The 42,117-nt window shown below is 67.6% G+C and carries 44 protein-coding genes and 1 pseudogene; 19 read left to right on the forward strand and 26 right to left on the reverse strand.

Going from position 1 to position 42,117, the window contains the following annotated elements:
- From KVS69_RS13660 to KVS69_RS13680, 5 genes are all read right to left on the reverse strand, one after another.
- A partial coding sequence (locus tag KVS69_RS13660) for an SDR family NAD(P)-dependent oxidoreductase (protein WP_217538544.1) occupies positions 1–344 on the reverse strand: 344 nt, incomplete at its 3' end.
- Entirely contained in the window at positions 341–898 is a 558-nt protein-coding gene (locus KVS69_RS13665) for a thioredoxin family protein (protein WP_217538545.1), read from the reverse strand. The genes KVS69_RS13660 and KVS69_RS13665, both read right to left, overlap by 4 nt.
- An 11-nt stretch (positions 899–909) precedes the next feature.
- Positions 910–1,326, reverse strand: coding sequence for an organic hydroperoxide resistance protein (locus KVS69_RS13670; protein ID WP_217538546.1), 417 nt, complete (start codon positions 1,324–1,326; stop codon positions 910–912).
- Between the two features lie 33 nt (positions 1,327–1,359).
- Positions 1,360–2,415, reverse strand: coding sequence for an alpha/beta hydrolase (locus tag KVS69_RS13675; RefSeq protein ID WP_217538547.1), 1,056 nt, complete (start codon positions 2,413–2,415; stop codon positions 1,360–1,362).
- A gap of 18 nt (positions 2,416–2,433) precedes the next feature.
- Positions 2,434–3,174 (reverse strand): SDR family oxidoreductase, encoded by a 741-nt coding sequence (locus KVS69_RS13680; RefSeq protein WP_217538548.1) that lies wholly within the window; start codon positions 3,172–3,174, stop codon positions 2,434–2,436.
- A 244-nt stretch (positions 3,175–3,418) separates the two neighbouring features.
- On the opposite strand from KVS69_RS13680, the gene KVS69_RS13685 reads away from it, so the two are divergent.
- The 5 genes from KVS69_RS13685 to KVS69_RS13705 all read left to right on the forward strand — a co-directional run bounded on the left by KVS69_RS13685 (position 3,419) and on the right by KVS69_RS13705 (position 8,205).
- A complete protein-coding gene (locus tag KVS69_RS13685; protein ID WP_083214210.1) occupies positions 3,419–4,162 on the forward strand; it encodes a response regulator in 744 nt (247 codons plus the stop codon).
- On the forward strand, positions 4,159–5,523 hold the full coding sequence (locus KVS69_RS13690; RefSeq protein ID WP_217538549.1) for a HAMP domain-containing sensor histidine kinase: 1,365 nt from the start codon (positions 4,159–4,161) through the stop codon (positions 5,521–5,523). The genes KVS69_RS13685 and KVS69_RS13690 overlap by 4 nt, the downstream gene beginning before the upstream one ends.
- Positions 5,524–5,560: 37 nt before the next feature.
- Positions 5,561–6,544, forward strand: a complete 984-nt coding sequence (locus tag KVS69_RS13695) for a glycoside hydrolase family 43 protein (protein WP_217538550.1) — start codon at positions 5,561–5,563, stop codon at positions 6,542–6,544.
- An 80-nt stretch (positions 6,545–6,624) separates the two neighbouring features.
- Positions 6,625–6,876: a DUF2845 domain-containing protein gene (locus KVS69_RS13700; RefSeq protein WP_141236195.1), complete on the forward strand. Its 252-nt coding sequence runs from the start codon at positions 6,625–6,627 to the stop codon at positions 6,874–6,876.
- 348 nt (positions 6,877–7,224) lie between these two features.
- Positions 7,225–8,205: an AraC family transcriptional regulator gene (locus KVS69_RS13705; protein ID WP_217538551.1), complete on the forward strand. Its 981-nt coding sequence runs from the start codon at positions 7,225–7,227 to the stop codon at positions 8,203–8,205.
- 16 nt (positions 8,206–8,221) lie between these two features.
- On the opposite strand, the gene KVS69_RS13710 is transcribed toward KVS69_RS13705, so the two are convergent.
- The 3 genes from KVS69_RS13710 to KVS69_RS13720 all read right to left on the reverse strand — a co-directional run bounded on the left by KVS69_RS13710 (position 8,222) and on the right by KVS69_RS13720 (position 12,395).
- Positions 8,222–11,017, reverse strand: a complete 2,796-nt coding sequence (locus tag KVS69_RS13710; RefSeq protein ID WP_254622187.1) for a PAS domain-containing protein — start codon at positions 11,015–11,017, stop codon at positions 8,222–8,224.
- 108 nt (positions 11,018–11,125) lie between these two features.
- A complete protein-coding gene (locus KVS69_RS13715) occupies positions 11,126–12,076 on the reverse strand; it encodes a cation diffusion facilitator family transporter (protein ID WP_217538553.1) in 951 nt (316 codons plus the stop codon).
- A gap of 28 nt (positions 12,077–12,104) precedes the next feature.
- A complete protein-coding gene (locus KVS69_RS13720; protein ID WP_217538555.1) occupies positions 12,105–12,395 on the reverse strand; it encodes a hypothetical protein in 291 nt (96 codons plus the stop codon).
- Between the two features lie 121 nt (positions 12,396–12,516).
- Here KVS69_RS13720 and frmR point away from each other — a divergent pair, with 121 nt between their 5' ends.
- Genes frmR through fghA form a run of 3 tightly spaced genes read left to right on the forward strand, consistent with a single transcriptional unit; the run spans position 12,517 to position 14,805 of the window.
- Entirely contained in the window at positions 12,517–12,792 is a 276-nt protein-coding gene (frmR, locus tag KVS69_RS13725; RefSeq protein ID WP_068853984.1) for a formaldehyde-responsive transcriptional repressor FrmR, read from the forward strand.
- Between the two features lie 55 nt (positions 12,793–12,847).
- On the forward strand, positions 12,848–13,957 hold the full coding sequence (locus tag KVS69_RS13730) for an S-(hydroxymethyl)glutathione dehydrogenase/class III alcohol dehydrogenase (protein WP_095362920.1): 1,110 nt from the start codon (positions 12,848–12,850) through the stop codon (positions 13,955–13,957).
- Between the two features lie 17 nt (positions 13,958–13,974).
- A complete protein-coding gene (gene fghA / locus KVS69_RS13735; RefSeq protein WP_217538557.1) occupies positions 13,975–14,805 on the forward strand; it encodes an S-formylglutathione hydrolase in 831 nt (276 codons plus the stop codon).
- 3 nt (positions 14,806–14,808) lie between these two features.
- Here fghA and KVS69_RS13740 read toward each other — a convergent pair whose 3' ends face one another.
- The 8 genes from KVS69_RS13740 to KVS69_RS13775 all read right to left on the reverse strand — a co-directional run bounded on the left by KVS69_RS13740 (position 14,809) and on the right by KVS69_RS13775 (position 22,392).
- Positions 14,809–15,669, reverse strand: coding sequence for a PA4780 family RIO1-like protein kinase (locus KVS69_RS13740; protein ID WP_068853981.1), 861 nt, complete (start codon positions 15,667–15,669; stop codon positions 14,809–14,811).
- A 129-nt stretch (positions 15,670–15,798) separates the two neighbouring features.
- Entirely contained in the window at positions 15,799–16,479 is a 681-nt protein-coding gene (locus KVS69_RS13745; RefSeq protein ID WP_217538558.1) for a M23 family metallopeptidase, read from the reverse strand.
- A 6-nt stretch (positions 16,480–16,485) separates the two neighbouring features.
- A complete protein-coding gene (locus tag KVS69_RS13750) occupies positions 16,486–17,451 on the reverse strand; it encodes a L,D-transpeptidase family protein (RefSeq protein WP_217538559.1) in 966 nt (321 codons plus the stop codon).
- A gap of 122 nt (positions 17,452–17,573) precedes the next feature.
- The gene (locus tag KVS69_RS13755) at positions 17,574–17,909 is read right to left on the reverse strand and encodes a hypothetical protein (RefSeq protein ID WP_093533574.1); all 336 of its coding nucleotides are present in this window, start codon (positions 17,907–17,909) and stop codon (positions 17,574–17,576) included.
- An 80-nt stretch (positions 17,910–17,989) separates the two neighbouring features.
- Positions 17,990–18,934: a DegV family protein gene (locus KVS69_RS13760; RefSeq protein ID WP_068853977.1), complete on the reverse strand. Its 945-nt coding sequence runs from the start codon at positions 18,932–18,934 to the stop codon at positions 17,990–17,992.
- 83 nt (positions 18,935–19,017) lie between these two features.
- Positions 19,018–19,653 carry a DsbA family protein gene (locus KVS69_RS13765; RefSeq protein ID WP_217538560.1) on the reverse strand — a complete coding sequence of 212 codons (636 nt, stop codon included), beginning with the start codon at positions 19,651–19,653 and terminating at the stop codon, positions 19,018–19,020.
- Between the two features lie 61 nt (positions 19,654–19,714).
- Complete coding sequence (locus tag KVS69_RS13770; RefSeq protein ID WP_217538561.1) at positions 19,715–20,986, reverse strand: amidohydrolase family protein; 1,272 nt, start codon at positions 20,984–20,986, stop codon at positions 19,715–19,717.
- Entirely contained in the window at positions 20,983–22,392 is a 1,410-nt protein-coding gene (locus KVS69_RS13775; RefSeq protein ID WP_217538562.1) for an amidohydrolase, read from the reverse strand. The genes KVS69_RS13770 and KVS69_RS13775 overlap by 4 nt, the downstream gene beginning before the upstream one ends.
- 102 nt (positions 22,393–22,494) lie before the next feature.
- Between KVS69_RS13775 and KVS69_RS21335 the strand changes: the two are divergent.
- Positions 22,495–22,581 (forward strand): annotated as a pseudogene (locus KVS69_RS21335) (AMP nucleosidase); the annotation flags it as partial.
- Between the two features lie 53 nt (positions 22,582–22,634).
- A complete protein-coding gene (locus tag KVS69_RS13780; protein ID WP_093533578.1) occupies positions 22,635–23,174 on the forward strand; it encodes a DUF924 family protein in 540 nt (179 codons plus the stop codon).
- Positions 23,175–23,240: 66 nt separating this feature from the next.
- Here the strand turns inward: KVS69_RS13780 and grxD are convergent, their stop codons facing one another.
- Entirely contained in the window at positions 23,241–24,167 is a 927-nt protein-coding gene (gene grxD / locus KVS69_RS13785; RefSeq protein ID WP_095362912.1) for a Grx4 family monothiol glutaredoxin, read from the reverse strand.
- 57 nt (positions 24,168–24,224) lie between these two features.
- Between grxD and KVS69_RS13790 the strand changes: the two genes are divergently transcribed.
- The gene (locus KVS69_RS13790) at positions 24,225–25,076 is read left to right on the forward strand and encodes a polysaccharide deacetylase family protein (RefSeq protein WP_217538563.1); all 852 of its coding nucleotides are present in this window, start codon (positions 24,225–24,227) and stop codon (positions 25,074–25,076) included.
- On the opposite strand, the gene KVS69_RS13795 is transcribed toward KVS69_RS13790, so the two are convergent.
- The 4 genes from KVS69_RS13795 to KVS69_RS13810 are packed head-to-tail and all read right to left on the reverse strand — an operon-like array spanning position 24,979 to position 27,932.
- Positions 24,979–25,338, reverse strand: a complete 360-nt coding sequence (locus KVS69_RS13795; protein ID WP_068853971.1) for a hypothetical protein — start codon at positions 25,336–25,338, stop codon at positions 24,979–24,981. The two genes, KVS69_RS13790 and KVS69_RS13795, sit on opposite strands and share 98 nt — an antisense overlap.
- Complete coding sequence (locus KVS69_RS13800) at positions 25,335–25,976, reverse strand: methyltransferase domain-containing protein (RefSeq protein WP_083214206.1); 642 nt, start codon at positions 25,974–25,976, stop codon at positions 25,335–25,337. The genes KVS69_RS13795 and KVS69_RS13800 overlap by 4 nt, the downstream gene beginning before the upstream one ends.
- 56 nt (positions 25,977–26,032) lie before the next feature.
- Positions 26,033–26,656 (reverse strand): SGNH/GDSL hydrolase family protein, encoded by a 624-nt coding sequence (locus KVS69_RS13805; protein ID WP_336442586.1) that lies wholly within the window; start codon positions 26,654–26,656, stop codon positions 26,033–26,035.
- Between the two features lies 1 nt (position 26,657).
- Positions 26,658–27,932: a pyridoxal phosphate-dependent aminotransferase gene (locus KVS69_RS13810; protein WP_068853968.1), complete on the reverse strand. Its 1,275-nt coding sequence runs from the start codon at positions 27,930–27,932 to the stop codon at positions 26,658–26,660.
- Between the two features lie 125 nt (positions 27,933–28,057).
- On the opposite strand from KVS69_RS13810, the gene rsgA reads away from it, so the two are divergent.
- Positions 28,058–29,149 carry a ribosome small subunit-dependent GTPase A gene (rsgA, locus tag KVS69_RS13815; RefSeq protein WP_093533584.1) on the forward strand — a complete coding sequence of 364 codons (1,092 nt, stop codon included), beginning with the start codon at positions 28,058–28,060 and terminating at the stop codon, positions 29,147–29,149.
- A gap of 20 nt (positions 29,150–29,169) precedes the next feature.
- On the opposite strand, the gene KVS69_RS13820 is transcribed toward rsgA, so the two are convergent.
- Complete coding sequence (locus KVS69_RS13820) at positions 29,170–29,652, reverse strand: RES domain-containing protein (RefSeq protein WP_217538565.1); 483 nt, start codon at positions 29,650–29,652, stop codon at positions 29,170–29,172.
- The gene (locus KVS69_RS21340; RefSeq protein WP_176472588.1) at positions 29,649–30,113 is read right to left on the reverse strand and encodes an antitoxin Xre/MbcA/ParS toxin-binding domain-containing protein; all 465 of its coding nucleotides are present in this window, start codon (positions 30,111–30,113) and stop codon (positions 29,649–29,651) included. The genes KVS69_RS13820 and KVS69_RS21340 overlap by 4 nt, the downstream gene beginning before the upstream one ends.
- Positions 30,114–30,348: 235 nt before the next feature.
- On the opposite strand from KVS69_RS21340, the gene KVS69_RS13830 reads away from it, so the two are divergent.
- On the forward strand, positions 30,349–31,590 hold the full coding sequence (locus tag KVS69_RS13830; protein WP_217538575.1) for a flavohemoglobin expression-modulating QEGLA motif protein: 1,242 nt from the start codon (positions 30,349–30,351) through the stop codon (positions 31,588–31,590).
- A 142-nt stretch (positions 31,591–31,732) separates the two neighbouring features.
- A complete protein-coding gene (locus KVS69_RS13835; protein WP_217538566.1) occupies positions 31,733–34,027 on the forward strand; it encodes a TonB-dependent receptor in 2,295 nt (764 codons plus the stop codon).
- Between the two features lie 116 nt (positions 34,028–34,143).
- Here KVS69_RS13835 and phbB read toward each other — a convergent pair whose 3' ends face one another.
- Genes phbB through KVS69_RS13850 form a run of 3 tightly spaced genes read right to left on the reverse strand, consistent with a single transcriptional unit; the run spans position 34,144 to position 37,436 of the window.
- Positions 34,144–34,884 (reverse strand): acetoacetyl-CoA reductase, encoded by a 741-nt coding sequence (gene phbB / locus KVS69_RS13840; protein WP_068853963.1) that lies wholly within the window; start codon positions 34,882–34,884, stop codon positions 34,144–34,146.
- A 16-nt stretch (positions 34,885–34,900) separates the two neighbouring features.
- Positions 34,901–36,226, reverse strand: a complete 1,326-nt coding sequence (locus tag KVS69_RS13845; protein WP_068854779.1) for a CitMHS family transporter — start codon at positions 36,224–36,226, stop codon at positions 34,901–34,903.
- Positions 36,227–36,254: 28 nt separating this feature from the next.
- Positions 36,255–37,436, reverse strand: a complete 1,182-nt coding sequence (locus tag KVS69_RS13850; RefSeq protein ID WP_254622188.1) for a porin — start codon at positions 37,434–37,436, stop codon at positions 36,255–36,257.
- A gap of 216 nt (positions 37,437–37,652) precedes the next feature.
- Between KVS69_RS13850 and KVS69_RS13855 the strand changes: the two genes are divergently transcribed.
- From KVS69_RS13855 to KVS69_RS13875, 5 genes are all read left to right on the forward strand, one after another.
- Positions 37,653–38,342, forward strand: a complete 690-nt coding sequence (locus tag KVS69_RS13855) for a response regulator transcription factor (RefSeq protein WP_217538567.1) — start codon at positions 37,653–37,655, stop codon at positions 38,340–38,342.
- Entirely contained in the window at positions 38,329–39,714 is a 1,386-nt protein-coding gene (locus KVS69_RS13860) for a sensor histidine kinase (RefSeq protein WP_217538568.1), read from the forward strand. The genes KVS69_RS13855 and KVS69_RS13860 overlap by 14 nt, the downstream gene beginning before the upstream one ends.
- Positions 39,714–40,751, forward strand: coding sequence for an ABC transporter substrate-binding protein (locus tag KVS69_RS13865; protein WP_217538578.1), 1,038 nt, complete (start codon positions 39,714–39,716; stop codon positions 40,749–40,751). Before KVS69_RS13860 ends, KVS69_RS13865 begins: the two co-directional genes overlap by 1 nt.
- A gap of 136 nt (positions 40,752–40,887) precedes the next feature.
- Positions 40,888–41,541, forward strand: a complete 654-nt coding sequence (locus tag KVS69_RS13870) for a response regulator transcription factor (RefSeq protein ID WP_217538569.1) — start codon at positions 40,888–40,890, stop codon at positions 41,539–41,541.
- 175 nt (positions 41,542–41,716) lie between these two features.
- Positions 41,717–42,117, forward strand: a 401-nt coding sequence (locus tag KVS69_RS13875) for a hypothetical protein (protein ID WP_217538571.1), incomplete at its 3' end; no start/stop codon positions are given.

A 42,117-nucleotide genomic window follows, 5' to 3' on the forward strand; every position in this document is an offset into this window, starting at 1 on the left:
GTCAGGATGATGGTACCGAACAGGTTGGTCTCGATCTGTGCGCGGAAAGCGTCCAACGAGGTGTCTTCCACCGAGTTCACGTCACCGTAGCCAGCGTTGTTCACCAGCACGTCCAGTCCACCGAAGGCCTTCACTGCCGTCTCCACGGCCAGCTGCGCGGCTGCTGGATCGGTCACATCCAGCGCCACCGTCCGCACCGTCTCCGGAAAACGCGCGGTCAGGTCGTGCAACGAATCAGGGTTGCGCGCGGTGGCGACCAGCCGATTGCCCGCCGCCAGCACCGCTTCGGCCAAGGCGCGGCCAAGGCCACGTGAACTGCCGGTGATCAACCAGGTGGATGTCATGGCGAATGCTCCGTTGAGGCGAGTAGTTTGCGGATCTGCGCTTCGGTGGCCGCGTAATCGCCTTCGCCGAAATGCCGGTACACAATGCGACCTTCCTGGTCGATCAGGTACAGCGCCGGCCAGTACTGGTTTCCGTACGCGCGCCAGGTCTGGTAGGCGTTGTCCTGCGCAACCGGCCAGGTGACACCGAGCCGCTTCACTGCCGCTTCCACGTTGCGCGGCAGCTTTTCATAGCCGAACTCGGGGGTGTGCACGCCGATCACGGTCAGGCCCTGGCTGGCGTAGGTGTCATGCCACCGCTTCACGTGCGGCATCACGTTGAGGCAGTTGATGCAGGAGTAGGTCCAGAACTCCACCAGCACCACCTTGCCGCGCAGCTGCTGCAGCGATTGCGGCGGGCCGTTGAGCCAGTGCTCGATGCCGGTGAACTCCGGCGCCTGCGGCGCCGGCATGTTGGGGCTGGGCGGGACCGGGTCGGCCGCTGCGCCCGGCGTACAGGCGCTGGCGGAGATGCACGCGGCCAGCAGGGTGATGATCGGGCGAAGCATGCGCATGGTCTTTCTCCTCAGGCGATCGAGAGCTGCACGTCGATGTTGCCGCGCGTGGCCTTGGAGTACGGGCAGGTGCGGTGCGCAGCCTCCACCAGTGCCGTGGCCTGCGCGCGGTCCATGCCGGGCACGCTGACAAGCAGCCGTGCCTGCAGCTGGTAATCCTCGCCGACCATGCCGAGGTCCACTTCGGCATCAACGGCGGTGTCGGCGGGCGGGGTCAGGTTCAAGCTGCGCGCGGCCTTGGCCATCGCGCCCTGGAAGCAGGCTGACCAGCCGGCCGCGAACAGCTGCTCGGGATTGGTGCCCGGCTGGCCGCTACCCGGCGGGGACAGCGCGATATCCAGTTGGCCGTCGTCGCTGTACGCGCGTCCGGCGCGACCGCCGACGGTGTGGGTCTTGCCGGTGTACAGAACCTTGTCGATTGCATTCATGGGGATTGCCTCGGTATGGATGAAAGGAGCGGATCAGAGTGCAGCGGCGTCAATCACCGCCTGGACGAACGCCTGCGGTGCTTCCTGCGGCGGGTTGTGGCCCACGCCGCCCTGCAGCAGGCGATGCTCATAAGGCCCGGTGAACTTGGCGGCATAGGCCTCGGCCTTGGGGTGCGGCGCGCCGTTGGCATCGCCCTCCAGGGTGATGGTCGGCACGCCGATGCTCGGCGCCTGCGCCAGGCGCTGCTCCAGCGCGGCGTACTTCGGCTCGCCGTCGGCCAGGCCCAGGCGCCAGCGGTAGTTGTGCACGACGATGGCCACGTGGTCGGGGTTGTCGAGCGCGGCGGCGCTGCGCGCGAACGTGGCATCGTCGAAGCGCCACTGCGGCGAGGCCAGCTGCCAGATCTGGCGGGCGAAGTCGTGCGTGTAGCGTGCGTAACCGGCCTGGCCGCGATCGGTGGCGAAGTAGAACTGGTACCACCACTGCAGTTCGGCCTGCGGCGGCAGCGGCGTCTTGCCGGCTTCCTGGCTGCCGATGAGATAGCCGCTGACCGAGACCAGCGACTTGACCCGTTCCGGCCACAGCGCGGCAACGATGTCGGCCGAGCGTGCGCCCCAGTCGAAGCCGGCCAGGTTGGCGCGCGGGATGTGCAGGGCATCCAGCAGGTTCAGCACATCGGAAGCAAGCGCCGCCGGTTCACCATTGCGCGGCGTCTGCGCCGACAGGAAGCGGGTGCTGCCATAGCCACGCAGGTGCGGCACAATCACCCGGTAACCCTTGGCCGCCAGGTGCGGCGCGACCTCGGCATAGGCATTGATGTCATAGGGCCAGCCGTGCAGCAGTACGACCACCTCGCCGTCGGCGGGGCCCAGCTCGGCGTAGGCCACGTCCAGGTCGCCAGCGACGACATGCTTGTTCGCCTCCAGCGCGGGCGGCGCGTGTGCGACCGCCACCGTCGGCGCAGGGACGGGCAGGGCAGGTGATGCGATGGCGGATGCAGAGGCCGCCAGGGCCATCGCCATGCCCAGCAGGGAGGCGCCGAACGACCGCGGCGAATGGGACAGCGGGAAAGAAGAAGGGGTGTGCATGGTGCTCTCCGTTGACGTTCAGATGGCCCAGCCGCCATCGATGGTCAGGCTGGAACCGGTCATGTAGGCCGCTTCATGGCTGGCAAGCCAGGCGGTGAGTCCTGCGACTTCATCGGGCTGGCCGACCCGGCCAAGCGGGTTGCGCTGCACCAGCTGGTCGACGAAGTCGGCGGTGATGTCGGTGGCGATCGGTCCGGGCTGGATGTTGTTGATCGTGATCCGGCGCGGCGCCAGGTCCAGCGCCAGTTCGCGCACCAGCGTGGCCACGGCGGACTTGGTCATCGCATAGACGCTGCTGCCGACCGCACCGCTGCGCACGGCGGTATTGCTGCCGATGGTGATCAGGCGACCGCCATCGTTCATGGCAGCGGCGGCGGCCTGCACGGCGAGGAACACGCCACGCATGTTCACGGCCAGCATCCGGTCCAGCAGGTCGGTGGGAAAGTCGGCCAGCGGGCTGCCCTGGTAGATGCCGGCATTGACCACCGCCACCTGCAGCGGGCCAAAAGTGTCCACTGCTTGTTTGACTGCTGACGCGATGGCCTGCGCATCGGCGCTGTCAGCCTGCAGGGCAATGGCCTGGCCGCCGTCGGCCTGGATCGAGGCGACTACCGCGGCGGCTTTCTCAGGCTGGGAGACGAAGGTCAGCGCCACGGGATGACCCTCGCGGGCCAGCCGCCTGGCAATGGCGGCGCCAATGCCACGGGAGCCGCCGAAGACCAGCGCGGTGTTGGAACGGGGGGAGACGGTGGCATTCATGCAGATGTGCTCGGGGTAGGCGGCCAGCGGAGGAGCCGCCGGCGTTGGAGGCCATTCAACGCCTGCCCCGTATCCGGCAGGTGTCGGCGAACCCGGAGATTTGTCGCCTTTCCGCACCACGGCGGCGGTTGATACACAGTCATACAAATGGATGCCCCCGCCGGCCCGCAGTGCCGCGCCGGCGGCGATACCATGCGTCCACGGGCCCGCAGCGGGTCGCCGATGGCCACCACGCGGAGCAGGCATGAGCACCCACACCGACCACATCCTGGTTGTCGATGACGACGCCGATATCCGCCAGCTGGTCGGCGACTACCTGCGCCGCAACGGCCTGCGCGTGAGCCAGGCGGCCGACGGGCGCGAGATGCGCGCCACGCTGGAGACCAGTGACGTGGACCTGATCGTGCTGGACGTGATGATGCCGGGCGAGGACGGGCTGTCGCTGTGCCGCAACCTGCGTGCCGGCAAGCACCGCGCCGTACCCGTGGTGATGCTGACTGCGCGCGATGATGAAACCGACCGCATCATCGGCCTGGAAATGGGCGCTGACGATTACGTGGTCAAGCCGTTCTCCTCGCGCGAGCTGCTGGCGCGCATCACTGCGGTGATCCGGCGCGCGCGCATGCTTCCCCCGAACCTGCAGGTGAGCGAGGCCGCACGGTTGATCCGCTTTGGAAGCTGGCGGCTGGATACCAGTGCGCGGCACCTGCTGGACGAGGCCGGCACGGTCTATCCGCTCAGTGGCGGCGAGTTCCGCCTGCTGCGCGTGTTCATCGACCATCCGCAGCGCGTGCTCAGCCGCGACCAGCTGCTCAACCTGACCCAGGGCCGCGACGCCGAACTGTTCGACCGCTCCATCGACCTGCTGGTCAGCCGCCTGCGCCAGCGCCTGGGCGATGGTGCGCGCGAACAGACCTTCATCAAGACCGTGCGCAGCGAAGGCTATGTGTTCAGCCAGCCGGTCGTGCTGCTCGACGAGGACGCATGAGCGGCCCCGCGCATCGCCGTAGGTTCTCCTGGTTGCCGCGCACGCTGGGTACCCGCCTGTTGCTGATCCTGGCCGCCGGCATGCTGCTCGCGCACGGCCTGTCGTTCGCGCTGCTGTTCCACGAGCGCGCCACCGCTACCCGCGCGATGATGTTGAGCAACATGGAGGACGATGTGCCGCTCAGCGTGGCGCTGCTCGAGCATCTTTCACCGGCCGAACGCACGGCATGGCTGCCGCAGCTGGAACGGCGCACTTACCGCTATCTGCTGCGCCCCGCACAGCCGGGCAGCGCGCTGGCCAGCGACCGCGCGCGCCAGGTGGCCGGGCTGATCGATGATTCGCTGGCGCATCGCTACGCATTGCGGCCGCGCGCGGTCTCCGCTTCGCCGGAGCGATACGAAGTGGAGCTGACCTTGGCCGACGGCCAGCCGTTGACCATCGAAGTCACCCCGTCGCTGCTGCCGATCGCGCGCTGGCTGCCGTGGGTGCTCGCCGCGCAGGTGCTGGTGTTGCTGGGCTGCGTGTGGCTGGCGGTGCGCCTGGCCACACGCCCGCTGGTACGGCTGGCCGAAGCCGCCGACCGCCTGGAAGTGGCCGGGCAGGGCGATGCGATCAGCGAACAGGGACCGCAGGAAGTGGAGGCCGCGGCACGCGCGCTGAACGCGCTGCAATCGCGCGTGGCCGCCCACGTCAGCGAACGCATGCAGATACTGGCGGCAATCTCGCACGACCTGCAGACGCCGATCACCCGGCTGCGCCTGCGCATCGAATCGCTGGACGAGACGCCCACGCAGGAGCGCCTGCTGGGCGACGTGACCCAGCTCAGCCAGCTGGTGCGCGAGGGCATCGATTACGCGCGCAGCGCAACTGTCAGCATGGGCACTCCCGTGCAGCTCGACCTGCCCGCGTTCCTCGACAGCGTGGTGGGCGACTACGAGGAGGTGGGCAAGCCGGTGCGGCGCGTGGCCGGTGCGCAGGCCACGCTGCCGACCCATCCGCAGGTTCTGCGGCGGGTGGTGCAGAACCTGATCGACAACGCGCTGGCGTACGCCGGCAGCGCCGACGTGGGCCTGACCGTAGGCGCGCACGGCGAGGTGAGCATTGATGTGATGGACCGTGGGCCAGGCATTCCCGAGGCGTCGCTTGCGGCGGTGCTGCAGCCCTTCCATCGGCTGGAGCCTTCGCGTGGCCGCGCCAGTGGCGGCACCGGGCTGGGCCTGGCCATCGCCGACCAGCTGGCCCGGGCGCTGGGGGGGCGGTTGATCCTGGCCAATCGGGAGGATGGCGGGCTGCGCGCAACCTTGGAGCTGCGCCGGGAAAATGCTGCACTGCGCACAAAGCCGGCGCTTGAATCGATCTAAACTGACCCCTCGATGATCTGGCATGGGAGGGCAGGGCATGGGGTTTCGCAGTCCGATGATGGTGGCCGCAGCACTGGCGGCAGCAGTTTCATTTGGCGCGGTGGCCGCGCCGATGTCCGGCAACCCGATCCTGCCGGGCTGGTATGCCGATCCTGAGGCGGCGGTGTTCGGCAAGACCTATTGGATCTTCCCGACCAGCTCGCGACCGTATGCCGAGCAGACCGCGTTCGACGCGTTTTCCTCACCCGACCTGGTGCAGTGGACCCGGCATCCGGGTGTGCTGAAGATCGAGGCGGTGTCCTGGGCAAAAGAAGCACTGTGGGCCCCGTCGGTGGTAGAGAAGGACGGTAAGTACTATTTCTTCTTCTCCGCCAACGACATCAAGAACGACAGCGAAGTGGGCGGCATCGGCGTGGCCGTGGCCGACCGGCCCGAAGGCCCGTACCGCGACCTGCTGGGCAAGCCGCTGATCGGTTCGTTCCACAACGGAGCGCAGCCCATCGACCAGTTCGTGTTCAAGGACGACGACGGCACCTGGTACATGCTCTACGGTGGCTGGAAGCACGCCAACATCGTGCGGTTGAAGGACGATTTCACCGGCATCGTGCCGCTGTCCGACGGCACGCTGTACAAGGAGATCACCCCCGCGCCGGAATATGTCGAGGGCTCGCTGATGTTCAAGCGCGGCGGCCGCTATTACTACATGTGGTCCGAGGGCGGCTGGGGTGAGCCGGACTATTCGGTGGCCTACGCCATTGCCGACGCGCCCACCGGGCCGTTCAAGCGGATCGGCCGGATCCTGCAGCAGGACCCGGCTGTCGCCACCAGCGCTGGCCACCATTCGCTCATCCATGCGCCTGACGATGACAGCTGGTACATCGTCTACCACCGCCGCCCGCTGGGCCGGACCGGCCGCAATGAACGGGCCACCGCCATCGATCGCATGGAGTTCGATGCGCAGGGGCATATCCTGCCCGTGAAGATGACCCACGAGGGGGTGACGGCGCACCCTTTGCCCTGACGCGATCCATGGCAAAGTTGCACCATGGCTAACCCGCCATGGCTACAAGGAGAGCAGGGATGATGAACAGGAGCGTATGGGTGCTGGCGCTGTGCCTGATGGCCGGCGCGGCGATGGCTGACAGTGTCCGGTTCGGCAACAATCTGGTGAATTCGGGCGACAACGCAGGCCGGGTCGTCCAGGTGGCCGGCAAGCCGGACCGGGTCATCCAGGAAGAAAGTGACCAGGGCGGGAACCTGGGCGAGCGCTGGGAGTATTACCAGTCGCGCAAGACCGTCCAGATTGTTTTCCGGGACGGCCGGGTCACTGCCATCCGGGAAATCTTCAACTGACCACGCCGGCGGCGGACCATTTGTCCGCCAATGCGTTGCGCACCCCCGTGATGTGCCATGCTTCCTCATTCCAACAGGGAGCATGCCGTCATGGCCAAGGGTCTGGACAAGCAGAAAGAGCAGAAGAAGAAACCTGCCAAGACTGCGAAGGAAAAGAAGGCGGAAAAGAACGAGAAGAAGAACACGCGCGGTTTCGCACCGACCTGATCCCTTCCGTTCGCTTCACCGCTTTCACAACGTAGGGGCTCCACCCCCGGCAGTACAAATACCGGTCGTGCAACCGTGCAAGTTCGGTTTCGCGGCCGGCGTTGCCGACGCATCCTGTCCCACCGGAACCGGGTAACTCCGATGCCGTTGCTGAGCTTCACCGACTTCGAGGCCTACGCAGACGCGCTCGCCGGCGTGGACGGCCTGATGCGCGTGACCGGACCGGTGGGCCGTGCATGGACACTGGACATCCTGGATGCCGGTGACGTCACCGCAATGCTTGGCGTGGACGGCGCCCCGGCGCTGTACAACGGGCTGAGCCAGCCCGGTCGATACGTAGTCCACATCTCGCTGCCCGGCAGCGATGCGTTCATGCAGGGGAGCGCGACCGCCGACGACCAGTTCGTCTGGTTCGCACCGGGTGTGGAAGTGCACGGCTTTACCCGCAGGCAATCACAGTTCCTCGCGCTGGACCTGGACGCCGCTGCGGTGGTGCAGCGTGCGCGCGAAGTGGCCGGACTGTTCGACGACCATATCGATCGTACCTACGCGGTGAATGTCGGCCGTGCCGGGATGGCGCCGATCATCACCCTGGTCACCCGCGCACTGGCGATCCACCGGCAGTCCCCCAGCGTGTTCGATGAGCCCAGTGTGCGCCGCTCGTTCAGTGGCCAGGTGATCCACGCACTGCTGCGCTGCATGGTGCTGGCCAATCCCGAAGCCGTGCGGCGCACGCGCGGTCGCCCGACCTTGCCGCGCAACGAGATCATCCGCCTCAGCCTGGACCACATCCACAAGAGCATCCGGGGCGAAGCGGTGATCGGTGACCTTGTGCTGAGCGCGGGGACCTCGCAGCGTTCGTTGAGCCGCGCGTTCGATGAAGTGTTCGGCATGGGGCCGCACCAGTACTTCATGCTGGAACGGCTGCACGTGATCCGCAAGGCGCTGCGCGAGGCTACCCCGGGCGACACCGTCACCTCGGTGTGCGCCCGTTACGGGGTGTGGGACCAGGGGCGTTTTGCCGGCATGTACCACCGCACGTTCGGCCTGCATCCGTCGATGGAGCTGGCGGCGGCGCTGGAGTCATGGCGGGCCAATACGACCGCCAGGGACAAACGCTGAGGCGCCGCACCGCGGCCTAGCGTGTCTCGGCCAGCGCCGCTCGCACGCGCGAGGCCAGGGTATCCACGTTGAACGGCTTGCCGATCAGCTGTACGCCCGGGGCGATCACCCCATCGCGCTCCAGCGCATTGCGGCTGTAGCCAGTGGTGAACAGCACCTTGAGATCCGGTCGGCGACGCAGGGCCTCGTCGGCCAGCTCGCGTCCGTTGACCTCCGGCATCACCACATCGGTGAAAAGCAGCGCGATGTCCGCATGCTGGTCAAGCAACACCAGCGCCGCGGCCGCGCCATCGGCGGCCAGCACGTCATAGCCCAGTGCAGTGAGCGCTTCCACCGAGAACTGCCGCACGGTCGGCTCGTCTTCCACCACCAGGATCAGCTCGCGGCTGCCTGCGGGCATCCGAAGCCCGGCCGGTGCCGCAGGCGCCACCGGCGCCGCCTCGGCCACCAGTCGGGGCAGGTAGAGTTTCACCGTGGTTCCCCGGCCGATTTCCGAGCACAGCTTCACGTGGCCGGCCGACTGTTTGACGAACCCATAGACCTGCGACAGCCCCAGCCCGGTGCCCTGACCGACCTGCTTGGTGGTGAAGAACGGATCGAAGGCCTTGGCCACCACCTCGGGTGACATGCCGCAGCCGTTGTCGGCCACGGTGATCAGGATGTACTCGCCACGGGGCACCCCGGGGTGCTGCTCGGCGTTGCCGGCGTCGATCGTGCAGTTGGACGTCTCCACTGCCAGCCGCCCGCCACCGGGCATGGCGTCGCGCGCGTTGACCGCCAGGTTGAGGATGACGTTCTCCAGCTGGTTGGCGTCGGCGAAGGCCAGCCACAGGTCGGCGGCCAGCAGGGTTTCCAGCCGGATCGTGCCCCCGAGCGAGTGCACGAACAGGTCGGACATGCCCGACACCAGCCGGTTGGCATCCACCGGCACCGGCTGCAGCGGCTGCTGGCGGGAAAACGCGAGCAGGCGCTGGGTAAGCTGGGCGGCGCGGTTGGCGCCATCGATGGCCATGTCGATGTAACGGCTGACCAGCGGGTCGCTCTCGCCCAGGCGCAGCGACAGCAGGTCCAGCGGTCCGATCACGGACGCGAGCATGTTGTTGAAATCGTGCGCGATACCGCCGGTGAGCTGGCCTACCGCTTCCATCTTCTGGCTCTGCCGGAGCGCATCCTCGACCCGGGTGCGCTCGGCGACTTCCTCTGCCACCCGGATCTCAAGGTGCTCATTGAGTTCCTTCAGGCGGGCCTCGGCGGCTTTGCGCGCGGTGACCTCGATCGCCACGCCGACCACGCGCACGCAGCGGTCGCCCTCGAAGTGGCCACGGCCCTTCGCCGCGACCCAGCGCACCACGCCGTCCTCCTTGCCGATGGTGCGGTATTCCACATCGTAAAGCGCGCGTTGCGCAGGATCGGCGGCGGCCGCGAAGGCGGCGCTGGTGGCCTCGCGGTCGAGCGGATGCAGGCCGTTGTAGAAATCGTCCAGGCGCACCGCAACATCGGGTGAGATGCCGAACATCGCCTTGGTGCGCGGCGGCCAGATCAGCACGTCGTGCACCAGGTCCACGTCCCAGAAGCCCATGTCACCGGCCTCGGTGGCAAAACGCAGCCGTTCCTCGCTTTCGGCCAGGGCGGCTTCGGCTGCCTTGCGCCCGGACAGGTCGAGCATCGCGCCGATCATGCGCACCGGCTCGCCCGCCGTGCCACGCAGCACCGCGCCGCGGTCCAGCACGTCCGCGTAGCTGCCATCGGCGCGGCGGAAGCGGTACTCGCCGTACCAGATCGTGCCGCCGCCGTCGATCACGGTGTGGATGTCGGCATCAATGCGCGGGCGGTCGTCGGGATGGATGTGGTCGAGCCACCACTGCGCGTCCGTTTCCATCCGGTCGTGGCCGAACAGGTCGGCCAGCGCCTCGTTCCAGACAACCTGGCCATCGGCCATGCGCCAATCCCAGATCGCATCGTTGGTGGCGCGTGCCGCCAACCGGTAGCGCTCTTCGATCTCCCGGTGACGTGCTTCGGCGGCCTTGCGCTCGGTGATGTCCAGCGAGGTGCCGATCAGCCCCACCACGTTGCCGTCGGCATCGCGCAGGGGGGCCTTGGTCGAGAGCCAGTAGGCGCGACGGCCGTCGGGGAAGCTGATGTCCTCCTCCAGCTGCTGGGACTGGCCGGTGGCCATGATGCGTTCATCGGTGGCCATCACGGCAGCCGCCTGCACCGGGTCGTTGAGCAGTTCCGCATCGGTGCGCCCGACGTACTGCTCCGGCGGCAGCCCGATCAGCTCGGTCGTGCCGTGGTTGCCCATCAACAGCCGGCCCTGGCGGTCCTTGGCGTAGACCACGCCGGGGGCCGCGTCCAGGAAGGAGCGCAGCAACGTCTGCGCCTGGTCGCGCTCGGTCTCGATCAGGCGGCGTTCGTCGATATCGATCAGCACGCCCTGGAACCCGGTGGCGCGCCCCTGCGCATCCAGGTCGACCCGGCCGATGGCCTCGATCCATCGGTACTCGCCGTCGGCATTGCGCGCGCGGTACTGGTGCGCATAACGCCCGCCGCGCATGAGCGCATCGCTGATGGCCGCTGCCAGCTCCGCATGATCGTCAGGGTGTACCGCGGACAGCACCTGCTCCAGGCGCAGCTCGCGATGCGATGAGCCCGGCTCCAGCCCGAATGCGTGGGTCAGCGCGTCGTCCACGGTCAGCCGGTCGTGGGCCACGTCCCAGAACCACGTGCCGACGATGGCGCCGGCGGCAAGCGCCATCTTCACCCGCTCGGTGTCGCGCCCGCTGTGCTTGTCGGTGGGATCGGTAACGTTCAAAGGGCTCTCGCGGGCGAAATGGGGCGTGCGCAGGCCGGGTAGATTATCTGATCGCGTGTAGCGACCATGAAGAAGGGCCCGGCCCGGCCGGCGCGCGAGCTGAAGGCTTCATCCCGGGTCGCCCAACGCCGCGCGCCGCGCGCGGTACACCTCCGGCGTCTGGGGCTTGACGAACAGCGCCACCAGCTCCGGGTACTCCTGTTTGACCGCGCGTTCGATACGCGTGATGCACGCCTCGATCTGCGGGGTGGTGCGGTCGTCCTCGAATTCGGCGCTCAGCATCGCCACCACCTGGTCCGGGCCCATCTGCATGGTGGTCACCCCGTTGGCGTTGCGCAGGTCCGCATCGGTGTTGGCCACGGCCATGATGCGCTGTGCCACGTGCGGGTGGGCTGGCTCGCCGACCAGCAGCCCCTTGGTCTCGCGCGCCAGCAGGAACGCGGTGGCGGCCAGGACGCCGGCAATGCACAGCGAGGCCACGCCGTCGAGGACCGGCATGTCGAGCCATTGCGCCGCGGCCAGGCCGATGGCGGCGAACGCCAGGCCGAGCAACGCGGCGCTGTCTTCCAGCAACACGGTGAAGGTGGTGGGGTCCTTGCTGCGCCGGAAGGCTTCGAAATAGCCCTGCGACCCCTTGGTCGCGCGGAATTCGCGCAGCGCCACCCACCAGGAAACGCCCTCGAACACGAACGAGATACCCAGCACCGCGTAGCTCACCGTGTGGTTGGTGGCCGGTTCCGGGTGGCGGATGTGCTGGATGCCTTCGTAGGCCGAAACCCCCGCACCGGCGGCGAACACCAGCAGCGCCACGATGAAGCTCCAGAAGTACAGCTCACGGCCATAGCCGAACGGGTGCAGGGTGTCGGGCTTCTTGTCGGCGCGGTGCAGGCCGTACAGCAGCAGGAGTTCATTGGTGGTGTCGACCAGCGAGTGCACGCCCTCGCTGAGCATCGCCGAACTGCCGGACAGCCCGGCGGCGACGAACTTGGCGATGGCGATGCACAGGTTGCCGACCAGCGCGGCGTAGACAACAAGACGGGAGCCGGACGGCTTGGCCATGGCGTGCCTTCCGAGTGCAGGGCGCTGCTTAGAAGCGGATGGTGACCATCGGCGCGCTGCGGCGCGTGGCGCTGTCGCGCAGCACCGGTGCCGGGGCGGTACTGGCGTCGAGTCGTGCGTGGCTGATGGCCTGGTGCGAGCCGCACTGTTCGCAGCGGAACAGCGCACCACCGGGCAGGTGGATCAGCTGGCTGGACCCACAGGAGGAGGTCGTACCGCAATTGCAGTCCACGGTCAGCGACAGGATCCGCTCGACACTGCCGGACGCGGCGTAGTTGGCTTCGAAGGAGCGGACAACGAAGGAGGGGGCGTCGGGCATCGTCGGTCCGGGTGGGGTGGGGTTGGAACGAGCATCCATGGACGGCCGTGACGGCCTCGTGCAGCACCCGGATTCGATCTGTGTATACTATCCCCCAGTATAGTTCTCTGGTCGCGTTGCCGTGCCGCATTCCCCGGAAGAAAAGAAGAAGGTCCTGGCCCGGGTGCGGCGCATCCGCGGCCAGTGCGATGCGCTGGACCGCGCGCTGGAAGCCGGCGCCGAGTGCGGCCCGGTGCTGCAGCAGATCGCCGCCATCCGTGGCGCCGTCAACGGGCTGATGTCCGAGGTGATGGAAGCCCACCTGCGCGAAGAATTCGGCCAGCCGGCGCAGTCCGATGCGCAGCGTGCCGAGCGCGTGCGCGACATGAGCGCGCTGATCCGTTCCTACCTGAAGTAAGCGCGCGTCCTGCCGCGCGCTGTCCCGTCCTGTCATCTGTCCTGGAGCCCTCCCCATGAAATCCCGTGCTGCCGTTGCCTTCGCCGCTGGCGAACCGCTGAAGATCGTCGAAATCGACGTTGCCCCGCCGCAGAAGGGCGAAGTGCTGGTGCGCATCACCCACACCGGGGTCTGCCACACCGATGCCTTCACCCTGTCCGGCGATGATCCGGAAGGCCTGTTCCCGGCCGTGCTGGGCCACGAAGGTGCCGGCATCGTGGTGGAAGTAGGCGAGGGCGTGACCAGCGTGAAGCCGGGCGACCACGTCATTCCGCTGTACACCGCCGAATGTGGTGAGTGCCTGTTCTGTACCTCGGGCAAGACCAACCTGTGCGTGGCGGTGCGCGCCACCCAGGGCAAGGGCGTGATGCCTGATGGCACCACCCGCTTCTCCTACAACGGCCAGCCGATCTACCACTACATGGGCTGCTCGACCTTCAGCGAGTACACCGTGGTGGCCGAAGTCTCGCTGGCGAAGATCAATCCGGAGGCCAACCCGGAACACGTGTGCCTGCTGGGCTGTGGCGTCACCACCGGCATCGGCGCGGTGCACAACACCGCCAAGGTGCAGGAAGGCGATTCGGTGGCCGTGTTCGGGCTGGGCGGCATTGGCCTGGCAGTGATCCAGGGCGCACGCCAGGCCAAGGCCGGCCGCATCTTCGCCATCGATACCAACCCGTCCAAGTTCGAGCTGGCCAAGCAGTTCGGCGCCACCGACTGCATCAACCCGAAGGACTTCGACAAGCCGATCCAGCAGGTCATCGTGGACATGACCACCTGGGGCGTGGACCACACCTTCGAATGCATCGGCAACGTCAACGTGATGCGCGCGGCGCTGGAATGCGCGCACCGTGGCTGGGGCCAGTCGGTGATCATCGGTGTGGCCGGCTCGGGCCAGGAAATCTCCACCCGCCCGTTCCAGCTGGTCACCGGTCGCTCGTGGAAGGGCACTGCCTTCGGTGGCGTCAAGGGCCGCAGCCAGCTGCCGGGCATGGTTGAAGATGCGATGAAGGGCGATATCGAACTGGCGCCGTTCGTCACCCACACCATGGGCCTGGAAGCGATCAACGAAGCCTTCGACCTGATGCATGAAGGCAAGTCGATCCGCTCGGTCGTCCACTACTGATCACGGCGGGAATGCCCATGGAACGCATCGAACACCGCGCCGCCTTCGGCGGTTGGCAGGACGTGTACCAGCACCGCTCGGCGGTGCTCAACTGCGAAATGAAAGTGGCCGTGTACCTGCCGCCGCAGGCGGCCACGCAGAAGCTGCCGGTGCTGTACTGGCTGAGCGGGCTGACCTGTACCGAGCAGAACTTCATCACCAAGGCCGGCGCGCAGCGGTACGCGGCGGAACATGGCGTGATCCTGGTCGCGCCTGATACCAGCCCGCGCGGCGATGATGTGGCCGATGCCGAGGGCTACGACCTGGGCAAGGGCGCGGGGTTCTACCTCAATGCCACCGAGCAGCCCTGGGCGGCGCACTACCGCATGCACGACTACATCGTCGACGAGCTGCCGGCGCTGATCGAGGCGCACCTGCCGGCCACCGGCGTGCGCAGCATCAGCGGGCATTCGATGGGCGGGCATGGCGCGCTGGTGATCGCGCTGCGCAATCCGGGGCGCTACCGTAGCGTCTCGGCGTTCTCGCCGATCGTGGCCCCGACCCGGGTGCCGTGGGGGCAGAAGGCCTTCGGCGCGTACCTGGGCGAGGATCGCAGCGGCTGGGCGCAGTGGGATGCCAGCGAACTGGTGGCCACGGCCGCCGAAAAGCTGCCGCTGCTGGTCGACCAGGGCGCAGGCGATGAGTTCCTGGACAGCCAGCTGCAGCCGCAGTGGCTGCAGGCTGCGTGCACCGCGGCAGGGCATCCGCTGCAACTGCGGATGCAGCCGGGGTATGACCACAGCTACTACTTCATCGGTACGTTCATTGGCGAGCACATCGCGTATCACGCCAAGGCGTTGTACGCCTGACGCTTACGCGTCTTCTTCTTCCGCCGCTTCGCGGCCCTGCTGGCGGATCAGCGCTTCTTCGCGCGCATCGTTGATGGCGTGGCGGACGCTGTCCAGGTCGATGGTGGATTCGTCGTGGACGAATTCACCGGTCAGCGGGCTGTCCGGCAGCAGGTCACCGGCCTCGAACAACGCCCACATCTCTTCGCCGTACCAGGTGTCCAGCAGCTCCGGGGCCGAACGCCCCAGGTAGGCGGTGAGGTTGTTGACGTCGCGCAGCAGCATGCTGCGCGCGGCGTTGTTGCCACCGGCGCTCACCACCTGCGGGAAATCGATCACCACCGGGCCATCGGGGCCTACCAGCACGTTGTACGGCGACAGATCGCCGTGGATCAGGCCGCAGCACAGCATCAGGACCACCTGGCGCACCAGGATCCGGTGGAACTCACGGGCCTGGTCCGGCTCCAGTTCAACCTCGCCCAAGCGCGCGGCGGAGAAGCCTTCGGCATCGGTCACCAGCTCCATCACCAGCACGCCGTGGAAGTACCCATGCGGCTCGGGCACGCGCACGCCGGCATCGCGCAGCTGGTACAGCGCATCGACCTCGGTGTTCTTCCAGGCGGTTTCCTGCTGCTTGCGGCCGTACTTGCTGGCCTTGCCCACCGCGCGCGCCTCGCGGCTGCCCCGCACCTTGCGGCCTTCCTGGTACTGCACGCGCTGCTGGAAGCTGCGCTGGGCCATGTCCTTGTATACCTTGGCGCAGCGCACGTCGTCGCCGCTGCGTACGACGTACACGGCCGCTTCCTTGCCGCTCTTGAGCGGGCGCAGTACTTCGTCGATCACGCCGTCTTCGATCAGCGCCTGCAGGCTTTCGGGGGTCTTCACGTAATCTCGGTCAGGAGGGCGGCGCCAATGCGCCAACCGGCAAGGGAGGGCCGGCGATTCTCGCACCTTCGCGGCGGCCGGGCCAATTGCGCACCCCATCCCGGTTCAGCCAGGCCGGCCGGGCAGGGCTCAGGGCAGGGCCTGCTCACCGCGCAGCACCGGGTAAGGATTGAGCGAGTCGCCCTTCCACCATTGCTTCTCCGGGCCCAGCCGGTGGATCTCGAAGTGCAGGTGGGGGGCATCCGGGCTGGCGTTGCCGGTATGCCCGACATAGCCGATCACGTCGCCGCGCTTGACCGCCTGCTTCTCGGCCAGCCCGTCGGCGTAGCGCTGCAGGTGGGCGTAGTAGTAGCAGTAGGTGCCGCCCGGCTCGAACTGGTACACGGTCAGCCCGCCGCGTTCGCTGTCGAACAGCTTCTCGATGGTGCCATCGGCCACCGCCAGCACCGGCGTGCCCTCGGCGGCCAGGATATCGATGGCATCGTGCACCCGGCCCTGGCTGCGCGCATCGGTAAAGGTGTCCTGCAGCTGCGCGGCCGTGATCCCCTGCACCGGCAACAGCAGCCCCGACGGGGCTGCGGCAGCGCCTGGCCCTGCCTGGGTGCCTTCGGCAGGTGCTGCAGGTGCAAGCGGATCCGCCCCGGGTGCGCCAGGCCCTGCCTTGCGGCTTTCAGCCACGGGCGCCGCGGCCACCGGCGCGGCCATCACCTGCGCCGCAGTCGCCTTCTCCGGGACATCATTCCCGGACGCCAGCAACCACCACCCGGCCACGCCAATCACCACACCCAGTGCCAGCAATCGCGTCAGCATCGTCGTTTACTCCTGCATCACCACGGGCACCGAGGCGTCCACCGCATCCGCCACCTGCAGCGCGTCCCAGTTGGTCATCCGCACGCAGCCGTGCGATTCGGTCTTGCCCACGTGGCCCGGTTCGGGGGTGCCATGCAGGCCGTAATGCGGCTTGGAAATATCGATCCAGACCGGCCCCACCGGGCTGTTCGGGCCGGGCGGCAGGGTGGCCTTGCGGTCGCCCGCCTTGGCATCCCAGAACAGCTTCGGGTTGTAGTGGAACGGCGGATTGCGCGAGACGCCCAGTATCTTCCACTTGCCGATCGGCAGCGGGTCGTACTGGCTGCCCGACGACACCGGGAACTGCGCGTATACCTTGCCCTGCGCGTCATACAGGCGCAGCGTCGAATCGGACTTGTCGATCACCAGCTTGGCCGCCTTCGGCAGCGCAGCAGGAGCGATGTTCGGCACCTGGATCGTGCTGCCGGCCTTGCCCAGCTCCACGCCCGGGTTGAGCGCCTGCAGCAGCTTGGGATCGGCATGGAAGCGCTCGCCGAGTGCCTCGCCTGCCGAGGTGAAGCCCATTGCCTTGAGCTTGGCCTGCTCGGCAGGCCGCTTCGGAATCGGCTGGAAGGGGCCCGCCACGTCTTCGGCGGTGAGGGTGTAGCTGGCCAGGGGCGGCGTGCTGTCCGGCTGCAGCGCCTGCCAGGTGGCGTCGTCGAGCTCGCCGGTCACCTTCAGCCCGCGCGCGGCCTGGAAGCCGGCCACCGCGCGCTTCTGGTTGGAGCCCACCCTGCCGTCGATCTGTCCCGGCGAAAAGTGCGCCCGGTCCAGCAGCACCTGCGCATGCAGGTCCGAGCGCGGGCCGGTGGCCACGCCGCTGTCTTCAGCGATGGGCGCGGGCAGGGTGGCCGGTGTCTGTGCCAGTGCCGGGGTTGCGGCGGCCAGGGCAAGGGCAAGCAGGGAAGCGGAAGCAGGCAGGCGCAGCGGCATCGAATACTCCAGGGCAGGTTCAACCCCACCATGCCGGAGCGCGCTGCACAGGTCCTGTGAAATGCCTGACGGGCAGCTGACCGGCAACGCGATTGTGGTGGCGTCGCCGGTCGGGTCGGTTTTTACCGGACGTCGCGCAGTTCCCAGTGGTGGCCGGCGAGCAGGCGCAGCCGCTCCTTCAGCACATCGCTGTTGATGGTGGTGCTGACCACCAGGTTGATGCGCAGGTCCTTCTGCTCACCCGTCACGGTCGCATTCGGGTCGGTTGCACCCCACTGCGGCTCGACGGCATCGGGATCCGGCTGCTTGGCGCGCCAGCGGTCGAACAGGCCCGTGGTGCGCAGCGCGGCCTGCAGTTCCTCGGCGAAGCCGCCGGCGCTCTGCGAACGGAAAGAAAGATCGGCATCGTTGCCGTGTGCCTTGGAAGGGTCCGGCAGGCTGATGAAATACTGCGACATGGTGGTCTCCGTTGAATGCGCCAAGGCTGGCAGATGCGCGGTGGAATCGGTGTGCAGAAACCGGCCGCTGGTCCGCTGGCTCAGGCGCTGAAGGTATGCGGTTCGTCGGCAAAACCAATCGTGACCGCGCCCTTGCCCACGTTGACCATGCCGGTCAGGCTCATCACCGATTCGTACACGTCCACCCCGTGCGCCTTGCAGGTCTCGCGCAGGCTGGCATAGCCCGGCAGCGCCTGCAGGTCGGCCAGTTCGCCGCCGTAGCTCACGCACACCGTGGGCGTCATCAGGCCACCCTTGACCCGCTGGCCGACGAAGTCGAACAGCTTCTGCACCGCATTGTCGAAGCCCTTGATCTTGGCCACCGGGCCGGTGGTGCCGCGGTAGCCGTGCAGCACCGGCTTGATGTCCAGCGCGCTGCCCAGCGCCGCGCTGATCAGGCCCACGCTGCGGTCGCCTTTGTGGCGGGCGCGGGCGCGCATGTAATACAGGTCGCGGGTGACCATGTACCCGTGCACGTTCAAGGCCAGCTGCTCCAGCCGCTCGCGGATCTGCTGCACGCCGGCGCCGCTGTCGCGCAGGCGCACCGCTTCCACTGCAGTCACGCCCTGCGCGGCGAACAGGTTCTGGGTGTCCAGCACGCGCAGCGCGAACGGCGAGTTGTGGCCCGCTGCCTGGCGCACCGGCTTGTAGTCGTTGAGGATGGCGAAGCTGGCCTGCATCGCGTTGTCGTGGATCGGGCTGCGGGTCTTGGTGATCGTCATGCAGAACACATGGTCGTAATCGATCACCAGCTTGCCCAGGAACAGATCACGGATCTGCACCACGCTGAAGGGAATGGTCTCGGCCTCGGCGCCATGCTCGGCCACGTGGGCGTGCAGGAAACTCAGGGTGGCCTGTTCGTCGCGGTGGTCGGCCAGCACGGCCTCGCCAATCCGGACGGTGATGGGCAGCAGCACGATGTTGTGCTGCTGGATGAAGTCCTGCGGTAGATCACAGGCAGAGTCGACCACGATTCCGATGCGCATCCTGTTTGCCCCCTCCAGGCAGGGTGTCCGTTCGAAAGTGTGAAAGCTATCTCAAATCGCGTCCGGCTGCCTGACCACGCCGGTCAGCTTGGCCGGCTGCGCTCCACCGCCACCGGCAGCGTGTCGATCCGCTGCCATTCCGGCTGCTGCAGCAGACCGGGATCGGCCAGCACCGCCGCCATCAGCGCGTGGCTTTCGTTGCCCCAGAACAGCTCGCCATCGATGGACAGGGTGGGGACCCCGAACACGCCCGCGGCGATGGCCGCCTCGGTGTTCTGGCGCAGCTGTTCCTTGACCGACGGCGCCGAGACGGCGGCCACGACGTCGCCCACGTCCAGCATTGCCGCCGGCAGGGCCAGGGCCGATGGCGTATCGGCCGCGCGGCCGTCGCGCCAGATCCAGTTGAACAGGATGTCCACCGACGCCGGCGTGGCGTCCGCCGCCAGGCACAGGCGCAGGGCCGCCAGCGGGTTGAACGGGTGGCCGGGCGGGAAGCGCAGCGGCACGCCCTGCTGCTGCGCCTGCCACAGCACCTGGCGGTAGGTGAAGCGGCGCTTGGCCGGGATTTCGGCCGGGCCGAGGTTGCCCAGGTGGTGCAGCACCGCCCCCAGCGCGATCGGCACCGGGGTGATGCGCTCGAACTGCGGCAACGTTTTCAGCTGCTGCCAGTGCAGGTAGGCGAACGGTGAGACGAAATCGAAGTACCAGCGCAGGGTCATGACGGTCCTTGGCGGCGGTGCAGCCAGGCAGGGCCTGGCTCTACGGGCGGGTGAGGGGACCTTATCGCGAATACGCCCTGGGTTCGCGGGTGGCCGGGGCGGCGTAGCGGTCGCGCAGTTCGGTCTGGCGCGAGCGCATCGGCATGTCGCGGCCGCCCAGCCAGACCTGCTCGGCGTAGTGGCCCACGTCCAGCGGGTCGCCTTCCCACAGCACCAGGTCGGCCAGCTTGCCCGGCTCGATGCTGCCCAGCGTGTCACCCACGCCCAGCACCTGCGCCGGCACCCGGGTCAGCCCGGCCAGGCCGTCCTGCCAGGGCAGGCCGTTGGCCACGGCATTGCCCGCCAGCTGCCGCATCTTGCGCGCGTTGTGCGAGGCATCGTCGCGCTGGGCGAAGCTGACCTGCACCCCGGCGGCGCGCAGCCGTGCGGCGTTTTCCAGGGTCGCACCGAGCTGGTCGAAGCTGGTGGGCAGGTTGCCCAGCGCATCGACGAACACCGGCACCTTCGCCTGGGCCAACAGCGGCGCCACCCGCCACGCCTCGGCACCGCCGACAATGGCGATGCTCACCTTTTCGCGCGCCGCCCAGCGCAGCAGCTGGCGGATGTCCGCCGCGCGGTCCACCTCCACCACCAGCCGCCCCTGGCCGGCCAGGTAGCGGGCCAGCGTGGCGCGGCCGGCGGGGGTGAGCAGGGCATGCGGCGAATCGACCGGCACCCGGTTACGCGCTTCGCTCACCATCTGCTCCAGCAGCATCCACTGCGCCGCCCGCGAGCTGCCGGTGAGTTCGGCACCGGACGCGCCGAGCCGGATGAACAGCGCGCGCGGGCCGATCGGATCGGCGCTGCCGTCCAGCCGCATCACCCCGCCCTGGCCGGCGATGAAGCTGCCACTGGTGTTGGCCCCCAGGGCGGTAAAGCCGATGCCGTCCAGCCGCGCCACCGGGATCAGTACCGAGGCCGGGTTGTAGGCCAGCGTCACGTCGAACTCGGGGCGCAGCGGCTGGTCTTCCAGCTTGAGGCCGCTGTCCACCGTGGTGGACTCACCGGACACTTCGTCGATGCCGATGTCGGTGATGCCGCCAAACAACGCCGGGGTGAGCGGGCGACCGTTGGCCTCCACCACCGTGGCGCCGGCCGGCGCGACCAATCCGGTGCCCACGGCGCGGATCACGCCGCCCTGGACCAGCACATCGCCGTGCTCCAGGCTGCCGCGCGCGCTGGCGGTGTGTACCGTGGCATTGCGGATCAGCAGATCCTGCGCCCAGCTCGCCGGCGCGGCGCCAAGCAGTGCAAGAAGAAGCAGGCTGCGCTGCAGTACGCGGGTGGCGGTCATGGGCGTGCCTCCTGGCCAAGCATGAAGTCCGACAGTGGCTGCCGGCGCACGTCCTGACGGTCGTAGACCTGGTGGCCGTCGATGTAGACCTTCTCGGCCAGTGCGTAGGAACTGAAGGGGCTGCCGTTCCACACCACCACATCGCCCATCTTGCCCACCTCCAGGCTGCCGGTCTGCTTCTCCACGCCCAGCGAGCGCGCGGCGTTGAAGGTCAGCCAGCCGATGGCGCGCTCGGGCGCGATCTGCATGCCGGCGCGGCGCGCGTTGGCGATCACCTTGGCCGCCTCCTGGTTGAGCCGCTGGATGCCTTCGGGCGAATCCGAATGCACGATCGCGCAGCTGTTGGCCGGGCGGTCCACCAGCGCGATGTTTTCCTGGATGCCGTCGAAGGCTTCCATCTTGAAGCCCCACCAGTCGGCCCAGAGTGCACCGCAGACGCCTTCGGCGGCCAGCCGGTCGGCCAGCTTGTAGGCCTCCACGCCGTGGTGGAACGCGGCGATCTTGAAGCCGAACTCCTTGGACAGGTCCAGCATGGTGGCCATTTCATCGGCGCGGTAGCAGTGGATGTGCACGCGGATGTCGCCGTCGATGGCGCCGGCCAGCGTGTCCAGCTTCAGGTCGCGCTTGCCACCGGTATCGCCGGCGCTGTCGCCCTTGTCGCTGCCGCCGAACCAGCGCTTCTTCTTGACCTTCTTCGGGGCGTTCTTGGCCAGGTATTCGCTGGCGTCGATGAAGGCGGCGCGGTAGCCGGCCACGTTGCCCATGCGCGTACCCGGCGCAACGCCTTTGCCGCCGCCATACACCCGCTTGGGGTTTTCGCCGCAGGCCATCTTCAGGCCCCACGGCGCACCGGGGAACTTCATGGCCTGGTAGGTGGTGGCCGGGACGTTCTTCAAGGTCACCCCGCGCCCGCCGACCAGGTTGGCCGAGCCGGGCAGTACCTGCATCGAGGTCACCCCGCCGGCCAGCGCGGCGGCAAAGCCCGGGTCCTGCGGCCATACCGAATGCTCGGCCCACACGTTGGCGGTCACCGGTGCGGTCATTTCATTGCCATCCGCATGCGCACCGACCCCGGGGCTGGGATACACGCCCAGGTGCGAATGCACGTCGATGATGCCGGGGGTGACCCACTTGCCGGTGCCATCGACCTGCACCGCGTTGGCCGGTGCCTCCAGCGCGCTTCCCAGCGCGGCGATGCGGCCATCGCGCAGCAGCAGGTCGGCCTGCTCCAGGCGCGCGCCGGTGCCGGTAAGCACGGTGGCGTTGCGGATCAGCACCGGCGCCGAGGCGATCGGCGCATAGGTGCTGGGGTAGGGGTCCTGGGTGAAGCGCGATGCTGCCGGCGCCGAAGGCGCAGCCAAGGTGAACAGCGCCAGGCCCAGCCCGGCGGTCAATTGTGTACGCATGTCATCCCCGATGCGGCGTGAAAGATCCCCCGCGACGCTAGCCGCTGGCCGGCGCGTTGCCAAGTGGCCAAGTGCATGCCCGGTCCGCCGCCCTCTTGCCAAGAAAACCATATCCAGATCGGTATCGAGGCGCTTAAGCTTATATGGCGCAACGGCAAGTCGGTCCGCCACCTGCGCGTTGACGAATGATGGTAATGGCATGGGTGGGCGCCGGGATGGCGCGCCGCCCGCAGGGGTAGTGAATGGACGTGGCGGCACAAGTAGTGGAATTCTGGCGCAACGCGGGACCGCAGCAGTGGTTCGCGCGCGATGACGCGTTCGATGCGCGTTTTCGCGACGCATTCCTCGACGAACACTTCGCTGCCGCACGCCGTGCGCGCGAGCATTGGCTGGAAACGGCCGATGGCGCGCTGGCGCTGATGATCCTGCTCGACCAGTTTCCGCGCAACTGCTTCCGCGACACCGCCCATTCCTACGCCACCGACGGCCTGGCCCGCCACTACGCCATGCGCGCGGTGGAAGAAGGCCTGGACCTGCAGCTGGTGCCCAAGCTGCGCGCCTTCATCTACCTGCCGTTCGAGCATTCCGAAGACCCGCAGGACCAGGAACGTTCGGTCGCCATGTTCGACGTGCTGGGCGACAAGGAATACCTGCAGTATGCCGAACTGCACCGCGACATCATCCGCCGCTTCGGGCGCTTCCCGCACCGCAATGCGGTGTTGGGGCGGATGCCTACGCCTGAGGAGCTGGATTATCTTGCCGAGGGTGGGTTTGCGGGCTAGCCGTTTGAACAAAAAAAACGCCGGCAATGCCGACGTTTTTTTCATCCATCGCGGTTGAACCTGCGATCAGTACTTCGGCACGCTGTTGTCCACCGCATCCGACCAGGCATCGATGCCGCCGGTGATGTTGTAGACCTTGCTGAAGCCCAGCGCACGGAACTGTTCCGCCGCCTGCGCGCTGCGGCCACCGTGGTGGCACAGGAACGCCAGCGGGGTGTCCTTGGGCAACGCTTCCAGGCGGGCACGGTTGTCGCCGTCGAAGGTTTCGAACGGGGCGTTGATCGCGGCAATCGCGCGTTCGTCCGCTGGGCGCACGTCCACGATGGTCACGGTGCCGGCGCGGCGCTGGTCGTCAGCGTCACGAACGGCGAGTTCCTGCACGGCCTTCGGTGCGTTCGGGTTGTCGATGGCCAGGCCCTTGCCACGGATGTCGTCCACCCAGTCGATGGTGATGCCCTCGGCGCGGCGCGCGCTGGCCAGGTCGAACTGCACGCGCAGGCCGTTGGATTCGGCGGCAATGGCGTTGTCGTCGTGCGGGGCCAGCTGGAAGTTCGGCTGGAAGCTGGCATCGATGCTCAGCTGCAGCGAGGCACCCGGTGCATCAGCCAGCGCACCGCGCAGCATTTCCACTGCGGCCGGGGTCACGGTGATGCGCGGCGGGGTACGGTCCGGCGCGGCCAGGCCCAGTACGCTGCTCAGCTCACCGCTGCTGGCCATCTGCAGGATGATGTCGCTGCCGCCGACCAGTTCGCTGTCGATGTACAGCTGCGGGATCGTCGGCCAGTCGCCGTAGGCCTTGATGCCTTCGCGGATTTCCGGGTCGGCCAGCACGTTGACGTGGGCGAACTCCACGCCCAGGTCCTGCAGCGCGCCCACGGCCTTGGCCGAGAACCCGCACTGCGGCATGGTCGGCTGGCCCTTCATGAACAGCACGACGCGGTTGGCGGTAAGAATGGATTCGATGCGCGAGCGCAGGGCGGGATCAAGGGACATGGTGGTCGGGTCCGGAGTTTCGAACCGTACATTCTACGCGGCATGGCATCATGGGGCATGACCGTACCGGAAACGTTGCATCGCATTCCCCGCCGCCCGTGGCGCTGGCTGCCCTGGTTGCTGCTGTCCCAGCTGGCGGTGGTGCTGGCCTGGTGGGCCTGGGGCTGGGCCATCGGGCTGCCGTTGATGGTGGCCTCGCACGCCCTGTTCCTGGTGCCGGTGTTCCTGCCCAACAGCCGCTTCTACGCCCCGGTGCTGAGCCACCTGCCGGCCCCGGCCGAACAGGTCTGGCTGACCATCGACGACGGCCCCTCGGAAGAAACCCCGGCGGTGCTGGACCTGCTGGACCGCTACCAGGCCAAGGCCACCTTCTTCATGGTCGGCGAGCGCGCCGCCGCCCGGCCGGAACGGGTGCGCCAGGTGCTGGCCCGGGGCCACGACCTGGGCAACCACAGCCACCGCCATCCGCAGACCCGCTTCTGGCGGCTCGGCCCGGCCGCCATGGCCGACGAGATCGCGCAGTGCCAGCAGACCCTGACCGGGATTGCCGGCACCCCGCCGCGCTGGTACCGCTCGGTGGTGGGCATGACCAACCCGTTCGTGGCACCCGCGTTGAAGCGCTGGGGCCTGACCCGGGTGGGCTGGAGCGCGCGCGGTTTCGACGGCGTGGACTGCCAGCCGCAGGCCGTGGTCGACCGCATCGTCGCCCAGCTGCGTCCGGGCGCGATCGTGCTGCTCCACGAAGGCGCCGCCCACGGCCATAACCTCGCGATCATCGAAGCGGTGTTGCAGGCCATCCAGGCCCGTGGCCTCAGTGCGGCGTTGCCTCTGCGTCCGCTGTCGGGTGCGCATCCACCCATTGCTGGTGGATCCAGCTCCCCAGCGACGCCTGCGCCCACAACAAGGTGATCGACAGCCCCAGCGCCAGCACGCCGGTGACCCGGCGGCGCTGGTGCTGCAGCGCGCTGCCGATGCCCAGCAGCAGGCCCACCACCGTGACGCCCAGCGCCACGAACAGCATCGCCAGCACCGCCACCGGCACCTCGTGCATGCCCGCATAGCGGGGCAGGTGGGCCACATGTGCGGTGACCGCGAACAGCACCAGCGCCACCAGGCTCACCACCAGCGCGGCGATGCCCAGCGCGGAATGGCGGGGGCGCGGCGTGTTCATGCCGGCTGCCCGCGTTCGGCGGTGACCAGCCAGTTGTTGAACGGCGTATTGCCGTACAGCGGCGTCATCTCCAACTGCAGCCCGGCGGCCTCCAACGGTGCGCGCACACTGGCCGCGTCGGGATAGTGCCGGGGCCGCGTGCCCATCCAGCCGACCAGATGCGCCAGCATGTCGGTGATCCGCGTCGTGCGGTCGCGCCCGCTGTTGTCGGCCAGCGTGGTGCGGATCACCAGCCGCCCGCCGGGTGCGACCCGTGCCGCCGCTTCACGCAGCAGCACCGGCTGTGCGTCGGCCGGCAGGTACTGCAGCACGTCCAGCAGCGCCACGCTGCCGTGGTGGTCGGGCAGGGAAGCGCTGGCATCCACGCAGTCGAAGCGCGCATCGTGCAGTGCCGCGCGCGCACCGGCGCGCTGTGCACGGGCAATCTTGTCCGCGTCGATATCCACGCCATGGTAGGGCTGCGTGCGCTGGTTCTGTCGCAGCACATGGGCCAGCAGGCCCAGCCCGCAGCCGATGTCCAGCAGCGGCAGCGAACAGGGCGCGAGCGCGCCGAGCACGCCCGGGTACAGCGGGTCGCTGCCGAGCTTGCCCCGGCTGTAGTAGTAATCGCGGCGGTTGCCGAAGCGCTGCGCCGGCATGAAGGCATCGGCGATGCGGTGGGCCTGTTCCCTGGCCAGTGGTAACGCGTCCGTGCTCAGCGTGCTGCCTCATCATCCAGGTGGGCGCGAACGACCGGGAAGGCCCGGCGCGTCCACTCGGTATACATCGCCGCCGACGGGTGCAGGCCATCGTCGACCAGCATGTCAGGTTGCGCACCGCGTTCGCGGCTGATCGCGGTGATGTCCACGAACGCCACCGCGTGCTCGGCACAGATCGCCTGCGCCGCGGCATTGTAGGCATCCAGCTCGCGTGCGATCTGCGCCGGATCGCGGTTGTTGTCGCGCGCATACGGGGTCACGCCCCAGTCCGGAATGGACAGCACGAACACCCGCCGGCGCTGCTGCCCGGCAAAGCCGAGCGCGCGCTGCAGCAGGGCGGTGAAGCGCGGGCGGTACTCCTCCACGCTGCGGCCGCGGTACTGGTCGTTGACCCCGATCAGCAGGCTCACCAGCCCGAATGGCCCGGTCGGGGCCGCCGCATCGATGCCGGAATCCAGCTCGTCGGTGGTCCAGCCGGTGGTGGCGATGATCTGCGGCTCGGCCACCACGTGGCCGGCTTCCTGCAACGCCGTCGCCAGCTGTACCGGCCAGCGTCCGGCCGGGGCCACGCCTTCACCGATGGTGTAGGAATCGCCCAGGGCCAGGTAGGACAGCGCCACCTCAGGCCACCGCGCTGCGCGGCTTGAGTGGCACCACCTTGGTATTGGCCTCGGCGCGGCGAGCCAGCGCCCGGTCGATGCGTGCGAACACATCGCGCATCACCTCGGCTTCCGGCAGCAGCGTCACCCGGAAATGGTGGCGGTAGGGCACGTTGAAGCTCGAACCCGGCACCACCAGCACGCCTTCCTCGTTCATCAGTTCCAGCGCGAAATCGTGGTCGTCGAAGCTGCGCGCGGCCGCGCCCACCACCGCCGGGAACGCGTACAGCGCGCCGGCCGGGGCCACCAGCGACAGATGCTCGCTGGCGTTGCAGGCCTCGATCACCGCACGGCGGGTTTCATACAGGCGGCCACCGGGGGCGCACAGCGCCGACACCGTGTCCGGCCCGTTCACCGCCGCATCGATGGCGTACTGGCCCGGCACGTTGGCGCACAGGCGCAGCGCGCTGAGCAGGTCCATCGCAGCGCGGAACTCGCCCAGCCGTTCGGCCGCACCGGACAGCATCGCCCAGCCCACGCGCCAACCGCAGGCGCGGTGCACCTTGCTCAGGCCGCTGAAGGTGATGCAGGGGTGCTCGCCGGCCAGCGGGGCCACCGGCTGGAACCGCGCGTCGTCATACAGGATCTGGTCGTAGATCTCATCGACCATCAGCAGCAGGTTGTGCTTCGCGGCGATGGCCACGATGCGCTCCAGCAGCTCGCGCGAATAACTGGCGCCGCTGGGGTTGTTCGGATTGATCAGCACGATGGCGCGGGTGCGCGAGGACACCAGCGTTTCGATTTCCACCGGGTCCGGCTGGAAGCCGTTCTCCGGCGCGCAGCGGTAGTACACCGGGCGGCCGTCGTTGAGGATGGTGGCCGCCGACCACAGCGGGTAGTCGGGCGAGGGCACCAGCACTTCGTCGCCCGGGTTGAGCAGGGCGCGCAGCGACAGGTCGATCAGCTCGCTCACCCCATTGCCGATGAACACCCGGTCCGGGTGCGCATCGGGTGCACCACGGCGGGCGTATGCGGCGGCAATCGCCTCGCGCGCTTCGGGCAGGCCCTGCTGGTGGGTGTACGGATCGGTGCGGCCCATGTCGTCGGCAATGGCACGCTGGAGGTGTTCCGGCGCGCGGAACCCGAAGTTGCCGGGGTTGCCGATGTTCAGCTTGATCAGCTTGCGGCCCTGCGCCTCCAGCTCACGCGCTCGCCGCGCCAGTTCGCCCCGGATCTCGTAGCGGACTTCGGACAGGCGCTCGCGGGTGGCAAGCGGCTTCAGCGGGGGCGTGGACATGACTGGGCCGTGGTTCGGGCATGGAAATCGCATACTAGCGGAAATGCTGCGTTGCAGGGCAAGGGCTCCGGGGCAAATTCCCAGTATTGGCGGGCAGTTGCCGCCGATGCCTCTAGAATGGGCGCATGAGCGAACCGATCGACTACCGCGCCCTGCAGACCATGGGCTGGCCCTGGGCAGGCGCCCCCGAACTGCCTGCCTGGCAGGCCCTGTTCGAGCAGTTCCCCCAGGCCCGCCCGGGCCGGGTGGTGGAACAGCACCGTACCGGCTATGTAGTAGCCGATGCCCCGGGCGCGGCGATCAAGACCGAATCGCCCGCCGAATGGCAACGTCCGCGTTTCCCCAGCCACGAACGCGCGGCGGTGGGGGACTGGGTGCTGCTGGACGGCATCCTGATCGTGGCCCTGCTGCCCCGGCGCACCGCGATCAAGCGTGGCGCGGCCGGCGAGCACTACCACCAGCAGGTGATCGCGGCCAACATCGATACCGTGTTCATCGTCTGCGGGCTGGATGCGGACTTCAACCCGCGCCGGATCGAGCGTTACCTGATGCTGGTGGGCGGTGGCGGCGCGCAGCCGGTGGTGGTGCTGACCAAGGCCGACCAGACCGAATACAGCGAAGATGCACTGGCCGTGCTGGAAGAACTGGCCGCGCAGGACATCCCGCTGCTGGCCATCAACGGCCGCGACCCGGCCAGCGCGAGCGCACTGCTGCCGTGGCTCGGCGCCGGGCAGACCGTGGTGCTGGTCGGTTCCTCCGGTGCCGGCAAATCGACCCTGACCAACACGCTGCTCGGCTATGAGCTGATGAAGACCGCCGAAGTGCGGGGCAACGATTCCAAGGGTCGCCACACCACCACCCACCGCGCGCTGATTCCGATGCCGTCGGGCGCCTGCCTGATCGACACCCCCGGCATGCGTGAGCTCAAGCCCACCGGCGAAGAAGCGCTGGGCGAAGTGGGGTTCGCCGACGTGGAAGCGCTGGCCGCCCAGTGCCGCTTCCGCGATTGCGCCCACCAGCGTGAGCCGGGGTGCGCGGTGCGCGCGGCGATCGACTCCGGTGAGCTGGATGAAGAGCGGCTGCTCAACTACTTCAAGCTGAAGGACGAAGTGGCGGCCGCGGCCGCCAAGCTGGCGGTGCGCCAGGCCCAGCAGGCACTGGAGCGCAAGCATGTGAGCAAGGGTGCGCAGTGGCGCCCGCCAGGCAAAAAACGCTGAGGCGCATCTGCGTGCCTCGATTACCGGCCTCTGCTCCGGAACAGCAGGTTGTACTGAAGTCGGCGCGTGGCCCGCGCGGTCATGCGCTGGGCATCGGGATGTTGGGCATTGATGAGAACAATGGTCTCTTCCGGAGCAATCACCGACGGTAGTTCGATGATCGCGTGAGCGCCCTCGCTGTACCACGCAGATCCCGTGTTCACCGAGATCATGCCGTGTGGAATGGCGTCCCAACCTGTCGGCAGCGTGGCAGCGGAAGTAACACGTCGCGCCGCCCAGACATCATCCGGTACGTCGATCTCGATGACGTACTTGTTCAGCGGCAGGCCGTTGTCATCGATGTGCGCGGCGGTCTCCAGGACCGCCATGGCGAGACTGGGGGCCGCATACACCACCTTCTCGCCCGGCCGGTTCCAGCGGCCCGGAGAACAGGCGGCGCCGGTGCCGCTGATGTCGTCGGGCGCCCACGCAGGCCCTGTCGAGCCAATGCGGGCCAGCTTCATTGATAGGCGCCGCTCTGGATGGCCCCCAGCACCCGCATCACCGACGCACGGCCGGTGGGCGTATCCATCACGTCGGCCGGCGCCAGGCCACCCAGCGCAGGTTGCGGCCGCTGGATCCACTCGCCCACCCATTTTTCGACGTCGAAGCCACGCGCCTGTTCGTTGTCGCGTTCGGCCGCGAGCATGTCTTCCACGCGGTTGATCAATTCCATCAACCCCACGACAGACTGCCCGGTGGTGCCGGCGAACAGGGACTTGTCCCGCATCTTCTTGGTAAAGGTGGCTTTGGGAATGCGCACGAAGGTCTGGAATTCGGTACTGCTGTCGAATATCTCATCGATCAGGCCCTTCACCACCTGGTAGGGCACGCCTTCGCGTTCGATCTGCACGCGCTCGGCAAGTGGTGCGGTGCGCAGCAGGGCCCGGAACGAATCCAACTTCACCGGCAGTTTGAATTTCACGGTTGTCGCATCGCGCACAACCTGCGCAGAACGGGGTTCTTTCAGGGGTCCGATGGCGTACGACTCAACCTTGGCCGACGCGGGGGCACGCTTGCTGGCGGCAGACATCGTCATCTCCTCTGGCTACCAATAGTCCAACTATAGGCCAAGAGTGCTCCATCCGCACCTGGCCGCCCATCCCCCTTTTGACCCTGCTAATGTCCGCTTCATGAGCATCGCTCCTCACCGCCCGCCGATGACCGTGGACCGGGATGTGGCCCACCACACCGAGCTGGACGCCCGCCTGGTGGAGGCCGTGGGGGGCCTGCGGCTGCTGGGCCTGACCAGCTGGCCGGCCGCCCTGCAGGCCCCGTTCCTGGCCAGCGTGGCGCGTGGCCAGCCGGTGCTGCCGGTGCTGGACTACCCGAAGCTCGATTTCGCCCGCACCCGCCGCGAACTGGCCGCGATCAGCGCCCAGTGCGATGTGGACCACCCCATCGGCCTGTACATCCGCCGCTCCGCCCACAGCTGGGACCTGGCCGCCGGCCTGCTCGAATCGCTTGGCACCGCTGCCGTGGACCGTTACTCGGTGGAGCTGTTCGGCTCGCCCGATCAGCCGCTGCCGGGCAACGGCCCCAGCACCCGCGAAGCGGCCCGCCACTTCATCCAGATCGCGCAGGAACTGGACCACGAGCTGCTTGCCCCGGAAGAGCAGGTGCCGGTCTCGGCCACCGCATTGCAGCTGCAGCTGCAGAGCGACCTGGATGCGTTCTTTGAATCGCGCATCATCAGCGTGCAGCTGGACCCGGAGCTGATCTCCAAGGCCGCAGCCGGCCCCACCCGAATCCGCCTGCGTACCAGTGCGCGCTTCAGTGCCTACGACCGCGCGCAGCTGTTCCACCATGAAGCGCTGGTGCACTCGCTCACCGCGCTCAACGGGCGCGAACAGCCGCACTTGCCCAGCCTGGCCTTGTCCTCGCCCCGGGTGACCGCCACCCAGGAAGGCTTGGCCACGTTCGCCGAACAGATCACCGGCAGCATCGACATCGAGCGGCTCAAGCGCATCAGCCTGCGCACCGAAGCGATCGCGATGGCACGCGAAGGCGCGGATTTCATCCAGGTATTCCGCTACTTCTGCGACGCCGGGCAGAACAACGAAGAAAGCTTCGCCTCGGCCCAGCGCGTGTTCCGCGGCGTGCCCGCCACCGGCGGCGCGGCCTTCACCAAGGACACCGTGTACCTGCGTGGGCTGGTGTCGGTGCACACCTTCTTCCGCCACATGCTGGCCGAAGACCGCCTGCAGAACTGCCGGTGGTTGTTTGCCGGCAAGATGTCACTGACCGACGCGGTGGATTTCGCGCCGCTGTTCGAAGAAGGCATCCTGCGCCCCCCGCGCTGGTTGCCGCATTGGGTCAGCCGCGCCAACGGGCTGGCCGGCATGCTGGCGTTTTCGCTGTTCGCCAACCGCATTCGCATGGATCAGCTGGCGGCCGAGTAACCGCCATTGGACCAACGCATTCCATGCACCCGGTCGCACTTTGCGACGCGTTCGCCGACCCGTAAGAATCCTTTCATCTTCCGTCCCCATGATGGCCGCGCACCTGCATAACGCAGGCACCTCCATCATGTAACGGACCCTCATGCTCAACCGACCCCTGACGATCGCCGTGGCGATCGCGCTGTGCGCTGCCAATGTGCACGCCGCCGACGTGGACAGTTCCCTCGACGCCAGCGGCGCGCCCAGCGCCCGCACCCTGGACGCCGTATCGGTGATCGGCCAAGGCGAAACCCGCCAGGTGCAGCGCATTACGGCCGTGGACAAGCAGGTGCTGCCGCCCGGCACCAGCGCGCAGAAGATCCTCGACCGCCTGCCCGGCGTGTCGGTACAGTCCAACGATGCCTTCGGCGCCAACGAGGAATCGCAGACCATCAGCCTGCGCGGCTTCGACAAGAGCCGCCTGGGCTATACGCTCGATGGCATTCCGCTGGGCGACAACAGCTACGGCAACTACAACGGGTTGAGCATTGCGCGTGCACTGATCGCCGAGAACCTGGCCGGCGCCGAACTGTCGCAGGGCATCGGCTCGCTCGGTGTGGCCTCCACCAGCAACCTCGGCGGCACCATCCAGTACTTCTCACAAGATCCGTCCACGGAGTTCGGCGGGCGTGCCAGCGTCACCGTCGGCGACGACAACCAGCGGCGTGGCTTCCTGCGCGTGGATACCGGCGACCTCAACGGCTTCTCGGCGTATGTTTCCGGTGTGCACCAGGACGCGGACATGTGGGCCGAACCGAACCAGAACCAGACCACCCGGCAGTTCAACGCCAAGGCCGTATGGAACGTGGGTGACCACCGCTTCGGCGCATTCGCCGCCACCTCGCGCGTGAGCCAGGCCAACTACGCCTATCTGTCCAAGAGCATGCTTGAGCGCGGCCTGGGCTGGGACTGGAACATCTACGCACCGGACTGGGATCGCGCCCTGGCCGCGGCCTACTGCGCGCCGGCCACCTACAACGCGCAGCGCTGCGCCTTCAGCGGTGGCGTCAACAGCATCGACGATGCGTACTACCAGAGCCGCGCGCTGCGCGATGACAACCTGTACTCGCTGGATGCCGATCTGGCACTGGGCGACAGCGCCCGCCTGAAGCTGCTGGCCTACCACCACGAGAACCGCGGCCAGGGCCACTGGTGGGCACCGGGGCAGGCGTCCAATCCAGGTACGCCGCAGGCGCTGCCGATCTCCATCCGCAGCACCAACTACACCATCAACCGGCAGGGCATCACCGCTGCGCTGAGCTGGCAGCTGGGCCTGCACGAGCTGGAAGCCGGGCTGTGGTACGAGCGCAACGACCACAATGTCGAGCGCAACTTCTACTACATCACCGGGCCGTTCCTCGATGATGGGTACCTCAATTACCCGAACCGTCGCCTCTTCGATCAGGACTACGACATCCGCACCCGCCAGTTCTACGTGCAGGACCGCATGCGTTTCCTCGACGACAGGCTGACCGTGGACGTGGGCATCAAGAGCCCGAACACGCGCATGACCGCCGTATCCAAGCCGGGTACCGAGGCCAGCTATGCCTCCGGCACGCTGACCGCGAAGGAATCGGTGCTGCCGCAGGCCGGTGTCGGCTTCAAGCTCAACGCGAACAACGAGCTGTTCGCCTCCTACGCGGAGAATATCGCCGCGTTCGTCGGCGGTGGCAGCGGTGGCCCGCTGCAGGTGTCGCCGGAATCGTTCGCGGCCAGCGTGGACGATCTGGAGCCGGAGAAGTCGCGTTCCTTCGAAGCGGGCTTCCGTACCTTCGGCGAGAAGTACCAGGCCTCGATCGCGGCCTACCACGTGATGTTCGACAACCGCCTGCTGTCGCTCAATCCCTGCACCAGCATTGAAGTGGGCACGCGGCCGGAGTGCATCACCCGCTTCATCAACGTCGGCTCGGTGAAGAGCCAGGGCGCGGAGCTGACCTTCATCCTCAAGCCGGTGGATGGCCTGCAGTGGTACAACGCGGTGTCGTGGAACAAGAGCACCTACGAGGATGATTACACCTCGGGCGGCGCGGTGGTGCCGGTGGCCGGCAAGATCACCGTGGATACACCGCAACGGATGGCCTCCAGCGAGATCAGCTGGAACCGGGATGGCTTCTTTGCCAGCCTGCGTGCCAAGTACACCGGCAAGCGGTATTACACCTACACGAACGATCAGTCGGTGCCGGGCGTGACCACCTTCGATGCGGGCATGGGGTATTCGTTCGGGCCGGGCCTGGGCCTGCGCGACGTCAAGGTCTCGCTCAACGCCACCAACCTGACCAACAAGCGGTACGCGGGTCAGCTGAGCTCATTCGCTCCGACCGACCCGACCGGCACGCGCTACGCGATCCATGCGAGCGCGCCACGGCAGTTGTTCATGACCGTAAGCGCGGAATTCTGACGGTGGGTCGCCGCCCGACCAACGGTCGGGCGCTACCGTCGAGGGCGAAATCGATCCAGGATGCAGGGTAGGTGCCGACCGTTGGTCGGCACATTGCCCATCATCCCGGCACTGCATCAGAACATATGCAACCCGCCGTTCACGGCGTAATCGGCACCGGTGACATACGCCGCATCATCCGACGCCAGCCATGCGCACAGGCTGGCCACCTCTTCGGGCTTGCCCAGGCGGCGGATCGGCACAGACCCGGCCAAGCGATCCAGCACATCCGGCGGAAAGCTGCTGATCGACTGGCTGGCGATGTAGCCCGGCGAAATGGTGTTGACCGTCACCCCGCGCGTGGCCACTTCATTGGCCAGCGCCCGGCTGAAACCGTGCATCGCCGCCTTGGCGGTGGCGAAGTTGACCTGGCCGATCTGGCCCTTGTGCGCGCTGACCGAGCCGATGTTGATGATCCGGCCCCAGCCGCGGCCGGCCATGCCGTCGATCACCTGCTTGGTGATGTTGAACAGCGCATGCAGGTTCGAGCCCATCACCGCGTTCCAGTCGTCCTGGGTCATCTGCCGGAACAGCACATCGCGGCTGCCGCCGGCGTTGTTGACCAGTACGTCGATCTCGCCCACTTCGGCCTTGACCTTGGTGAAGGCCGCCACCGTGGATTGCCAGTCCGCCGCATTGCCTTCAGAGGCGATGAAATCAAAGCCCAGCTCACGCTGTTCGCGCAGCCAGCCGGCCTTGCGCGGTGAATTGGGCGCACAGCCGGCTACCACCGTGTGCCCGGTGCGAGCCAGCTTCTGGCAGATGGCGGTGCCCACGCTGCCCATGCCGCTGGTGACGTATGCGATACGAAGGGTCATCTCGGAATCTCCCGGGTCAAGCGGCAAGGGGATACAGCGCGAACAGCAGGCTGCCGGCCATCAGCACCAGCGACACCATCACCGCCCACTTCAGGGTGAACTTCTGGTGGTCGGCAAATTCCACCTTGGCCAGGCCCACCAGCAGGTAGGTCGACGGCACCAGCGGGCTGAGCAGGTGCACCGGCTGGCCGGCCAGCGAGGCGCGTGCCATTTCGACCGGGGTGATGCCGTAGTTGCCGGCCGCCTCGGACAGGATCGGCAGCACGCCGAAGTAGAAGGCGTCGTTGGACATGAAGAACGTGAACGGCATCGAGGCCAGCGCGGTGATCACCGCCAGGTAAGGGCCCCAGGCATCGGGAATGATGGCCAGGAAGCTGTGCGACATCGCCTCCACCATGCCGGTGTTGTTGAGGATGCCGGTGAAGATGCCCGCCGCGAAGATCAGCGACACCACCGACAGCACGTTGCCGGCATGGTTCACCACACGGCGGCGCTGCTCGGCCAGGTTCGGGTAGTTGATGACCAGCGCGATCGCAAAGCCGACCATGAACAGCACCGGCATCGGCAGCACGCCCATCACCAGCGCCGTCATCAGCGCCAGGGTCAGGCCCAGGTTCACCCACAGCAGCTTCGGCCGCTTGGTGTCTTCGGCATCTTCCACGGTAGGCAGCGCGCCGTCATCGGAAACGCTGGCATCCATCCAGCTGCCCCCCTTGGGCAGCGTCACCACGCCCAACCGGCGGCGCTCCTTCAGGCCCAGGTACCAGGCCAGCAGCAGCACCGAAATGCAGGCCAGCACCATCGCCGGGATCAGCGGAATGAACACATCGGCCGGGTCCACGTGCAGCGCCGTGGCCGCGCGCGCGGTCGGCCCGCCCCACGGGGTGAGGTTCATCACGCCACCCGCCAGGATGGTCACGCAGGTCATGTTCAACGCGCTCATGCCCAGTCGCTGGTACAGCGGCAGCATCGCCGACACAGTGATCATGTACGTGGTCGAGCCATCGCCATCCAGCGAGATCAGCATCGCCAATGCGGCCGTGCCCAGCACGATCTTCATCGGGTCGCCCTTGACCAGGCGCAGGATGATCCGCACCAGCGGGTCGAACAGGCCCGCATCGATCATCACCCCGAAGTACAGGATGGCGAACATCAACATCACGCCGGTGGGCGCGATCTTCTTGATGCCATCCAGCATCATCTGGTCGATATCCGCACCGAAGCCGCCCATCAGCGCGAACACGATGGGAATGGTGATCAGCGCGACCAGGGGCGACAGTCGTTTGCTCATGATCAAGTACATGAACGTAATGACCATGCCAAAACCGAGGATGCTCAGCATCATCTGCGGGTTTCCTTGCAAGGGGGAGTTAGAAATCGAACTGCAGGCGGCCGGTGACCGCGCGGGTGTGGTCCACGGTGGCCGCGGCGAGGTAATCGCGGTTGCGGCTGTCGATCAGGTTCAGCATGAAGCGCAGGTTCGGGCGCAGGTACCAGTTGCCGCCCAGGGTCCAGGCGTCGGTACGCGCATCGATCAGGTCCGGCTGGCCGGTCAGGTGCTGCTCACCGCGCATCTGGTCGTAACGCAGCGCCAGCTCGAACGCACCGGCCTTGTGGCGGATGTCCTTGATGCGCGCGAAGCGCCCGGTCTTGCGGTCGTAGCCGCGCGATTCGCCGGTGACGAACCAGCTCAGCATCCCGTAGCCCGCCAGCACCGTGCCGCGCTGGCTGCCGTCATCGAAGGTGGCACCGCTGAACTCGCCCTGCCACGACAGCGGGCCGCGCACCTGCGCGTATTCCAGCGACCACTTGTTGACGTCGGTATCGCGCCCGGAAGCGAAATCGATCAGGGTCAGCCGGCTGTTGTCGGACAGGTGCCCAGCCGGGCGCGGGCGGATGCGCAGCGCCGGCACGCCGTTGGCGCCCGGGGTGTCGTAGCGCTCATGCGCCAGCGACAGCCCCAGGTGCAGCACGTCGCCGGCAGTGGCGCCCGGCGCCCAGGTGGCGCGGCCGCCGGCTGCACGGCCCTTCACCTGCCACGCATCGATGCTCTCCAGGCTGTAGGCACTGGCCGCCCAGGTCATGTCGTTTTTGGCGGCCTGCCACGACGCGCCCAGCCGGTACAGCGGCGCCAGCGTGGTGCCCGCGTTGCCGCGCTCCAGGAAGCTGCCGTAGTTGGAGCCGGTGCGGTCATCGAGCGAGAAGAACTGCTTGAACTGGCCCACGCTGAGCTTGCCGCCGCTGAAATCACGGCTGACGTAGACATCCTTGGCTTCCACCTGGTCGCCGGAGAAGTCCGCTTCCAGCTTGTAATCCACCACGAAGAACCTGCCGGACATGTCCAGCCAGGCACGGCGGATCTCGGTGTCGTCCTTGTTCGGGGTGCCGCGCGCATCGTTGTTGAAGTCGGCGAAATCCAGGTGCAGGCGGCCGCCGAAGGTGGCGGTGACCGGTCGGTCCGCATCGACCTCATCGGCGGCCCAGAGCGGGGCGATGGGCAACAGCAGGGCGCAGGCGGCCAGCCCGCGGCAACGCAGGAGATTGAAGTGCATGAACCCTCCCAGGTACATGGCGGTGGGCGGGCAGGGCGTGTGGACCATGCCAACCCGCAGGTTGTCGGGACGCGTCCGCACGGGGGTGCCTGGCGATGGCGCAGCCTAGTGTGGGGAAGCTGTCATCCACCTGTCGGCGCCTGCTGCAGCGCAGCGCAACCCACGGCACACCCCGCTCGCGCTAGGATTCCCGCACCCCCGCCTGTTTCTCCCTCGATGCGCATCCTGCTGGTAGAAGACAACCCGGACCTGGCCGACGCCATCGTCCGCCGCATGCGCCGCAGTGGCCACGCGGTGGATTGGCAGAACGACGGCCTGGCCGCCGCCAGCGTGCTGCGCTACCAGAGCTTCGACCTGGTGGTGCTGGATATCGGCCTGCCCAAGCTCGATGGCCTGCGCGTGCTGGCGGGCATGCGCGAGCGTGGCGATGCCACCCCGGTGCTGATGCTCACTGCACGCGATGGCATCGAAGACCGCGTGCAGGCGCTGGACGTGGGCGCGGACGATTACCTGGGCAAGCCGTTCGACTTCCGCGAATTCGAAGCGCGCTGCCGCGTGCTGCTGCGGCGCACGCGCGGGCAGGCCAGCGAAGTGGTGCAGATTGGCGCCTTCCAGTTCGACAACGCCTCGCACCGGGTCAGCCTGGATGGCCAGCCGATTGAACTGCCCAACCGCGAGTACCGCCTGCTGGAAATCCTGATGGGCCGGCTGGGCCACGTGGTCGGCAAGGACGAGATCGGCAACGGCCTGTTCGGCTTCGACGACGAAGCCGGCCCGAATGCCATCGAACTGTATGTGGGCCGCCTGCGGAAGAAGCTGGCCGATGCGCCGCTGCGCATCGTCACCGTGCGTGGCAGTGGTTACCTGCTCGAAGCCATCGACGGCACGCCCGATGCCGAAGGCTGAAACCCGCGCGCCCAGCTCGCTGCGGCGCACGCTCACCCTGTACCTGGGCGTGCTGCTGGCGGTGTTCGCCGTGGCGTTGCTGTTTGCCGCGCGCGATTACGGCCAGCGTGCCGCCAACCGCTCCTACGACCACCTGCTGGTGTCATCCGCGCTGTCCATCATCGATTCGGTGGCGCTGGTGGATGCGCAGTGGCAGGTGGACCTGCCGTATGCCTCGCTGGACCTGTTGTCGATGGCGCCGGATGACCGCGTGTTCTACCGCGTGTTCGACGGCCAGAACCGCACCGTGACTGGTTACGCCGATCTCCCTCTGCCGCCACGCACGCCTTCCGACGAACCGCAGTTGTTTGATGCCCGGTACAGCGGTGAAACCGTTCGCTTCGTGGTGGTGTCGCGCCGCGTCTCTTCGCCGTCGGCGCAGGCCGAAGTGCGTGTACAGGTCGGCCAGACGCGACGCGCGCGCGAAGCGGTAGCGCAGGACATCGTCAACCGCGCGTTGCTCGCCATCGGCGTGCTTTCGCTGCTGTCGCTGGCGCTGGTTGCGTTCGGCGTGCACCGCGCCTTCCGCCCGCTGGTGAAGGTGGAGCGCGAACTGTCGCGGCGTGAGCCGTCCGACCTGAGCCCGCTGGATGCGCGCGTGCCGCGCGAGATGGACCAGATGGTGGCCGCGCTGAACCGCTTCATGGCGCGCCTGTCCAGCAGCAATGAAACTCTGCGCGCCTTCATGGCCGAGGCCGCCCACCAGATGCGCACCCCGCTGGCCGCCCTGCGTGCGCAGGCACAACTGGCGCTGGACGACGACGACCCCGAAGACATGCGCCGCAGCCTGGCCGCCATCGACCGCAACGCTACCCACATGAGCCGCCTGCTCAACCAGCTGCTCAGCGATGCGAGCGTGATCCACCGGTCCAACCTGCAGCGCTTCGCCCCGGTGGACATGGTGGAAACCGTGCACCAGGCGCTGCACGAAGCGCTGCCGCAGGCCTTGCCTGCTCCACGCGTGCAGCTGGCCGTGGGCGTGGCGTCTTCGCGCGTTCAGGGCGACGCACTGCTGCTGCGCGAAGCAATCAAGAACCTCATCGACAACGCCCTCAAGTACGGCGGCGACGGCCCGTTGCAGGTCGCGCTCACCGAAGAGGGTAACTACTGCGTGGTCACCATCGCCGACCATGGCCCGGGCATTCCGCCGGGCGATGCCGAGCGCGTGTTCGAGCGCTTCGCCCGTGGCGAAGATGCCGCACCGGGCGGGGCAGGGCTGGGCCTGGCCATCGTCAAGCGCGTGGTGGACAGCCACGGCGGCCAGATCGACCTGAGCAACCGGCCCAGCGGCGGGCTGGTGGCCACCATACGTCTGCCGAGGCTGCACGCATGATGCGCGCCGTGTTCCTGTTGTTGCTGCTGGTGGCAGGGCCGGCGTTCGCCGCCCCCGGCGATGTGCAGCGCTTCCCGGCCAAGGGCACCGCCACGGCCGAGCTGCGCATCCACGGCTCCACCGATATCGAAGTGTTCGCCACCGTCATCACCGATTACCAGCGCCTGCACCCGGGCACCGAGATCGTCTACGAGGACGTGATCACCCAGGACATGTACGCCCAGTACCTGCGCCAGCGCCACAGCCCCACCGGCCCGGACATGCTGATCAGCAGCGGCATGGACCTGCAGGCCAAGCTGGTCAACGACGGCCACGCCTTGCCACACCGCTCGCCGCAGACCGACGCACTGCCCGCGTGGGCGCAATGGCGGCATGAAGCATTCGGTATCAGCTACGAACCGGTGGCGATGGTCTACAACACCCGTACCCTGCCAGCGGCCCGCGTCCCGAAAACCCGCCGCCAGCTGCTCGAACTGCTGCGCGCCCCGGACGCCCCGCTGGCCGGAAAGGTTGGCACCTACGACGTGGAACGCAGCAGCGTCGGCTACCTGCTGGCCACCCAGGACGGCCAGCGCGGCAGCATGGCCGGCGCACTGCTCGGCGCGCTGGGCGACAACCAGGTACAGCTCGAAGAGCGCACCGGCGTACTGCTGGACCGCGTAAGCAGCGGCCAGCTCTCGCTGGTCTACAACGTACTCGGCTCCTACGCCCAGGCCCGCATCGACGCCGGCGCTCCGCTGGGCATCGTCGAGCCCGAGGACTACACCCTCGTCGTCCTGCGCACCGCCGTCATCCCGCGCACGGCCCAGAACGCAGCAGAAGCCCGCCGCTTCCTCGACTACCTGCTATCCCCCCGCGGCCAGCAGGTGCTCTCCCGCGAAGCGCGCCTGATGTCGATCGTCCCCACCCAACGCGGCCGCGCCCCCGGCCGCAGCTACCGCCCGATCCTGCTGGGCCCGGGCCTGCTGGTCTACCTGGATGCCCTGAAACGCCGCCAGTTCCTCGACGCCTGGAAGGGCAGTACCCAGCCGCGCTGAACGGAACCACGTGGGGTGCACGGGTTGCGCTCCTTTCCGCGCGGACACGCATGGCGTGCCCCTACCGCTGGGTGGCAACCCCACCCATGCGTGTCCGCTCTTCGCGGGATCCAAGATTCCCCCCTACAATCCCCCCATGAGCGAAACCACCATCCTCGTAGCCGACGACCACCCTCTACTCCGCGCCGCCGTCGTCCACTCCCTGCGCCAGGCTCTTCCGGCCGTGCAGGTCATCGAGGTTGCAAGCGCCCAAGCCCTCGAGGCCGCCCTCAACCAGTACCCGGAAATCGAACTGGTCCTCTTGGACCTGACGATGCCCGGCGCCCGAGGCTTCTCCTCACTCCTGCACGTACGCGGCTCCCACCCGGACATCCCGGTGGTCATCGTCTCCTCCAACGACCACCCACGCGTCATCCGTCGCGCCCAGCAGTTCGGCGCGGCCGGCTTCATCCCCAAATCCGCCCCGGCCGAAACCATCGGCCAGGCCGTAGCGGCAGTACTCGACGGCGGCCTCTGGTTCCCGGCGATGGCAGCAGAGCGCAGTGAATCCGACGCCTTGCTCGCAGCCCGCCTGGCCCAGCTGACCCCCCAGCAATTCCGCGTGCTCCTGTGCCTCGCCGATGGCCTGCTCAACAAGCAGATCGCCTACGAACTGGGGCTTGCTGAGAACACCGTAAAAGTCCACGTAACCGCCATCCTGAAAAAGCTCGAGTGTGTCAGCCGCACCCAGGCAGCGGTACTGGTAAAGGCCCTTGAACCAGAAGGCGACGCAGGCGCAGACCTCACCTAGGCCCGGCGTGTGTGGCAACGCGGTGCAAACCAAGCGTTGCCCCAACCGGTAGGGTCGCATCCCAATCGACCGCCGATACGGCCCATCATCGCGATAACGGCATGACCCAAACCGAAGACGCGCTCTTACCTCAGGTCGCGCGAACCCGGTAACGATCTCAAGGACGAGCCAAACCATGCCACCGACGGGCGAGCAGATCTTCGCAAAATGCCTGAAAGCAGTGCTCCTGATGGGAACGGGCTACTTCCTGTTCGCACTAGGCAGCTTGATGGTCACGATGTCATGCACATCAACCGGCCCCTCAGGCGCCTTCATGTGGTCATGGCTGCTCTCGCTGCCGTTCGTAGGTTTGTACTCAAGGGTCGACCTCCTGTCGAAGGGGCTCTTCAAGGCCAACGTAACCTACGTGCGCATAGCCGCTGCATGTCTGCTATCAATCGAAGTGGCAGTCGCCGCGCATCTGGGTGCCCTACTCTCATCCTGCAAGGGCATGAACGAAGGAGCGATAGTTCCCCCGGCCGCTTTCCTGATGCTTTACACGGCGATAGCGCTTTCACTGCTGTTCGGAGATGGCTG

It is taken from the genome of Stenotrophomonas sp. GbtcB23, from assembly GCF_019091045.1.
GTDB classification, from domain to species: Bacteria; Pseudomonadota; Gammaproteobacteria; order Xanthomonadales; family Xanthomonadaceae; genus Stenotrophomonas; species Stenotrophomonas rhizophila_A.

Bases quoted from the DNA above. Each gene is read 5' to 3' on its own strand.
- KVS69_RS13665 (WP_217538545.1), bottom strand. From the start codon at position 898: ATGCGCATGCTTCGCCCGATCATCACCCTGCTGGCCGCGTGCATCTCC.
- KVS69_RS13670 (WP_217538546.1), bottom strand. From the start codon at position 1,326: ATGAATGCAATCGACAAGGTTCTGTACACCGGCAAGACCCACACCGTC.
- KVS69_RS13675 (WP_217538547.1), bottom strand. From the start codon at position 2,415: ATGCACACCCCTTCTTCTTTCCCGCTGTCCCATTCGCCGCGGTCGTTC.
- KVS69_RS13680 (WP_217538548.1), bottom strand. From the start codon at position 3,174: ATGAATGCCACCGTCTCCCCCCGTTCCAACACCGCGCTGGTCTTCGGC.
- KVS69_RS13685 (WP_083214210.1), top strand. From the start codon at position 3,419: ATGAGCACCCACACCGACCACATCCTGGTTGTCGATGACGACGCCGAT.
- KVS69_RS13690 (WP_217538549.1), top strand. From the start codon at position 4,159: ATGAGCGGCCCCGCGCATCGCCGTAGGTTCTCCTGGTTGCCGCGCACG.
- KVS69_RS13695 (WP_217538550.1), top strand. From the start codon at position 5,561: ATGGGGTTTCGCAGTCCGATGATGGTGGCCGCAGCACTGGCGGCAGCA.
- KVS69_RS13705 (WP_217538551.1), top strand. From the start codon at position 7,225: ATGCCGTTGCTGAGCTTCACCGACTTCGAGGCCTACGCAGACGCGCTC.
- KVS69_RS13715 (WP_217538553.1), bottom strand. From the start codon at position 12,076: ATGGCCAAGCCGTCCGGCTCCCGTCTTGTTGTCTACGCCGCGCTGGTC.
- KVS69_RS13720 (WP_217538555.1), bottom strand. From the start codon at position 12,395: ATGCCCGACGCCCCCTCCTTCGTTGTCCGCTCCTTCGAAGCCAACTAC.
- KVS69_RS13730 (WP_095362920.1), top strand. From the start codon at position 12,848: ATGAAATCCCGTGCTGCCGTTGCCTTCGCCGCTGGCGAACCGCTGAAG.
- fghA (WP_217538557.1), top strand. From the start codon at position 13,975: ATGGAACGCATCGAACACCGCGCCGCCTTCGGCGGTTGGCAGGACGTG.
- KVS69_RS13745 (WP_217538558.1), bottom strand. From the start codon at position 16,479: ATGCTGACGCGATTGCTGGCACTGGGTGTGGTGATTGGCGTGGCCGGG.
- KVS69_RS13750 (WP_217538559.1), bottom strand. From the start codon at position 17,451: ATGCCGCTGCGCCTGCCTGCTTCCGCTTCCCTGCTTGCCCTTGCCCTG.
- KVS69_RS13755 (WP_093533574.1), bottom strand. From the start codon at position 17,909: ATGTCGCAGTATTTCATCAGCCTGCCGGACCCTTCCAAGGCACACGGC.
- KVS69_RS13760 (WP_068853977.1), bottom strand. From the start codon at position 18,934: ATGCGCATCGGAATCGTGGTCGACTCTGCCTGTGATCTACCGCAGGAC.
- KVS69_RS13765 (WP_217538560.1), bottom strand. From the start codon at position 19,653: ATGACCCTGCGCTGGTACTTCGATTTCGTCTCACCGTTCGCCTACCTG.
- KVS69_RS13770 (WP_217538561.1), bottom strand. From the start codon at position 20,986: ATGACCGCCACCCGCGTACTGCAGCGCAGCCTGCTTCTTCTTGCACTG.
- KVS69_RS13775 (WP_217538562.1), bottom strand. From the start codon at position 22,392: ATGCGTACACAATTGACCGCCGGGCTGGGCCTGGCGCTGTTCACCTTG.
- KVS69_RS13780 (WP_093533578.1), top strand. From the start codon at position 22,635: ATGGACGTGGCGGCACAAGTAGTGGAATTCTGGCGCAACGCGGGACCG.
- grxD (WP_095362912.1), bottom strand. From the start codon at position 24,167: ATGTCCCTTGATCCCGCCCTGCGCTCGCGCATCGAATCCATTCTTACC.
- KVS69_RS13790 (WP_217538563.1), top strand. From the start codon at position 24,225: ATGACCGTACCGGAAACGTTGCATCGCATTCCCCGCCGCCCGTGGCGC.
- KVS69_RS13795 (WP_068853971.1), bottom strand. From the start codon at position 25,338: ATGAACACGCCGCGCCCCCGCCATTCCGCGCTGGGCATCGCCGCGCTG.
- KVS69_RS13800 (WP_083214206.1), bottom strand. From the start codon at position 25,976: ATGCCGGCGCAGCGCTTCGGCAACCGCCGCGATTACTACTACAGCCGG.
- KVS69_RS13810 (WP_068853968.1), bottom strand. From the start codon at position 27,932: ATGTCCACGCCCCCGCTGAAGCCGCTTGCCACCCGCGAGCGCCTGTCC.
- rsgA (WP_093533584.1), top strand. From the start codon at position 28,058: ATGAGCGAACCGATCGACTACCGCGCCCTGCAGACCATGGGCTGGCCC.
- KVS69_RS13820 (WP_217538565.1), bottom strand. From the start codon at position 29,652: ATGAAGCTGGCCCGCATTGGCTCGACAGGGCCTGCGTGGGCGCCCGAC.
- KVS69_RS13830 (WP_217538575.1), top strand. From the start codon at position 30,349: ATGACCGTGGACCGGGATGTGGCCCACCACACCGAGCTGGACGCCCGC.
- KVS69_RS13835 (WP_217538566.1), top strand. From the start codon at position 31,733: ATGCTCAACCGACCCCTGACGATCGCCGTGGCGATCGCGCTGTGCGCT.
- phbB (WP_068853963.1), bottom strand. From the start codon at position 34,884: ATGACCCTTCGTATCGCATACGTCACCAGCGGCATGGGCAGCGTGGGC.
- KVS69_RS13845 (WP_068854779.1), bottom strand. From the start codon at position 36,226: ATGCTGAGCATCCTCGGTTTTGGCATGGTCATTACGTTCATGTACTTG.
- KVS69_RS13850 (WP_254622188.1), bottom strand. From the start codon at position 37,436: ATGCACTTCAATCTCCTGCGTTGCCGCGGGCTGGCCGCCTGCGCCCTG.
- KVS69_RS13855 (WP_217538567.1), top strand. From the start codon at position 37,653: ATGCGCATCCTGCTGGTAGAAGACAACCCGGACCTGGCCGACGCCATC.
- KVS69_RS13860 (WP_217538568.1), top strand. From the start codon at position 38,329: ATGCCGAAGGCTGAAACCCGCGCGCCCAGCTCGCTGCGGCGCACGCTC.
- KVS69_RS13865 (WP_217538578.1), top strand. From the start codon at position 39,714: ATGCGCGCCGTGTTCCTGTTGTTGCTGCTGGTGGCAGGGCCGGCGTTC.
- KVS69_RS13870 (WP_217538569.1), top strand. From the start codon at position 40,888: ATGAGCGAAACCACCATCCTCGTAGCCGACGACCACCCTCTACTCCGC.